The 55,582-nt window shown below is 73.6% G+C and carries 58 protein-coding genes (2 of these 58 running past the window's edge); 36 read left to right on the top strand and 22 right to left on the bottom strand.

All coding sequences use genetic code 11. The features are described from left to right. Positions 1-48: the beginning of a hypothetical protein gene (locus ACFPL3_RS19835; protein WP_343945379.1), read on the bottom strand. Its footprint begins 417 nt before the window's first position; the window shows 48 of its 465 coding nt (coding positions 1-48); its start codon is at positions 46-48; its stop codon lies off the left edge, out of view. 26 nt (positions 49-74) lie between these two features. Between ACFPL3_RS19835 and ACFPL3_RS19830 the strand changes: the two genes are divergently transcribed. The 3 genes from ACFPL3_RS19830 (at position 75) to ACFPL3_RS19820 (ending at position 3,147) form a co-directional block, all read left to right on the top strand. After that, positions 75-1,151 carry an ABC transporter substrate-binding protein gene (locus tag ACFPL3_RS19830; RefSeq protein WP_343945380.1) on the top strand — a complete coding sequence of 359 codons (1,077 nt, stop codon included), beginning with the start codon at positions 75-77 and terminating at the stop codon, positions 1,149-1,151. 144 nt (positions 1,152-1,295) lie between these two features. Continuing rightward, a complete protein-coding gene (locus ACFPL3_RS19825) occupies positions 1,296-2,390 on the top strand; it encodes a cysteine--tRNA ligase (RefSeq protein WP_343945381.1) in 1,095 nt (364 codons plus the stop codon). A 76-nt stretch (positions 2,391-2,466) separates the two neighbouring features. After that, positions 2,467-3,147 carry a GntR family transcriptional regulator gene (locus ACFPL3_RS19820; RefSeq protein ID WP_343945382.1) on the top strand — a complete coding sequence of 227 codons (681 nt, stop codon included), beginning with the start codon at positions 2,467-2,469 and terminating at the stop codon, positions 3,145-3,147. A gap of 4 nt (positions 3,148-3,151) precedes the next feature. On the opposite strand, the gene ACFPL3_RS19815 is transcribed toward ACFPL3_RS19820, so the two are convergent. Beyond that, the gene (locus tag ACFPL3_RS19815) at positions 3,152-4,618 is read right to left on the bottom strand and encodes a glutamine synthetase family protein (protein WP_343945383.1); all 1,467 of its coding nucleotides are present in this window, start codon (positions 4,616-4,618) and stop codon (positions 3,152-3,154) included. Between the two features lies 1 nt (position 4,619). After that, the gene (locus tag ACFPL3_RS19810; RefSeq protein WP_379589490.1) at positions 4,620-5,948 is read right to left on the bottom strand and encodes a Rieske 2Fe-2S domain-containing protein; all 1,329 of its coding nucleotides are present in this window, start codon (positions 5,946-5,948) and stop codon (positions 4,620-4,622) included. 87 nt (positions 5,949-6,035) lie between these two features. Between ACFPL3_RS19810 and ACFPL3_RS19805 the strand changes: the two genes are divergently transcribed. The 3 genes from ACFPL3_RS19805 to ACFPL3_RS19795 are packed head-to-tail and all read left to right on the top strand — an operon-like array spanning position 6,036 to position 9,226. Beyond that, positions 6,036-7,043: an aldo/keto reductase gene (locus ACFPL3_RS19805; RefSeq protein ID WP_343945385.1), complete on the top strand. Its 1,008-nt coding sequence runs from the start codon at positions 6,036-6,038 to the stop codon at positions 7,041-7,043. A gap of 60 nt (positions 7,044-7,103) precedes the next feature. Beyond that, the gene (locus ACFPL3_RS19800) at positions 7,104-8,924 is read left to right on the top strand and encodes a chorismate-binding protein (protein WP_343945386.1); all 1,821 of its coding nucleotides are present in this window, start codon (positions 7,104-7,106) and stop codon (positions 8,922-8,924) included. Beyond that, positions 8,858-9,226 (top strand): hypothetical protein, encoded by a 369-nt coding sequence (locus tag ACFPL3_RS19795; protein WP_343945387.1) that lies wholly within the window; start codon positions 8,858-8,860, stop codon positions 9,224-9,226. Before ACFPL3_RS19800 ends, ACFPL3_RS19795 begins: the two co-directional genes overlap by 67 nt. Before the next feature lie 276 nt (positions 9,227-9,502). On the opposite strand, the gene ACFPL3_RS19790 is transcribed toward ACFPL3_RS19795, so the two are convergent. Next, the gene (locus ACFPL3_RS19790) at positions 9,503-10,033 is read right to left on the bottom strand and encodes a hypothetical protein (RefSeq protein ID WP_343945388.1); all 531 of its coding nucleotides are present in this window, start codon (positions 10,031-10,033) and stop codon (positions 9,503-9,505) included. Between the two features lie 8 nt (positions 10,034-10,041). On the opposite strand from ACFPL3_RS19790, the gene ACFPL3_RS19785 reads away from it, so the two are divergent. Further along, positions 10,042-10,299: a hypothetical protein gene (locus ACFPL3_RS19785; protein ID WP_343945389.1), complete on the top strand. Its 258-nt coding sequence runs from the start codon at positions 10,042-10,044 to the stop codon at positions 10,297-10,299. A gap of 456 nt (positions 10,300-10,755) precedes the next feature. Here ACFPL3_RS19785 and ACFPL3_RS19780 read toward each other — a convergent pair whose 3' ends face one another. After that, positions 10,756-12,183, bottom strand: a complete 1,428-nt coding sequence (locus ACFPL3_RS19780; RefSeq protein ID WP_343945390.1) for an MFS transporter — start codon at positions 12,181-12,183, stop codon at positions 10,756-10,758. Between the two features lie 24 nt (positions 12,184-12,207). Here ACFPL3_RS19780 and ACFPL3_RS19775 point away from each other — a divergent pair, with 24 nt between their 5' ends. Continuing rightward, a complete protein-coding gene (locus ACFPL3_RS19775) occupies positions 12,208-12,660 on the top strand; it encodes a MerR family transcriptional regulator (RefSeq protein ID WP_343945391.1) in 453 nt (150 codons plus the stop codon). Here the strand turns inward: ACFPL3_RS19775 and ACFPL3_RS19770 are convergent. Continuing rightward, positions 12,644-14,098: a S10 family peptidase gene (locus ACFPL3_RS19770; RefSeq protein WP_343945392.1), complete on the bottom strand. Its 1,455-nt coding sequence runs from the start codon at positions 14,096-14,098 to the stop codon at positions 12,644-12,646. The genes ACFPL3_RS19775 and ACFPL3_RS19770 overlap by 17 nt on opposite strands. Positions 14,099-14,252: 154 nt before the next feature. Between ACFPL3_RS19770 and ACFPL3_RS19765 the strand changes: the two genes are divergently transcribed. Genes ACFPL3_RS19765 through purU form a run of 3 tightly spaced genes read left to right on the top strand, consistent with a single transcriptional unit; the run spans position 14,253 to position 17,373 of the window. Continuing rightward, positions 14,253-15,611, top strand: a complete 1,359-nt coding sequence (locus ACFPL3_RS19765) for an aminomethyl transferase family protein (RefSeq protein WP_343945393.1) — start codon at positions 14,253-14,255, stop codon at positions 15,609-15,611. Further along, the gene (locus ACFPL3_RS19760; RefSeq protein WP_343945394.1) at positions 15,608-16,504 is read left to right on the top strand and encodes a methylenetetrahydrofolate reductase; all 897 of its coding nucleotides are present in this window, start codon (positions 15,608-15,610) and stop codon (positions 16,502-16,504) included. Before ACFPL3_RS19765 ends, ACFPL3_RS19760 begins: the two co-directional genes overlap by 4 nt. Further along, entirely contained in the window at positions 16,501-17,373 is an 873-nt protein-coding gene (gene purU, locus ACFPL3_RS19755; protein ID WP_343945395.1) for a formyltetrahydrofolate deformylase, read from the top strand. Before ACFPL3_RS19760 ends, purU begins: the two co-directional genes overlap by 4 nt. 7 nt (positions 17,374-17,380) lie before the next feature. Here the strand turns inward: purU and ACFPL3_RS19750 are convergent, their stop codons facing one another. Then, complete coding sequence (locus ACFPL3_RS19750) at positions 17,381-18,268, bottom strand: alpha/beta fold hydrolase (protein ID WP_343945396.1); 888 nt, start codon at positions 18,266-18,268, stop codon at positions 17,381-17,383. A gap of 96 nt (positions 18,269-18,364) precedes the next feature. On the opposite strand from ACFPL3_RS19750, the gene ACFPL3_RS19745 reads away from it, so the two are divergent. After that, complete coding sequence (locus ACFPL3_RS19745) at positions 18,365-18,886, top strand: CGNR zinc finger domain-containing protein (RefSeq protein ID WP_343945397.1); 522 nt, start codon at positions 18,365-18,367, stop codon at positions 18,884-18,886. Here ACFPL3_RS19745 and ACFPL3_RS19740 read toward each other — a convergent pair. Genes ACFPL3_RS19740 through ACFPL3_RS19725 form a run of 4 tightly spaced genes read right to left on the bottom strand, consistent with a single transcriptional unit; the run spans position 18,883 to position 22,495 of the window. After that, entirely contained in the window at positions 18,883-19,554 is a 672-nt protein-coding gene (locus ACFPL3_RS19740) for a response regulator transcription factor (RefSeq protein WP_343945398.1), read from the bottom strand. The genes ACFPL3_RS19745 and ACFPL3_RS19740 overlap by 4 nt on opposite strands. A gap of 11 nt (positions 19,555-19,565) precedes the next feature. Then, a complete protein-coding gene (locus ACFPL3_RS19735; RefSeq protein ID WP_379589485.1) occupies positions 19,566-20,036 on the bottom strand; it encodes a MaoC family dehydratase in 471 nt (156 codons plus the stop codon). Continuing rightward, the gene (locus ACFPL3_RS19730; protein ID WP_343945400.1) at positions 20,029-20,931 is read right to left on the bottom strand and encodes an SDR family NAD(P)-dependent oxidoreductase; all 903 of its coding nucleotides are present in this window, start codon (positions 20,929-20,931) and stop codon (positions 20,029-20,031) included. Before ACFPL3_RS19730 ends, ACFPL3_RS19735 begins: the two co-directional genes overlap by 8 nt. Before the next feature lie 16 nt (positions 20,932-20,947). Beyond that, complete coding sequence (locus tag ACFPL3_RS19725; RefSeq protein ID WP_343945401.1) at positions 20,948-22,495, bottom strand: sensor histidine kinase; 1,548 nt, start codon at positions 22,493-22,495, stop codon at positions 20,948-20,950. Positions 22,496-22,727: 232 nt separating this feature from the next. Between ACFPL3_RS19725 and ACFPL3_RS19720 the strand changes: the two genes are divergently transcribed. The 10 genes from ACFPL3_RS19720 (at position 22,728) to fahA (ending at position 32,672) form a co-directional block, all read left to right on the top strand. Beyond that, complete coding sequence (locus tag ACFPL3_RS19720; RefSeq protein WP_343945402.1) at positions 22,728-23,606, top strand: amidohydrolase family protein; 879 nt, start codon at positions 22,728-22,730, stop codon at positions 23,604-23,606. Between the two features lie 4 nt (positions 23,607-23,610). Then, positions 23,611-25,221, top strand: coding sequence for an AMP-binding protein (locus ACFPL3_RS19715; protein WP_343945403.1), 1,611 nt, complete (start codon positions 23,611-23,613; stop codon positions 25,219-25,221). A 94-nt stretch (positions 25,222-25,315) separates the two neighbouring features. Continuing rightward, on the top strand, positions 25,316-25,750 hold the full coding sequence (locus ACFPL3_RS19710; RefSeq protein ID WP_379589483.1) for an Lsr2 dimerization domain-containing protein: 435 nt from the start codon (positions 25,316-25,318) through the stop codon (positions 25,748-25,750). 227 nt (positions 25,751-25,977) lie between these two features. Next, complete coding sequence (locus tag ACFPL3_RS19705) at positions 25,978-26,235, top strand: WhiB family transcriptional regulator (RefSeq protein WP_343945405.1); 258 nt, start codon at positions 25,978-25,980, stop codon at positions 26,233-26,235. Positions 26,236-26,312: 77 nt separating this feature from the next. Then, the gene (locus tag ACFPL3_RS19700) at positions 26,313-27,182 is read left to right on the top strand and encodes a sugar phosphate isomerase/epimerase family protein (protein ID WP_343945406.1); all 870 of its coding nucleotides are present in this window, start codon (positions 26,313-26,315) and stop codon (positions 27,180-27,182) included. A 23-nt stretch (positions 27,183-27,205) separates the two neighbouring features. Beyond that, positions 27,206-27,733, top strand: a complete 528-nt coding sequence (locus ACFPL3_RS19695) for a MarR family winged helix-turn-helix transcriptional regulator (RefSeq protein WP_343945407.1) — start codon at positions 27,206-27,208, stop codon at positions 27,731-27,733. Between the two features lie 79 nt (positions 27,734-27,812). Beyond that, the gene (locus ACFPL3_RS19690) at positions 27,813-28,772 is read left to right on the top strand and encodes an MBL fold metallo-hydrolase (RefSeq protein ID WP_343945408.1); all 960 of its coding nucleotides are present in this window, start codon (positions 27,813-27,815) and stop codon (positions 28,770-28,772) included. Further along, on the top strand, positions 28,769-30,415 hold the full coding sequence (locus ACFPL3_RS19685; protein ID WP_343945409.1) for an FAD-dependent monooxygenase: 1,647 nt from the start codon (positions 28,769-28,771) through the stop codon (positions 30,413-30,415). The genes ACFPL3_RS19690 and ACFPL3_RS19685 overlap by 4 nt, the downstream gene beginning before the upstream one ends. Further along, complete coding sequence (locus ACFPL3_RS19680) at positions 30,325-31,521, top strand: homogentisate 1,2-dioxygenase (protein WP_343945410.1); 1,197 nt, start codon at positions 30,325-30,327, stop codon at positions 31,519-31,521. Before ACFPL3_RS19685 ends, ACFPL3_RS19680 begins: the two co-directional genes overlap by 91 nt. After that, the gene (gene fahA / locus ACFPL3_RS19675) at positions 31,494-32,672 is read left to right on the top strand and encodes a fumarylacetoacetase (protein WP_343945437.1); all 1,179 of its coding nucleotides are present in this window, start codon (positions 31,494-31,496) and stop codon (positions 32,670-32,672) included. The genes ACFPL3_RS19680 and fahA overlap by 28 nt, the downstream gene beginning before the upstream one ends. Positions 32,673-32,767: 95 nt before the next feature. Here the strand turns inward: fahA and ACFPL3_RS19670 are convergent, their stop codons facing one another. From ACFPL3_RS19670 to ACFPL3_RS19660, 3 genes are all read right to left on the bottom strand, one after another. Continuing rightward, a complete protein-coding gene (locus ACFPL3_RS19670; RefSeq protein ID WP_343945411.1) occupies positions 32,768-32,959 on the bottom strand; it encodes a hypothetical protein in 192 nt (63 codons plus the stop codon). 82 nt (positions 32,960-33,041) lie between these two features. Beyond that, positions 33,042-34,070, bottom strand: a complete 1,029-nt coding sequence (locus ACFPL3_RS19665; RefSeq protein ID WP_343945412.1) for an alpha/beta fold hydrolase — start codon at positions 34,068-34,070, stop codon at positions 33,042-33,044. Between the two features lie 89 nt (positions 34,071-34,159). Continuing rightward, positions 34,160-34,915 carry an SDR family NAD(P)-dependent oxidoreductase gene (locus tag ACFPL3_RS19660; RefSeq protein ID WP_343945413.1) on the bottom strand — a complete coding sequence of 252 codons (756 nt, stop codon included), beginning with the start codon at positions 34,913-34,915 and terminating at the stop codon, positions 34,160-34,162. Positions 34,916-34,958: 43 nt separating this feature from the next. Between ACFPL3_RS19660 and ACFPL3_RS19655 the strand changes: the two genes are divergently transcribed. The 4 genes from ACFPL3_RS19655 to ACFPL3_RS19640 all read left to right on the top strand — a co-directional run bounded on the left by ACFPL3_RS19655 (position 34,959) and on the right by ACFPL3_RS19640 (position 39,014). Continuing rightward, positions 34,959-36,167, top strand: a complete 1,209-nt coding sequence (locus tag ACFPL3_RS19655; RefSeq protein WP_343945414.1) for an MFS transporter — start codon at positions 34,959-34,961, stop codon at positions 36,165-36,167. 195 nt (positions 36,168-36,362) lie between these two features. Beyond that, entirely contained in the window at positions 36,363-36,938 is a 576-nt protein-coding gene (locus ACFPL3_RS19650) for an OsmC family protein (RefSeq protein WP_343945415.1), read from the top strand. Positions 36,939-36,945: 7 nt separating this feature from the next. Next, entirely contained in the window at positions 36,946-38,160 is a 1,215-nt protein-coding gene (locus tag ACFPL3_RS19645) for an NAD(P)-binding domain-containing protein (RefSeq protein WP_343945416.1), read from the top strand. 32 nt (positions 38,161-38,192) lie between these two features. Further along, positions 38,193-39,014 (top strand): GNAT family N-acetyltransferase, encoded by an 822-nt coding sequence (locus tag ACFPL3_RS19640; RefSeq protein WP_343945417.1) that lies wholly within the window; start codon positions 38,193-38,195, stop codon positions 39,012-39,014. 1 nt (position 39,015) lies between these two features. Here the strand turns inward: ACFPL3_RS19640 and ACFPL3_RS19635 are convergent, their stop codons facing one another. From ACFPL3_RS19635 to ACFPL3_RS19625, 3 genes are read right to left on the bottom strand one after another with little or no spacing between them, the layout of a single operon-like run. Further along, on the bottom strand, positions 39,016-40,185 hold the full coding sequence (locus ACFPL3_RS19635; protein ID WP_343945418.1) for an MFS transporter: 1,170 nt from the start codon (positions 40,183-40,185) through the stop codon (positions 39,016-39,018). Between the two features lie 55 nt (positions 40,186-40,240). Continuing rightward, positions 40,241-41,617 carry an NtaA/DmoA family FMN-dependent monooxygenase gene (locus ACFPL3_RS19630; protein WP_343945419.1) on the bottom strand — a complete coding sequence of 459 codons (1,377 nt, stop codon included), beginning with the start codon at positions 41,615-41,617 and terminating at the stop codon, positions 40,241-40,243. A gap of 1 nt (position 41,618) precedes the next feature. Then, positions 41,619-42,824: an LLM class flavin-dependent oxidoreductase gene (locus ACFPL3_RS19625; RefSeq protein ID WP_343945420.1), complete on the bottom strand. Its 1,206-nt coding sequence runs from the start codon at positions 42,822-42,824 to the stop codon at positions 41,619-41,621. Positions 42,825-43,174: 350 nt separating this feature from the next. Between ACFPL3_RS19625 and ACFPL3_RS19620 the strand changes: the two genes are divergently transcribed. From ACFPL3_RS19620 to ACFPL3_RS19590, 7 genes are all read left to right on the top strand, one after another. After that, positions 43,175-43,960, top strand: coding sequence for an ABC transporter ATP-binding protein (locus ACFPL3_RS19620; RefSeq protein ID WP_343945421.1), 786 nt, complete (start codon positions 43,175-43,177; stop codon positions 43,958-43,960). Positions 43,961-43,989: 29 nt separating this feature from the next. Next, entirely contained in the window at positions 43,990-45,006 is a 1,017-nt protein-coding gene (locus ACFPL3_RS19615) for an aliphatic sulfonate ABC transporter substrate-binding protein (RefSeq protein ID WP_343945422.1), read from the top strand. After that, complete coding sequence (locus ACFPL3_RS19610; protein ID WP_343945423.1) at positions 45,003-45,818, top strand: ABC transporter permease; 816 nt, start codon at positions 45,003-45,005, stop codon at positions 45,816-45,818. The genes ACFPL3_RS19615 and ACFPL3_RS19610 overlap by 4 nt, the downstream gene beginning before the upstream one ends. 172 nt (positions 45,819-45,990) lie before the next feature. Then, complete coding sequence (locus ACFPL3_RS19605; protein ID WP_343945424.1) at positions 45,991-46,476, top strand: GNAT family N-acetyltransferase; 486 nt, start codon at positions 45,991-45,993, stop codon at positions 46,474-46,476. Beyond that, entirely contained in the window at positions 46,473-47,405 is a 933-nt protein-coding gene (locus tag ACFPL3_RS19600) for an amino acid ABC transporter permease (RefSeq protein ID WP_343945425.1), read from the top strand. The genes ACFPL3_RS19605 and ACFPL3_RS19600 overlap by 4 nt, the downstream gene beginning before the upstream one ends. Beyond that, positions 47,402-48,169, top strand: coding sequence for an amino acid ABC transporter ATP-binding protein (locus tag ACFPL3_RS19595; protein WP_343945426.1), 768 nt, complete (start codon positions 47,402-47,404; stop codon positions 48,167-48,169). The genes ACFPL3_RS19600 and ACFPL3_RS19595 overlap by 4 nt, the downstream gene beginning before the upstream one ends. Before the next feature lie 32 nt (positions 48,170-48,201). Beyond that, complete coding sequence (locus ACFPL3_RS19590) at positions 48,202-49,170, top strand: ABC transporter substrate-binding protein (protein ID WP_343945427.1); 969 nt, start codon at positions 48,202-48,204, stop codon at positions 49,168-49,170. 15 nt (positions 49,171-49,185) lie between these two features. On the opposite strand, the gene ACFPL3_RS19585 is transcribed toward ACFPL3_RS19590, so the two are convergent. Further along, positions 49,186-49,794, bottom strand: a complete 609-nt coding sequence (locus ACFPL3_RS19585; RefSeq protein WP_343945428.1) for a DsbA family protein — start codon at positions 49,792-49,794, stop codon at positions 49,186-49,188. Between the two features lie 117 nt (positions 49,795-49,911). Between ACFPL3_RS19585 and ACFPL3_RS19580 the strand changes: the two genes are divergently transcribed. After that, positions 49,912-50,625: a FadR/GntR family transcriptional regulator gene (locus ACFPL3_RS19580; protein ID WP_343945429.1), complete on the top strand. Its 714-nt coding sequence runs from the start codon at positions 49,912-49,914 to the stop codon at positions 50,623-50,625. Between the two features lie 8 nt (positions 50,626-50,633). On the opposite strand, the gene ACFPL3_RS19575 is transcribed toward ACFPL3_RS19580, so the two are convergent. Further along, entirely contained in the window at positions 50,634-51,974 is a 1,341-nt protein-coding gene (locus ACFPL3_RS19575; RefSeq protein ID WP_379589474.1) for a M20/M25/M40 family metallo-hydrolase, read from the bottom strand. A gap of 106 nt (positions 51,975-52,080) precedes the next feature. On the opposite strand from ACFPL3_RS19575, the gene ACFPL3_RS19570 reads away from it, so the two are divergent. Beyond that, positions 52,081-52,773, top strand: a complete 693-nt coding sequence (locus tag ACFPL3_RS19570) for a GNAT family N-acetyltransferase (protein ID WP_343945438.1) — start codon at positions 52,081-52,083, stop codon at positions 52,771-52,773. Between the two features lie 280 nt (positions 52,774-53,053). Here the strand turns inward: ACFPL3_RS19570 and ACFPL3_RS19565 are convergent, their stop codons facing one another. Together ACFPL3_RS19565 and ACFPL3_RS19560 are read right to left on the bottom strand one after the other, a co-directional pair. Then, a complete protein-coding gene (locus ACFPL3_RS19565; RefSeq protein WP_343945431.1) occupies positions 53,054-53,719 on the bottom strand; it encodes a 3-oxoacid CoA-transferase subunit B in 666 nt (221 codons plus the stop codon). Further along, positions 53,716-54,384, bottom strand: coding sequence for a CoA transferase subunit A (locus tag ACFPL3_RS19560; RefSeq protein ID WP_343945432.1), 669 nt, complete (start codon positions 54,382-54,384; stop codon positions 53,716-53,718). The genes ACFPL3_RS19565 and ACFPL3_RS19560 overlap by 4 nt, the downstream gene beginning before the upstream one ends. Positions 54,385-54,467: 83 nt before the next feature. Between ACFPL3_RS19560 and ACFPL3_RS19555 the strand changes: the two genes are divergently transcribed. Next, positions 54,468-55,343, top strand: coding sequence for a LysR substrate-binding domain-containing protein (locus ACFPL3_RS19555; RefSeq protein WP_343945433.1), 876 nt, complete (start codon positions 54,468-54,470; stop codon positions 55,341-55,343). Here the strand turns inward: ACFPL3_RS19555 and ACFPL3_RS19550 are convergent. After that, a protein-coding gene (locus tag ACFPL3_RS19550) for an NAD(P)-dependent oxidoreductase (protein ID WP_343945434.1) crosses the window boundary here: on the bottom strand, positions 55,330-55,582 show its final stretch. Its footprint extends 656 nt past the window's final position; 253 of the gene's 909 nt are visible here — the last part of the coding sequence; its start codon lies off the right edge, out of view — the gene reads right to left on this strand; its stop codon occupies positions 55,330-55,332. The genes ACFPL3_RS19555 and ACFPL3_RS19550 overlap by 14 nt on opposite strands.

Below are 55,582 nucleotides of genomic sequence, written 5' to 3'. Positions count from 1 at the left end.
CACGGCCAGCAGCAGCGTGATGCGCAGCCACATCGGCAAGTCGGCCACCCCCCGGTTCGACGTCCGACCGGCCCATGGTGGCCGAGCCGTGGCGCACGCCGCATCCGCAGGTCTACGGGGAACCCGAGCGGGCCACCGGGCGACCTGTGGTGGCAGGCGCCGCGGACCCGCGGCGGCCGACCCGCGCCCCGGAGGAACCCGTGCTGCCACCCCTCACCCGCCGGTCCCTGCTCGCCGCGGCGGCCACGTGCCTGCTCGCGGGGTGCGCGAGCGGCTCCCGGGACGCCGCGCCGGGCGAACGGCTGGTCACCCTCGACGGCGCCGCGGCCGCGCTGGCGCTGATGACGGGCCTGCCCCAGGTGGGCACGGCCTCGTTCCTGTCGGCGGACCCCCTGCTGCAGGCGATCGGCGAACTGCAGGCCGAGCCGGTGGTCGACGTCTCCGGGGCGGGTGGGGCGATCGACGTCGAACGGCTCGCCACGCTGCGGCCGGGCGTGGTGGTCGGCTACCGCTTCCCCGGCGCGGAACCCGTGCCCGACGGGCTCGCGACCGTGCACGCCGTGGAGCGCACGGGCGATCTCGACGCCGACTGCCGGGCGCTGGCCGCGGGAATGGGCGTCGGTGTGGCCGTGGACGAGCTGCTCGCCGACGTGCACCGCCGCACCGGGGAACTCGCCGCCCGGCTGCGCGAGGTCCGCGTGCCGACCGTGTCGGTGCTCTCCCCCGGCCTCGACGGGCAGTCGCTCTACGTGCTCGGGACGCAGACCCCGGCCGGTGCCGTGGTGGAGGCGCTCGGGCTGGCGCGGCCCGCAGCGCAGCGTGGTGTCGCCGAACCGTTCGTGGCGGTGTCGACGGAACGCCTCACCGAGCACGACGCCGATCTCGTGCTGCTGCTCACCGGTCCCACCGCCGACCCGGCCTTCCTCCGCTCGGAACCGCTCTGGGAGCGGCTGGGCGCCGTGCGCGCCGGCCGCGTGGTCGAGGTCGACGTGATGCGGTGGGCGATGATGTCGTGCGCGCTGGGCAGCCTGTGGGTGCTCGACGACCTCGCCGCCACCCTCGTCGACGGGGCCGGTCCCGTCATCGGGGCGGCGTCCCCGACCGGGCTCGAGCGCCTGCGCGGCTACCGGGCGCGCTACGCGCGGGCATAAAGGGCACGGCGCCATTCGAGCGCACCACCCCTCCGTGCATCAACGGCATTGCCGCCGGCGTGCCACCATGGGCCGATGGCCGGGCCCGCCGTTCACCCAGCTCACGATGCTCGCGCGTCCCGAGAACGCACCCGGGCGCCCGAGGTGCTGACGCTCGCCGGGGCGCCCCTCCCGCTCACCGTCCCCGCCCGCATCTACGTCTGCGGCATCACGCCCTACGACGTCACGCACCTCGGGCACGCGTCGACGTTCGTGTGGGCCGACGTCATCGCGCGGGTCATCCGCATGACGGGCGTGGACACCGTGCTCACGCGCAACACCACCGACGTCGACGACGTCCTCACCCACGCCGCCGCCGAGCGGGGCCGCTCCTACGAGGAGTTCGGCCTCGTCCAGGAGCACTGGTTCGACCAGGACATGGCGGCCCTGCACGTCCGCCCGCCCACCCACGCCCCGCGGGCCCGCCACCACGTCGCGCACGTCGTCCGGCTGGCGGCGGCGCTGCTGGCCGCGGGCGCGGCGTACGAGCGCGACGGGCACGTGTACTTCCGCGGCGCGCACGTGCCGGGCACGGCCGGGCTCACCGCGCAGGAGGCGCGGCCGCTCGCTGCGGAGTACGGCGACCGCCCGGACGACCCGCTGCGCGACGATCCGTTCGACGTGCCGGTCTGGAAGCCCTCCGGCCTCGGCGACCCGGCGTGGCCGAGCCCGTGGGGGGCGGGCCGCCCGGGATGGCACGCCGAGTGCGCGGCCATGGCGCTCGCCACCCTCGGCGGCGCGGTGGACGTGCTCACCGGGGGCGCCGACCTCGCCTTCCCGCACCACGCCTACCAGGTGGCCATGGTGCAGGCCGCCGTCGGCGTCGCGCCGTTCGCCCGGCGGCAGGCGCGCGTGGGCACCGTCCACCTCGGCGGGGCGAAGATGGCCAAGTCCACGGGCAACCTCGTGCTGGTGGGCGACCTGCTGCGCGAGGCGCCCGGCTCGGCCGTGCGACTGATGCAGCTGAACCGGCCGTGGAACCGGCCGTGGGAGTACCGGCCCGGCGAGCTCGACGACGCGGCCCGGCTGCTGGAGCGGCTCTACGGCGCCGCGGGCACCCCGGGTGGCACGGACGCGCAGGTGGCGGCCGTGCGGGCGGCACTGCTCGCCGACCTGGACGTCCCCACCGCCGTCCGCATCGCGCTCGACGCCGGCGGCGACGCCGCCCGCCTGCTCCTGCGCACGCTGGCGCTCCAGTAGCGCGTCCGCGTCTTACGATGGGATCCCAACACCGGCGATGTGTATCCTCGCGGTGCCCGCGGGAAGGGGCCGTGCCGTGACGTCCGACGCCGAGAAGCCGCACCGCGAGCAGAGCGCGCTCGTCGACCACACCGCCGCCGCGATCCGCGAGCGGATCATGTCGGGCGAGATCCCGATCGGCGCCCAGCTGCGCCAGGCCGAGCTGGCCGCCGCGCTCGGCGTGAGCCGCACCCCGATCCGCGAGGCGCTGCGCCAGCTGCAGTCCGGGGGGCTGATCGAGGTGCTGCCGCGGCGCGGCGCGGTGGTGCGGGTGCCCGCGCCGTGGGAGGTGCGGGAGGCCTACGAGGTGCGCGCCGAGCTGGAGGGCCTCGCCTGCGCGCGGGCGGCGGGCGAGATCTCCTCCGACCAGCTCGACGAGCTGCGCCGCACCGTCGACGCGCTGCGCGAGAACCCGCCGCCCGCCGCGGCCGACGACCGGTTCCACTCCCTCATCCACGAGGTCGCGGGCAACGAGCGGCTCGCGCGCACCATCCGCGACATCAACAACGCGTTCCCCCGCAACGTCGCGGCGCTGGTGCTGGAGGACAACCCACGGCTGCGCGCCAACAACATCGCCCAGCACGAGCGCATCGCCGAGGCGCTCGCCGCCGACGACGCCGAGCTCGCCCGCCGCGAGATGCGCGAGCACGTGATCGCCGCGGGTGAAGCACTCGCCCGCTGGTACGAGCGCAGGTCGGCCACGGTGTTCCGCGGCTGACGGATCACATCAGACCGAAGTACTCCCGCTGTTCCCAGTCGGAGACGTGGGCGAGGTAGCGCTCGAATTCAGCCCGCTTGATCGTGGTGAACCAGGAGACGACCTCGCTCCCCCAGGCATGCTCGAAGACCGGGTCGGCGGCGAGGGCGTCCAGGGCCGCGCCGAGCGAGCGGGGCAGCGCGCGCACCGCGGCGGAGTACGGCGCGTCGAGCGGCTCACCGGGGTCGGCGGCGTCCGCGAGGCCGGCCCGCCCGGCCACCACCTGCGCGGCGATGTAGAGGTACGGGTTGGCGGCGGGCTCGCCCGCCCGGTTCTCCAGCCGCGCTCCCGCGCCGTCCTGGGCGGGGCAGACGCGGATCATGGCGCCCCGGTTGTCCACGCCCCACCCCACCCGGTCGGGGGCGAGGGAGTGGGGCAGGTACCGCTTGTAGCCGTTCACGGTCGGGGTGGAGAACACCGCACCCGCGGCGGCGTGCGCGAGGAGACCGCCGAGCCAGTGCCGCCCGGTCGGGGACAGCACCTCGCCGGGCGCCGCCGGGTCGAGCACGGCGCGGCCGGTGGCGTCGCGCAACGACTGGTGCAGGTGCCAGCCGGTGCTCGCCGACGTGCTGCCCGCGGGGCGGCACATGAACGTGGCCTGCAATCCGGCGCGCCGGCACAGCTGCCGGATCGCGGCCCGGGTGAGCACGACGTCGTCGGCGGCCTGCCCGGCGTCGCGCGCGGCGAGGGTGATCTCGAACTGGCTGGGCCCGAACTCCAGCTCGAGGGAGCGCACCGGCAGGTCGAGGTCGGTGAGCCCGCGGTGCAACGTGCGGACGAGCTCGTCGTGGCGGTCGAGCCCCTCCTCGTGCAGGAGCTGCCCGCCGTCGCTGAGCGCGGCGGGGCCGCCGTCGGGGCCGGGTCCGCCGAAGACGTGGAACTCCAGCTCCACGCCGACGGTCAGCTCGAAGCCGCGGTCCGCGAGCCTGCCCAGCTCGGCCCGCAACAGGCTGCGGGTGCAGAACGGCACCGGCCGCCCGTCCGGGAAGTACACGTCGCAGAGCAGCCAGCCGGTGTCGCGCGACCACGGGAGCACCCGGAACGTCGTCGGGTCCGCCACCAGCACCGCGTTGCCGATGCCGGCGAACCCGTCGACCCCGAGGCCGGGGTCGGCGGTGAAGACGGGCGCGACCGTGCGGCCCGAGGTGTCCTTGAGCAGCAGCGACGACGGCACGGTGATGCCCGATGCCAGCGCGCCGGGCAGGGCCTCGCGGGTGACCGTCTTGCCGTGCACCACCCCGTGCTGGTCGGCGAACCCGACGCGCACCCGCTCGATGCCCAGCTCGTCCACCACCCGGCGCAGCTGCGCCGCCGCGGCGTGCTCGGCGTCGCCCCACAGCCCGTGGCGGGCCACGAAACCCGCCCGGTCGGCAGCGAGCATCGGGCGCACAGCGCTCCCGCCGCCCGCCTCGGACACCGGCCGCTCGTCCACGCTACGCACCAGCCACCCGTCCCACCGGCCGGGCCCAGGGGGAGCGCATCCGGCGCTCCCGTTCCCGGTCCCGCCACACATCCTCCCAGGTCTCGGCGGGCGCGATGGTGTCGACGGCGACCGGGCCGGTGAGTGTCCGCGCCGCGGCTGCGTCGACCGGGCGGGCAGGTGTGGGCCGTCCGGCCGCGAAGGCGTCGATCCCGCGCAGGAGCTGCCTCCGGTACGCGGTGATCGCGCGGTCGGAGACACCGAGCCGCTCCACCGTGCGGTCCTGGATCGGCCCCATGCTCTCCACGGCCCACTGGTCGTGGACGTTGATGTCCAGCCCCATGCCGGTGTAGGTCAGGTCGCGCTGCTCGGCCGGGTCGAAGCCCCAGTTGTTCGTGCGGTTGCGCAGCGGCCGGTAGTCGGGCAGCGAGACCTCGGACAGTCGCTGGGCGAGCAGCGTGTCCTTGTCGGTCTCGGCGGCGAAGTCGTAGAAGATCATGTACCAGTAGTGGTGCTCGTCGTCGATCGGCACGTGCCACTGGCAGAAGACGCGGTCGTTGCCGAACGGCACGACGAACGCGTTGGGGAACACCAGGTTCGTCACCCGGACGTGCTTGAGCCGGTCGGTGAGCTGCCGGACCGCGTAGACGCGCAGGCCGTGCTCGGCCTCCTCCACCTCGATGTCCGGCCGGTAGTTCTCGGCCACCAGCTCCGAGAGCTTCTTGTCGGTGCCCTCGACGACCTCGCTGAACTGCTGCCCGTACACCTCGCGCGGGTCCTCACCGACGAACCGGTGCAGGAACGAGACGTGGCTCGGGTCGATCCCGCCCTCGACGCCCTGCAACCAGTTGCACTCCCACAGGCCCTTGAACGCGAACGTGTACGCCTCGGGCGCGGTGAAGCAGTCGTAGGCGGGGAACGGCGGCGGGTCGCCCTCGCCGAGGTAGGCGAACACGATCCCGTTGCGCTCCTCGCAGGGGTAGCTCGGGATCCGCACCCGCGACGCGAACGTGGAGTGCTCGGGCTCAGCGGGCTGCTCCAGGCAGCGGCCGTCCGGCCCGTAGAGCCAGCCGTGGTAGAGGCAACGCAGGCCACCGTCCTCGAGGCGGCCGTAGGACAGGTCGACGCCGCGGTGGGCGCAGAACCGCCCGACCAGACCCCAGCCGCCGTCGCGCCGGAACAGCACGAGGTCCTCGCCGAGCAGCCGCACCGCCTTCACGGGCCGGTCGGCAGGCATCTCGGACACGAGCGCCGCGGGTTGCCAGTAGGCGCGCATCAGGCGGCCCAGCGGCGTGCCCGGCCCGCAGCGCGTGACGCGTTCGTTGTCCTCCTGCTTGAGCATGGCCGACCTCATGCATCCTAGAGCGGGGAAAGTGGATCCAGAATAGAGCTGCACGGGTCCCACACACCAGGGTGCAGACTGATCGACATGCCCTACACCGCCGCCGAGACGCGCTACGACGCCGACATCTACCGGCGCGCCGGCCGCTCCGGCCTCGTCCTGCCCCGGATCTCGCTGGGCCTCTGGCACAACTTCGGCGAGGACAAGCCCCGCGAGGTGCAGAAGGCGATCGTCTTCCGGGCGTTCGACCGCGGCGTCACCCACTTCGACCTCGCCAACAACTACGGGCCGCCCTACGGCGCCGCCGAGCGCACGTTCGGCGAGATCCTGCGCCACGACCTGGCCCGCTACCGCGACGAGCTGATCATCTCCACGAAGGCCGGCTACGACATGTGGCCCGGCCCGTACGGCGACGGCGGGTCGCGCAAGTACCTCACCGCGAGCCTCGACCAGTCGCTGCGCCGGATGGGCCTGGACTACGTCGACGTCTTCTACAGCCACCGGCGCGACCCGGACACCCCGCTCGAGGAGACGATGGGCGCGCTGGCCTCCGCGGTGCGGGCAGGCAAGGCCCTCTACGCCGGCATCTCCTCCTACTCACCGCAGGACACCGCGCGGGCCGCCGCGATCCTGCGCGACCTCGGCACGCCCCTCGTGCTGCACCAGCCCCGGTACTCGATGCTCGACCGCCGGATCGAGCAGGGCGAGCCCTCCCTGCTGGACGTCCTGGGCGCGGAGGGGATCGGCGCGGTCGTCTTCTCCCCGCTCGAGCAGGGCCTGCTCACCGACCGCTACCTCGACGGGATCCCCGCCGACTCCCGAGCGGCGGGCGGGCGCTTCCTCACGACGTCGGCGATCACGCCGGAGCGGTTGGGCGTGGTGCGCCGCCTCGCCCCGATCGCCGCCGCCCGCGGCCAGGGCATCGCCCAGCTCGCCCTGGCCTGGGTGCTGCGCCATGACGCCGTCACCTCGGCGATCGTCGGGGCGTCGAGCGTCGCCCAGCTCGACACCGACCTCGACACCCTGGAGAACCCCGACCTCTCCCCCGCCGAACTGGACGCCGTCGAGAAGGCGCTGGCCGGGCACGACGAATAGCGCGGGCCGGATGCGCGATCCGCCGATCCCGTACCCACCGCAGCAGGGCAGGATCGGCGGATGCACGCGCGCTTCGACGACCTCGTGGCGGGCACGGCGATCCGCTTCCCCAGCGCCGAGCACGTCCTCGTGGCGTGGGAGCCGGGCGAGGTGGCGGGCGTCCTCGACGAGGTCGAGCGGCGCACCGCCGCGGGGATGTGGGCGTTCGGCTTCGTGGCCTACGAGGCCGGGCCCGCGCTCGACCCCGCCCTCACCGCACACGACCCCGTCGACGGGTTGCCGCTGGCCTGGTTCGGGCTCGCCGGGCCGCCGGAGGACGCCGAGCCGCTGCGGCCGGGTGCCGGCGGGTGGGCACCGGGCACGTGGAGCCCGGCGTGGGACGAGCAGCGCCACCGCACCGCTGTGGAGCACGTGCGGGTGCGCATCGCCGAGGGTGAGACCTACCAGTGCAACCTGACCACGAACCTCACGCGCCCGGCTGGGGGCGACCCGGAGGCGCTCTACCGCGACCTCGCACTCGCCCAGCGCGGCGCCCACAACGCCCACCTCGACACGGGCCGGTTCGTCGTCGCCAGCGCCAGCCCCGAGCTGTTCTTCGAGCTGTCGGGCGACCGGATCCGCATGCGCCCGATGAAGGGCACCGCCGCCCGCGGCCGCACCGTCGCCGAGGACGAACGGATCGTCGGGCGGCTGCGGGCCAGCGCGAAGGAGCGGGCCGAGAACATCATGATCGTCGATCTCGTCCGCAACGACCTCGCCCGCGTCGCCGCCGCGGGCGGCGTCACGGTGCCGCGCCTGCTTCACGCCGAGCGGTTCGAGACGATCCACCAGCTGACCTCGGACGTCACGGCTCGGCTGCGCCCGGGCGTCGGGCTGACCGACGTCTTCCGCGCGCTCTTCCCGTGTGGCTCGGTCACCGGCGCCCCGAAGCCCCGCACCACGGAACTCATCCGCGAGGTCGAGGACGGGCCGCGCGGCGTGTACTGCGGCGCGATCGGCCTCGTCGCGCCACCGGGAGCGCCGGTGCGGGCCCGCTTCTCCGTCGCGATCCGCACGGTGCTCGTCGACCGCGAACGGGGCAGCGCGACCTACGGCGCGGGCGGCGGCATCACCTGGAGCTCTCGGCCCGGCGCCGAGTACGCCGAGCTGCTCGCGAAGGCCCGGGTGCTCGACACCCGGCCCCGGGAGTTCCACCTCCTGGAGACCATGCGCCTCGAGGCTGGCGTCGTCCGCTCGCTCGACGCCCACCTCGCCCGCGTCGCCACCTCCGCGGACTTCTTCGGGTTCCGCTACGACGACGCCGCGGTCCGCGGCGCGCTCCACGCCCGGCTCGCCGGGGCCGGCGACGCGCGCGTACGGCTGCGCTGCCACCGCGACGGCACCGCCGCCGTCGACGTCGAGGAGCTCCCCGCCCCGCCGGACGGGCCGGTCCGCCTGGCGATCGACCCCGAGCCGATCGACTCCACCGCGTGCTGGCCGCAGCACAAGACCAGCCTGCGCGAGCCGTACTCCGCCCGGCTCGCCCGGCACCCAGAGGCCGACGACGTGCTGCTGGTGAACGAGCGCGGCCACGTCACCGAGTCGTGCACGGCGAACCTCGCCGTCCTGCTGGACGGGCGCTGGTGGACGGCCCCGGTGGACAGCGGCTGCCTGCCCGGGGTGGAACGCGCCCGGCTCCTGGCCGACGGGGTGCTGCACGAGCGCGTCCTGCGCCCGGCCGACCTGCACACCGCCGACGACCTCGCACTCGTCAACTCGCTGCGCGGCAGCCGACCGGCGGTGCTCCTTACTTCGACATCTCGTAGAATGTCGAGATGGTCCGGTTCACCGCCGCTGTCGGCATCGTCCTCATCGTCCTCGGCGTCGGCGCCTACGCCCTGAGCGGCGCCGCGAGCGTCACGGCGCTCATCCCCGCGTTCGTCGGGCTCCCGATGCTCGGCTGCGCCGCCCTCGCCCGCTCGGCCGCGGGACGCAAGCCCGGCCTCCTCGTCGCGCTCGGCATCGCGGTGCTCGGCGCCCTCGGGTCGGCGATGAACGTCCTGAAGATCGGCGACGCGATCGCGGGCACGGCGGAGCGGCCCGCGGCCGTGTGGGTCAGCACGGTGATGTTCGTGCTGCTGGTCGGCTACGTCGTGGTAGCCGGGCGGGATCAGCTCAAGTCACGGTCGACGTCGGCGGGGTGAAGCCTCGCTCGCACCGAGCCGCACGCCGGCGCTGCCGGGACAGCCGCTGAGTGCTGTTCGGATCGGTCGTGGGCGGTAGATCGGGCTGAGCAGCACGTCCCTGCGGGCGCGAAGGCAGTGCAGTGCTGGTCAGGCCGACAGCGGGGTTACAGCTCGTCACGTCCGGGAAGCCGCCTCCAGGTGCGCCAGTATCCCCACGAGCATGGCCAAACTCGGCCACGATCGCCCGCTCGCGCGGTGCATTGCCACCCCGCCGATCCGTCACGATCTTGCTGATCACCACGCGAGATGAGCCCGGCTGAGCGCGAAGGCGCGCCTCGGGCGCGCGTGCAGCTGGAGCAGGTGCTGCCCGAAACCCGGCAACTGTGGGAACGGGGCCGGCTCGACGAACGTCGCGTCACCGCGATCTGCGACACCACCCACTACCTGGACGCCGACACCGCGCGGGCCGTGCAGCAGCGGGTCCTCGATCGCGCGCCGGAGCAGACCCTCGGCCGGCTCAAGGCCGCCCTGCGCCGGGCCGTGATCGCCGCCGACCCCGAAGGCGCCGCCCGCCGCCCCCGCGAGCGGCGGGTGTCGATCAGCGAGGAACCCGACGGCATGGCCTCGCTGTGGGCACTCATGACCGCCCCCGACACCCAAGCCAGCTACCAGTGGCTCACCCGCCTGGCCTTGGGCTGCGGCAAAGACGACCCCCGCGGCATGGACGCCCGCCGCGCCGACACCGCCGCCGCCCTGCTCTCCGGCCGGCTCACCAACGCCGCCCCCGAGGTCGACGCCACCGCCCGACCGGACCAGAACGCCCACACAGGGCCGTGCGCGCCCTCCCCGACGGCCGCATCCAATGGATCACCCCCACCGGCCACCGCTACCACAGCCACCCCCACGACCACCGACCCGACACCAGCGACGAACTGCCACCCAACCCGGCCGCCACCCCGAAAGGGCTCCCCAAAGACCTCGCCGCACACCTCGAACGCCTCCACCGCGCCCGCGCCGCCACCGCCCGCTGGAACAACGGCCCCATCCCCAGCGACGACACCGACGACGCGGAAGACCGCCCACCCTTCTGATCGGTCAGATTTCCGGGCCACGGCTGCCGCGTCCGCCCCTCACACACCGACAGAGGTGCCCACACATCAACTGCAACCGGTGTGCCGGCACCACCACCGATGTGCGACCAGAAGAAGCGGCACAGCCCCGGCGGCCGCACACCACCCGTGGTGTCACACACCGACTGCAACCGGTGTGCCGGCAGCACGGCCGGTGTGCGAGCAGGCGCTACGCACCCGGCGACGGCCCCACTCCTCGCGCGCAGGCAAACCCTGATCAGCGAACCGATCCTCCCGGTGTTCGCTCGCGTACCCGTGGCGACGGCCGCCCGCGAACCCGCCGACCGGCGGACCACCGACGACCGCGCCGGCCTGGTCGGCTACCGCAGCTCGGCCTGGACCCGGTGCAAGGACTTCCGCGTCGTGATGGAGGTCAGGTGGCGTCCACCACGTCACCAACCTCCGTGGGTGGGACAGCTAGTCGAACAACGCAGCCGCCCGCCGGGCGCCGGCGAGCGCACGCGGGCCGGTGCTGACCACCGCCAGGACCACGATCGCGACGCCGAGCGCCAGCAGCAGCCACCCGACGCCGGTCACCGCGCCGGCGCCGCCGGCCGCGCTCGACCCCATGATCGTGCCTGCGACGGCGACGCCGAGGGTCGTGCCCATCTGCCGGCCGACGGACGTCGTCGCCGCGGCCACCCCGGCCATGGAGCGGGGCATCCCGGACACCGCGGTGTTCGTGATCGGCGGGTTGACGGCGGCCAGGAAGAGGCCGACCAGCAGGTAGCTCGCGACCACGCCGGGCAGCGGGGTGGCCGGACCGATCCACGCCGAGGCCGCACCGCCGAGCGCGAGTGCGCACCCGGCGACGAGCAGCGGTAGCCGCGGACCACGCGACCCGACCAGCCACCCGGTGGCCGGGGAGACAGCGATGAGCACCAGCCCCACCGGGAGCAGGGTCAAGCCGGCGGCGAACGCGGACAAGCCACGGACGTCCTGCAGGTACTGCGGGGTCACGAACAGGAACGCGCCGAAGCCGCACAGCGCGAGGAGCGCCATCAGGATGGCTGCGCTGAACGGTGCGCTGCGGAACAGGCGCAGGTCCAGCAGCGGGTCGGGGCGGCGCGGTTCGTAGGCCAGGATGCCGAGCCCCGCGAGCACCGCGACGGCGAACACCCCCAGCACGAGCGGCGACGTCCACCCCAGGGCGTGGGACTCGATGATCGCGTAGACGACGCCGGCGAGCGCAACGACCACGAGGAGCTGCCCGACCGGGTCGAACCGGCGCGCGCGGGGTGCTCGTGACTCGGGGACGAGCAGCTGCGTGCACACGATCGCGGCGGCCACGATCGGAACGTTGATCCAGAAGACGGAGCGCCAGCCGAGGCCGTCGACCAGCGCGCCGCCGAGGATCGGACCCAGAGCCAGCGCGAGGCCCGACATCGAACCGAACACACCGATCGCCCGCGCCCGCTCCGCCGGGTCGGTGAAGGTCGTGGCGACGATCGCCATCGCCACCGGGTTGAGCATCGTGGCGCCGACGGCCTGCAGCACCCGTGCCGCGATCAGCCATCCGGTGCTGGGTGCCAGCCCGCACAGGAGTGAGCCGAGCCCGAAGACGACGAGGCCGACCTGGAAGATCCGCTTGCGGCCGAACCGGTCGGCGGTGGACGCGGCCGGCAGCAGGAACGCGGCCAACACCAGGGTGTAGGCGTCGACGGTCCACTGCAGACCGGACACCGATGCGTTCAGGTCCTGGCGGATCGCGGGCAGTGCGGTGTTGACGATGGAGATGTCCATCACCACCACGACGATGCTGGCGCAACAGATCGCCAGTACCAGGAGCTTGCGGCGGCGGTCGATCTCGCCTGCCACGGCTGCGCGCGACGTCGGAGGGTGCACGTCTGCGACGCTAGGATTTAGAGCGTGCTCGAAGTCAAGGAACCGATCCCGGAGTCGGGTGTCACCATCGCCGAGGCGGCGCGCCGTACCGGGGTCAGCGCGCACACGCTGCGCTACTACGAGCGAGCCGGCCTGGTGGTCACCGACGTCGGCCGCACCGAGAGCGGGCGGCGGCGCTACCGCAAACTGGACCTGGACTGGATCAGGGTCTGCACGCGGTTGCGCGCCACGGGCATGCCGATCCGCAGCATCCGCCGCTACGCCGAGCTGGTCTCGGCCGGGCGCGGCAACGAGCCGCAGCGGCTCGACCTGCTGGAGTCTCACCGGGCCGAGGTGCTCGCGCGGATCGCCGAGCTGCAGGAGAACCTCGAGCTCATCGACCACAAGATCGACGTGTACCGGGGCCGCATGACCGCGGGGGACGCCGACCGCCTCTGGGCGCCCGCCGTCCGAGGCGGGATCACGCCGCCGCGGTGACGAACGCCGCCAGGTCGGCCGACTGCTGCAGCCGGCTCGGCTCGTGCACGTACATCATGTGCCCGGCCTCGTAGTAGCGGACCTCGATCCGGTCGCGCAGCTCGTCGGGGATGGGGAGTGTGGCCAGCACCTGCTCGGCCGCGAAGTACGGGGTGGCGCCGTCGTGGTAGCCGCAGGCGACGTGCACGCGCAGGTGCGGGTTGGTGCGCATCGCCGCCGACAGCTTCCCGACCACCGAGACCGCCCGGCCCTCGAACTCCTTGTACGACCACGGCTGCACGCGGCCGGTGAGGATCTCGTAGGGCAGGTCGTTCGCGTACCCGAGCGTGGTGCGGACGTGGGAGTTGATCGCGGCCGTGTACGGGCCGGTGATCGCCGCGATCGACGGGTCGTGGCCCGGCACCTCACCGCCGTCGTCGGCCTCCCAGCCGGTGAACCGGCCGTCGATGCGCCCGACCGTTCGTCCCGAGTCGCGCAGCAGCTCCCGGAAGAAGCGCAGGTGCTCGACCCGCAGCCGCACCCGCCGGACGTAGGCCTCGTCCAGGCCGGTCAGGTCGGCGAGCCGGGCGGCGACGCGGTCGAGGTCGGCGGCGGGCAGCCGGTTGCCCCGCGCCAGCGCCCACGGGTAGTCGCCCGCGGCGAAGTCCTCGGCGTCGGCGAGCACGTCGGCGAGCGCCCGGTCCCCGTGCAGGCCGTGATGGTGGGCGATCGCGGCGTACGTCGGCAGGAACAGCGGGTAGGGCCGGTCGTTGCCCTCCGTGAACCGGATGGTGCCCATGTCGAGGACGCTCGAGATCAGCATGAGGCCGTTCACGTGCATGCCGTAGCGGTCCTGCAGGTGCTCGGCGAGCGCCGCGGCGCGCAGGGTGCCGTACGACTCCCCCGCGAGGAACTTCGGCGACAACCACCGCTCATTGCGCGTGATCCACAACCGGATCACCTCGCCGATCGTCTCGACGTCGCCGGTGTAGCCGTGGAAGTCGGCGGGCTTCCCGCCCTCGACCGCGCGGGAGTAGCCGGTGGAGACCGGGTCGACGAACACGAGGTCGGAGTGGCGCAGCAGCGATTCCTCGTTGTCGGTGAGGCCCCACGGCGGCGGCGTGAGCGCCCCCGCGTCCCCCATCACCACGCGGCGCGGCCCGAACAGCCCCAGGTGCAGCCACACGCTGGACGAACCGGGCCCGCCGTTGAACGCGATCGTGACGGGCCGGGTGCCGGGCTCGGCACCGTCGAGGGTGTAGGCGACGAGGAAGACCTCGGCGTGCGGCTCGTGGCCGTCGAACGTGCCGTCGGTGTGCTTCTCCTTGCGCACGACGATCCGGCCGGCCGTCGCGGTGTACGCGAGCTCGCCGTCAGGCGTGCGCAGCGTGTGGGAGGTGGTGACGAGGTCGTCGGTCGGCGGCTCGGGCTTCTCGTCCCGGAGATCGTCTTCGGCCACGTGCCGACAGTAAGCGATACGGTCGAGCTCCCGGCTCGCCGTCCTCCCACCCCGGACATCGTCATCTGTCCTGGTCGCCCCCCGACGGACCGCCACGTCGATGCCGTCATCCGCGCGATGGTGGCTGGTCGGGCGCTTTCCTACCGTCGACGTCGTGCCCCCCGAGACCCTCGCCGCCGCGATCGCCCGCGCCGGTGACCCGGTCGCCCTCCTGCGCAACGCGGCGACACCGCCGCACACGTTCCCGATCGCGCCGGAGTTCACGAACTGGCGTTCCGAGCAGCGGGCCTGGGCCACCACGTGCGCGCTGCTGGACCAGTCGCACCACATGACAGACCTGTTCGTCGAGGGGCCGGACGCACAGCGGCTGCTGCGCGACCTGGCCGTGAACACGTTCGCGAACTTCGGGGTGAACCGGGCCAAGCAGTACGTGGCCGTGGGCCCCGACGGGTCCCTCATCGGCGACGCGATCCTGTTCCACCTCGAGGGGGAGCTCTACGACCTGGTCGGGCACCCCATGGTGATCGACTGGGTGCAGTTCCACCTGGAGACCGGGAACTACGCCGCCACCGCCGAGCGCGACGACAACTCCGCGGTGCGATCCGGTCCGCCGCGGTTCTACCGCTACGAGCTGCAGGGCCCGACGGCCGCGGCCGTGATCGAGCAGGCCACCTGCGCCCCGCTTCCCGAGACGAAGTTCTTCCACATGGCCGAGTTCTCGATCGCGGGACGGCGCGTGCGCGGCCTGCGCCACGGCATGGCGGGCCAGCCGGGCTTCGAGCTGTTCGGCCCGTGGGCCGACGGCGACGCGGTGCTCGCGGCCCTGCTCGACGCGGGGCGCGACCACGGGCTCGTCCGGGCGGGGGCGAAGGCGTACTCGACGGCCAACCTGGAGTCCGGCTGGGTGCCCGCGCCGCTGCCCGCGATCTTCGGCGACGACCCGGTGCTGCGGGCCTACCGCGAATGGCTGCCCGCCACGGCGGTCGGGTCGCTCGGCGGCAGCGTCGACTCGGCCGAGATCACCGACTACTACCTCACGCCCTTCGACATCGGCTACGGGCGCACGGTCCGGTTCGACCACGAGTTCGTCGGCCGGGCGGCGCTCGAGCGGATGGCCGACGCGCCGCCGCAGCGGAAGGTCACGCTCGTCTGGAACGCCGAGGACGTCGCGGCGGCGATCGGGTCGCTGTTCGCGCCGGGACCGGGCGCGAAGCACCTCGAGCTGCCCAAGGCCCGCTACGCCCTGCACCAGCAGGACAAGGTGCTGGCAGGCGGCGCGCAGGTGGGGGTCTCGCTCGACTGCGGCTACATCGCCAACGAGCGCGCGATGGTCTCGCTCGCCACGGTCGACGTCGCCCACAGCGCGCCCGGCACCGAGGTCACCGTGCTGTGGGGCGAGGAGCCGAACTCGGCGAAGCCGCAGGTCGAGGAGCACCGGCTCCGGCAGATCCGGGCCACCGTCGCCCCAGTCCCGTACGTGCAGTTCGCCCGCGACGAGTACCGGGGGAAATGATGTCCACAGAAACGAACGAGCCCGTCACCCACTCCACGGAGCCGGTCCTCCTCTCGAAGCGGGAGGCACTGGCCCGGGCACTGCGCAACGCCAGCTACGAGATCCTGCCGTTCAAGAAGACGGAGGCGGCGGTCCTGGAGCACGTCCCGCAGGACGTCGCCCTGACCGTCACCACGACCGAGGCGAAGGGCCTCGGCCCCACCGTCGACCTGGCCGTGCGCCTGTCGCGCCACGGCTACACCGCCGCGCCGCACCTGGCGGCCCGGCTGGTGCGCGACGACGCGCACCTCGCCGACCTCGTCGCGCAGGTGCGCGAGGCGGGGATCCGCAGCGTCTTCGTGATCGGCGGCGACGCCGGGGAGCCCGCGGGTCCCTTCCCGGACGCGCTGAGCCTGCTGCGGCGCCTCGACGAGATCGGGCACCCGTTCGAGACGGTCGGGGTGGGCGGCTACCCGGAGGGCCACGGCCACATCAGCGACGAGCTGATCGAGAAGGCCCTCGTGCAGAAGGCGCCGCACGCCACGCAGGTGATCACGCAGCTGTGCTTCGACGCCGACACCACGGTGCGCTGGGCGCGCGGGATCGCGGCCCGCGGGGTCGCCCTGCCGGTGCGCGTGGGCATCCCCGGCGCCGTGAGCCGCCAGAAGCTCGTGCGGATCACGGCCGGGATCGGCCTGGGCCAGTCGGCGCGGTTCCTCAAGAAGCAGCAGAACATGTTCTGGCGGTTCTTCCTGCCGGGCGGCTACAGCCCCAACAAGCTCATCCGCAGGTTGACCCCCAGTTTCGCGGATCCGCAGAGCAATCTGGCAGGCTTCCACGTCTTCACCTTCAACGAGCTGGAGAAGACGCAGACATGGCGCAAGGAGTGGCTCGCCCGGCTGGAGGAGGCGTGACCCCGGACCGGCCCGGCCAGCACTGCGTGCTGACCCTGTCGTGCCCCGACACGCTCGGCATCGTGCACGCGGTCTCCGGCTTCCTCGTGGAGCACGGGTGCACGATCCGCGAGAGCCAGCAGTTCGAGGACCCCGACAGCGGCAGCTTCTTCATGCGGGTGCAGTTCGCCCGCGCCGACGGCGGTGAGCTCGACGCCGCGGCGCTGCGCGAGGCGTTCACCGAGGTGTCGGCCCGGTTCGGGATGACCTGGCGCCTCGTGGACGCCTCGGAGCGCCAGCGGGTGCTCATCATGGTCAGCAAGTTCGCGCACTGCCTGAACGACCTGCTGTTCCGCACCTCGGTGGGCGAGCTGAACCTCGACGTCGTGGCCGTGGTGTCCAACCACCCCGATCTGCGCAGGCTCGCCGACAACTACGACGTGCCGTTCCGCCACATCCCGGTGACCCCGGAGACCAAGCCGGAGGCCGAGGCCGCTCTGCTCGACCTCGTGCGCACCGAGCGGATCGACCTGGTCGTACTGGCCCGCTACATGCAGATCCTCTCCGACGACACCTGCAAGCAGCTCGAGGGCCGCGCGATCAACATCCACCACTCGATGCTGCCGAGCTTCAAGGGCGCCCGCCCCTACCACCAGGCCCACGCCCGTGGCGTCAAGGTCATCGGCGCCACCGCCCACTACGTCACCGCCGACCTCGACGAGGGCCCGATCATCGAGCAGGAGCTCATGCGGGTGGACCACACGATGAGCGCCGAGGAGTTCGCCGCGCACGGCCGCGAGGTCGAGTGCCGCGCGCTCGCGCGCGCGGTCCGGTGGCACACCGAGAACCGCGTCGCGCTGAACGGCACGAGGACGGTCGTCCTGCACTGAGCCCCCGTCAGGCCGCCGCGTCCACCGGGCCCACGGCGCGAGCCAGGAATCCTCGGATGCGGTCGACGGCCGTGTCGAGCGCGCTCTCGAGCAGGAAGTGCCCGGCGCCGTCCACGAGGTGGATCTCGGCGTCGGGCAGGTCGCGGGCGAACGCCCGGGCCCCGTCCGGGCCGAAGATCTCGTCGCCGCTGCCCCAGATCGCCAGCAGCGGCACCCGGCTCGCCCGGAAGTACTCGTGCACCCGCGGGTACAGCGGCGGGTTGGTGGCGTAGTCGCGGAACAGCGCGAGCTGGATCTCCGGGTTGCCGGGCCGGCTCACCTCGGCGTGGTCCTGGGTCCACGTGTCGGGGTCGACGACGTCCGGGTCCGCCACGCCGTGCAGGTACTGCCAGCGGATGGCGTCGAGCCCGACGGCGGCACGCACCGGGCCCTCGGTCTCGGGGCGGGGGTCGCGGGCGTAGTCCCACAGCGGCGCCCAGAACGAGTCGACGAACCCGTCCTCGTAGGCGTTGCCGTTCTGGCTGATGATCGCCTGCACGGCCGCGGGCCTGCGCAGCGCGAGCCGCCAGCCGATGGGCGCGCCGTAGTCCTGCACGTACACGGAGAAGCGCTCGACGCCGAGCTCGTCGAGCAGCGCCTCGGTGACGTCGGCCAGCGCGTCGAAGGTGTAGGTGAACTCGGTGACCGGCGGGGTGGCCGAGCGGCCGAACCCGATGTGGTCCGGGGCGATCACGTGGTAGCGGTCGGCGAGCGCCGGGATGAGGTTCCGGAACATCCGCGAACTGGTCGGGAAGCCGTGCAGCAGCAGCACGACCGGCGCTCCGGCCGGGCCCGCCTCCCGGTAGAAGACCTGCTGCCCGCGGACCGTGACCGTGCGGTGGTGGACGTCGACCATTTCTAACCCCTTATCGCTCGTTTACAGGTTGACAGCTTCCATGACACACGCGCCCTCCTAACTTGTCAACCGCAGAAAGAGGGTTAGAGTGGTGGTATGCCCACGGTCACGGCGGAGGAGGACGAGGACCTCCTGCTCGGCCTGCTCAACAGCACACCCGTGGCCGACGGCCGTCAGCTCGACCTGCTGAGCGACGACCGGGAGGCGCGCGACTGGGCGCGCCGCCACGGCGGCTCCGGCACCCCGGCGGAGATCGAACACCTGCGGCAGGCCCGTGACCGGCTGCAGGAGGTGGTCCGCGGCAGCACGGATCCGGCCGCGCTCGCACCGCTCCTCGCCGCCGTGCGGCTGCGCCCCGAGCCGACGTCGCACGGGGTGCGCTGGCACCTCGACGTCCCCGACCACCGCCGCCTCGGCGACCGCGCGCTGCTCGCGTGGGGCCGGGTGCAGGAGCGGCTGCCCGGCCGGCTGCGCCCCTGCGCCAACGACGAGTGCCGCCTGTTCCTGCTCGACCGCAGCCGGCCGGGCACGGCGCGGTGGTGCTCGATGAAGTCCTGCGGCAACCGCCTCAAGGCCCGCAGGCACTACCAGCGCGCCCGCGGGGAGCAGCAGGACTAGCTGGGCTCCACCAGCCCCTCCCGCACGGCCACGAGCGCGGCCTGGGTGCGGGAGCTCAGGTTCAGCTTCCCGAGCACGTTGCTGACGTGCGTGCGCGCCGTGCGCTCGCTGATCACCAGCTCGGCCGCGATCTCCTTGTTGGACAGGCCCGCGGCCACGAGGACGAGGATCTCGCGCTCCCGCGCGGTGAGCGCGCCGAGCCCGATGCGGGGGCCGCGGATCTCCTGGGTGAGCCGCCGGGCCACCGCGGCGTCGAGGAACACCTCACCGCGCGCCGCCGCGTAGAGCGCGGCCGCGACCTCGGCCGCCCCGGCGTCCTTGAGCAGGTACCCGGCGGCGCCCTGCTGCAGGGCGGCGTGCACGCGCTCGGTCTCGCCGAAGCTCGTGAGGATCACGACCCGCACCGCGGGGAACCGGCGCGCGATCTCCCCGGTGGCGGCGACCCCGTCCATGCGGGGCATCTGCAGGTCCATGAGCACGACGTCGGGCAGCGCGCCGGCGGCGTGCAGGCGCTCGAGCACGTCGAGGGCGTCGCGGCCGTCGGCGGCCTCCCCCGCCACCTCGACGTCGTCGAGCACGTCGAGGTAGGAGACGACGCCCCGGCGCACCACCGAGTGGTCGTCCACGACGAGCACCCGCAAGGCGTTCCCCACGTGTTCGGCCGCCATCGCAGGGACGCTCAGACCAGGTGCCGCACGAGGATCGTGGCGACGCAGGCGGGCTTGGCCGCGCCGTCCACCGTGATCGTCATCCTGATCGCGAGCTGCACGCCGCCCGGCACGTCGGTGACGGCGTCGAGCACCGCCGAGGCGCGGACCTTGCTCCCCACCGGCACCGGCGACGGGAAGCGCACCTTCTCGCAGCCGTAGTTGACCACCATGCCGAACCCGGTGAACTCGACGATCTCGGGGAGCAGGCGCGGGATCAACGACAGCGTGAGGTACCCGTGCGCGATGGTGCCGCCGAACGGGCCGTCCTTCGCGCGCACGGGGTCGACGTGGATCCACTGGTGGTCCCCGGTGGCCTCGGCGAACCGGTCCACCGCCTGCTGGGTGACCTCGTACAGCTCGCTGCGCCCCAGCTCCTCGCCGATCGGCAGCGCCCGGACCCCGTCGATCCCCTCGACCACGACCGCGGCCACCTCACTCACCTCCCCGCTCGATCGGAGCCGGCACGTAGTCCTGGAGCTCGCCCTTCAGCTCCCCGGCGAACAGGTCGCGCACCGCCTCGGGCGTCCAGCCGCCCGACCGCTGCTGCACCGACACCTGCTCGGGGTGGGTCCACAGCCCGATGCGGTCGCCGCCCACCGCGATGGCCTGGCCGGTGACGTCCGCCGACTCCGCCGAGGCCAGGTACACCACCAGCGGGGCGACGTCGTCGGGGGTGCCCAGGCCCTGGCTGCGGAAGCGCTCCGGCACGGGCTCGCCGCGGTCGACCTTCTCCACGAGCTCCCCGAGTCCGGGGATGGTGGCCACCATGCGGGTGAGCGCGGTCGGGACGATCGCGTTCACGGTGACGCCGATCTTCGCGTGCTCCACCGCCCAGGTGCGCATCATCGCGACGATCGCGCCCTTCGACGCGGAGTACGCGGTCTGCCCGAAGCTCGCCCGCTGCCCCGCCGGGGACCCGACGAGGATGAGGCGCCCGCCCTCCCCCTGCGCCCGGAAGCGCGCCGCGGCGGCCCGCCCGCACGTGAAGGTGCCGCGCAGGTGGCTGGTGACCACGAGGTCGAAGTCCTCGTCGGTGGTGTTGCGCAGGGTCTTGTCGCGCAGCGCACCCGCGTTCGTGATCATCACGTCGAGGCGGCCGAACTCGTCGACGGCCCGGGCCACGAGCGCGTCGGCGATCTCGGAGCCACCCACGGCGCCGATCTCGGCCACGGCACGACCACCCGCGTCCGTGATCGAGCGCACCGTCTCCTCGGCCACGTCCGCGTCCAGGTCGTTCACCACCACCGACGCGCCGGCGGCGGCGAGCGCCCTGGCGTAGGCGCGACCGAGGCCGCGCCCGGCCCCGGTGACCACGGCAACCCTGCCGTCGAGCATGGACTTCCTCCTCTTGTCACACCCGCTCGTGCGGGACGGAGACGGGCAGCGGGATGACCGCCCGCACCGAGGTACCTGCGCCCGATCGGGGCCGGACGCGCAGCGTGCCGCCCCACCGCTCCGCGCGTTCGCGCATGCTGGTGAGCCCGTAGCGCCCGGACCGGTCCGGCTCGGCCGCCCGGGCCGCGCGCACGCCCCGCCCGTCGTCGGCGACGGTCACGGTGAGCACGTGGTCGCGCACGCCGACGCGGACGGTGACGGTGGCGGCCTCGGCGTGCTTGACGACGTTGTGGATGGCCTCGGCGACGATGCGGTAGGCGTCCTCGGCGATCTCGGAGCCCACCGCGGCGAGGCCGTCGCCGACGAGCAGGTCGAACCGCAGGCCGGTGCGGTTGCCGGTGCTCTCCACCAGCGCCCGGATCGCCTCCTCCAGGCCGAGCTGCGCCGACGTCGCGGGCCGCAGTTCGTGCACCATCGCCCGCAGGTCGGTGAGCACCGCCTTCGACAGGTCCTCGATCTCGCCCGCGATCCGCTGCACGCTGGCCTCGGGGACCGGGCCACCGCGCCCGCCCAGCACACCGAGCGACTTCGCCTGCATCCCCACCGAGAACACCTGCTGCACGATCGAGTCGTGCAGGTCGCGGGCGAGGCGCTGGCGTTCCTCGCGGCGGGCGAGCGCGCGTTCCTGCTGCAGCAGCGCGGCGTAGTCCACGGCCACGGCCGCCTGCTCGGCCATGGCCGACAGGAACTCCACCGTGGCCCGCCCGACCGACTGCCCCGGCGCGAAGAACGCGTTCATCACGCCCTCGGTGCGGCCGCGGACCGTGAGCGGCACGCTCGCGAACGAGTCCCACGCCAGCTCGGCGAGGTAGGTGTGCAGCGGCTCCCACGCCGGGTCGTCCTTGATCGTCTGCCAGCGGTTGGGCACCACCACGGGCTCGCGCCGGTCGAGCGCGTCCAGCATGCGCAGCGCCGCACCGCCCGCACGGCAGCGCATGAGCCGGTCGAAGAAGTCCGGCCACCGCCGGAAGCCGGCGGAGCCCATGATCTGCAGCGTCCGCCCGGCCCCGTCGAACGTGATGATCTGCACGGCCGCGAGCGCGTCGGCCTGCACGACCTCGCTGGCCAGCGCGTCGAGCATCGCCGTGACGGACCGGGCCGACGTGAGCGTGGCCGACGCCCGCGCGATCGCGGCCACCCGCCGCTGCCGGTGCCGCTCGGCGGTGACGTCGCGGAACGCCACGACGGTGGCGCGCTCCGGTCCGGGCAGCCGGCGCGTCCGGTAGGCGAAGTCCCGCCGCTCGCCCGGAGCGGGGGGCCACACCACCACCCGTTCGCCGCACTCGTCGCCCGGGTCGAACGGCGCGGGCACGCCGACGAGGTCGTCCTCACTGCGCCCGCACAGCGCCACCGCGGCCGCGTTCAGCTGCAGGAACCGCCCGTCGGCGTCCACGATCGCGAGGCCGTCGGGGGCGTGCTCGGCCAGCTGCGACCACGACACGGGGGGTGTGGTGGGCGTGCCCGCGGGCAGCGCGACGGCTGTTCCCGAACCTCGACCGGGCATCCGACCTCCTCCCGGCCTTTCCGGTACCCGGCCGCCAGCATGCCCACGCCGCAGGCGCGCCGTCACCCCGCGGCGGCCCACCGGCGACGATCCACGTCATGTGTCTCGGGTGCCGTCGGTCGCCGGACCAAGTGCGATCGGTCATTGCGCTCTGTGCGAGGAAGCCGCGACCGTGAGTGGATACGAGTGCCCGAACACCCGTACCCACTCACGACCGTTCCGGGGAGCGCGCATGGACACCAGCCGGTTGACCGCGATCGACGTGCACGTGCACGTCCTGGCATCGGTCGCCGAGACGGAGCGCTCGGGGGGCGAGGCCGCCTCCCTCGCGGGAACGTTCGGCAAGATCCCCGAGCTCACCGTGCCGGAGCTCGCCGCGTACTACCGGGAACGGTCGATGGGGGCCGTGGTGTTCACCGTCGACTCGCTGACCCGCACCGGGCGCGAGTCGCGCGTGTCGAACGAGGAGATCGCCGAGCAGGCCGCCGAGTACCCCGACACGCTGATCCCCTTCGCGAGCGTCGATCCCGGGCGCGGGGCCGCGGGCGTGCGGATCGCCCGGCGGCTGATCGAGGAGCACGGCGTCAAGGGCTTCAAGTTCCACCCGAGCACCCAGGAGTTCTTCCCGAACGACCGGGCCGCGTACCCGCTGTACGAGGTGATCGCCGAGGCCGGGCTGCCCGCCCTGTTCCACAGCGGCCAGACCGGGGTCGGCTCCGGGCAGCGCGGCGGGGGCGGCATCCGGCTCAAGTACTCCAACCCGATCCACCTCGACGACGTCGCCGTCGACTTCCCCGACATGCCGATCGTGATCGCCCACCCGTCGGTGCCGTGGCAGGACGAGGCGCTCGCGGTGGCGGGCCACAAGCCGCAGGTCTACATCGACATGTCCGGGTGGTCGCCCAAGTACTTCCCGCCGCAGCTGGTGCAGCACGCGAACTCGCTGCTGAAGAAGAAGGTGCTGTTCGGCTCGGACTTCCCGGCGATCACCCCGGACCGGTGGCTCACCGACTTCGCGAAACTCGACCTCAAGGACGAGGTCCGCCCGCTCATCCTGAAGGAGAACGCGATCCGCCTGCTCGGCCTCGCCGACGGTACCGAGCAGGGCTGAGCCGGTGGACGCCTCGTTCGGCACGGTGTGGGAGGCGGTGGCGCGCCGGCTCCCGGACGAGGTCGCGATCTCCGAGCCCGGGCGCGACTTCATTTACGCCGAGTTCGACGACCGCTCCGCCCGCCTCGCCGCCGCGCTGGAGGCCGCCGGCGTCGGGCCGGGCGACACGGTGGCGTGCTACCTGCACAACGGCGCCGCCTACCTGGAGACGGTCTTCGCAGCCTTCAAGATCGGGGCGATCCCGGTCAACGCGAACTACCGCTACACGGGCCACGAGCTCACCGAGCTGCTCACCGACGCCGACGCCGCGGCCCTCGTCCACAGCGGGGCGCTCGCCGCGAACGTCACGCACGCCGCCGAGCACGTCCGCACCCTTCGCCTGCTGGTGCGCGTCGGGCCCGGGGACGGCGGCCCGGACGCGCCCGAGCTGGAGGAGCTGCTCGCCCGCACTCCCCCGCGGCCGAACACCCCGCGCCCCGGCTCGGACCGGCTGTTCATGTACACCGGCGGCACCACCGGCAAGCCGAAGGGCGTGGTCTGGCGCCAGGCCGACCTGCTGCACAGCATCGCGGTGGCGGTCTTCGGGCCGCTCGGGCGCACCACGCTCCCGGCCACCCTCGACGAGGCGGTGGCGATCGCGGTCGACGCCCGCACGCAGGGCACCGCGCCGACGATGATGCCGGTCGTGCCGCTCATGCACGGCACGGGCATGTTCAACACGATGGGCGCGCTGCTCGTGGGCGGCCGGGCGGTCACCGCGCGGCCGGGCCGGCTCGACCCGCGCCACGTGTGGGAGACGGTGGCGGCCCAGCGGGTCAGCACGATCATCGTGGCGGGCAACGCCGTCGCCCAGCCGCTGGTCGACGAGCTGCGCGCCGCCGAGGAGGCCGGGCGCCCGCACGACCTGTCGTCGCTGCGCGGCGTGCTCAGCTCCGGCACGGTGTTCGGCGACCGGCTCAAGCAGGCCCTGCACGAGCGGGCCCGGGTGACGATCATCGACGCCATCGCCTCGAGCGAGGGCGGCCCGTTCGCGTTCGCGCACACGCGCTCGGTGGACGACCTCCCCTCGCGGTTCTTCCCGGTGCCCGCCACGGCGGTCATCGGCCCCGGTGACCGAGTGGTCGAGCGCGGCAGCGGCGAGGTCGGCCTGCTCGCCTACCGCGGCCCGATGCCCCTGGGCTACTACAAGGACGACGCGAAGACCGCCGCGACGTTCCGCACGATCGACGGCGTCCGCTGGTCCATCCCCGGCGACCACGCCGCCATCGACCCCGACGGCGCGATCCGCTTCCTCGGACGCAGCTCGGGCGTCATCAACACCGGCGGCGAGAAGGTGCACCCGCAGGAGGTCGAGGACGTCCTGCTCGGCCACCCCGACGTCACCGACTGCGCGGTGGTCGGGGTGCCGGACCCCACCTGGGGCGAAACCGTGGCGGCGGTGGTCGCGACGCCCGGGGCGCCCGCCGAGCGTGACCTGCAGGACTGGGTGCGCCGCACCCTCGCCGGGTACAAGGTGCCCCGCCGCATCGTGCTGGTGTCCCAGCTGCCGCGCACCCCCACCGGCAAGCTGGAGCTGGCGCGGGCGCGGGCGCTCGTCGAGGGCGCCGCCACCTAGATCCCCACCCACCCGAGCGCGTGTGGCGGCGTGTCGTAATGTCAGATGGGGTCTGCCACTACGGGGGATGGGAACGTTCTTGGCGCGGCACGTCATGACTCGGCTCGTTGACGACATCGACGGCTCGGACGCGGTGAAGACCCTGTCCTTCGCGTTGGACGGCCACAGCTACGAGATCGACCTCTCCGAGCGCCACCTCGACGCGTTCCGTGAGGCCGTCGCCCCGTTCGTCACGGCGGCACGTGTCGTCGACGGCGACCGTGCGACCGCCCTCCCGGCCGCTCCTGCGGCCCCGGTCCGGGCGCAGGCCACGCCGCGTCCCGCGCGCGCTGTGACCCCGGAGCCGACTCCCGAGCCGGCGCCCCCGGCCGTCGTCACGCGGGACGTGATCCCGCAGGAGCCGGCCCCGGCGCGGTCGGCGGCCCTCGACGTGGCGCCGTTCCGCGCACCGACCGGCGGGGAGGCGGCCCGGCCGGCGCGCAAGGCGCCCGCACCGCTCGTGGCGGACCCCTTCAACCCGCGGCCCTGACGCCCGCCCCCGCCCGGGGCGAACAACCGTCCGAGCGCGAATAACCGTCCGGTCACGGGGGAACACCTCCCCTCGGTCGCGCGTTGTGGCTGCTGGTCTTGCCGCGCGGCCGACATGAGCCCGCGGTGGACCCACGGAATGCTCGTGCCGCCGCCGGGCGGCGCGCCCACCCCTGCGCGCGGGGCTCACCCGCGCGCGGCCACACCACGGATGGAGGCGGCACCCCCATGCCCTACTTCGACGACTGGCGGCTGCGCGCCGCCTGCCGGGACGAGGACCCGGAGCTGTTCTTCCCGCTCTCCGATGTCGGGCCGGGTGCCCGCCAGGTGGAGCGGGCGAAGGCCGTCTGCGCCCGCTGCCCGGTGCGCGCCGAGTGCCTCGACTACGCGCTGGACAACGGCCTCGACCACGGGGTCTTCGGCGGCACCACCGAGAGCGAGCGCCGGGCGCTGCGCCGGGCCCGCACCGGCGGCCGGGCCGCGTAACGGCCGTTTGTCTTGACATACGGACGTACACGGAACTAGCGTCCCGGGCCAGGCGGCCGACCCACGGGAGCACAGCGATGAAGCTCGCCCTCGACCCGCAGATGTTCTACGCCACGCACTCGGTGCTGGAGCTGCCCGACGTCGTGGCCCGCATGGGCTACGACCACATGGAGCTCTCGCCGAAGGCCGACTTCATGCCGTTCTTCGGCCACCCCCGCGTCGACGACGCCGGCGTCGCGAAGCTGCGCAGGCGCGCGGCCGACGCGGGGGTGAGCATCGCCTCCGTGCTGCCGGTCCTGCGCTGGTCCGGCCCCGGCGAGGACGAGCGGCAGGCCGCCGTACGGGCCTGGCGGCGGGCCATCCAGATCACGGTCGACCTCGGCGTGGACACCATGAACTCCGAGTTCAACGGCCGCCCGGAGGCTGCGGAGCACGCGGAGAGCCAGTTCCTGCGCTCGATGGACGAGCTGATCCCGGTCTTCGAGCGCGAGGGCGTCCGGCTCGCGCTCGAACCGCACCCGGACGACTTCGTCGAGGACGGCCACGCCGCGGTGCAGCTCGTGCGCGGGCTCAACCGCGACTGGATCTCGTTCCTCTACTGCACCCCGCACACGTTCCACCAGGGCGACGACGCAACCGGCATCATCACGGCCGCCGCGGAGAAGCTCACCCACGTGCACCTGGCCGACACGCTCGACCACACCGCGTCGAGCGGGCTGCGCTACATCGTCAACCCGCCCGGCTCCCCCGCACGCGTGCACCAGCACGCGGAGATCGGCCGCGGCGAGGTCGACTTCGACGAGGTCTTCGCCGCGCTCGCCGCGATCGGGTTCGACGGCATCGTCACGTCCTGCGTCTTCGGGTGGGAGGAGCAGGCCGCCGAGATCAGCGTGCGCCAGCGCGAGAAGGCCACCGCCCTGATCGAGAAGCACTTCGGCACCCGCTGAGGGCGGCCGCCTACCATCGATCGGTGGGCCAGCACCCTGACGCGTTCCTGTCCTTCGCCGACGTCGCCCCCGACCGCGCCGCGGAGCGGCTGCCGGGCATGGACCGCGACGCCATGGCGATGGTGCTGCTGCTCTACCGGGTCACGAGCACGGTCGTGTACGACCTGGAGTCCACCGTGCACCGGCCGGCCGGCTGGAGCTGGTCGGCGTTCCGGCTGCTGTTCACGCTGTGGATCAGCGGCCCGCAGGAGGCGAGCCGCGCGGCCGAGCTCGCGGGGATGAGCCGCGCCGCGGTGTCGAGCCTGTCCCGCACGCTCACGGCCGCCGGCCTGCTCGAGCGCATCCCCGGCGAGCGCGACCGCCGCGGCGTGGTGCTCTCGCTCAGCGAGGAGGGCACGCGCCGGCTCGAGTCCGCGCTGCGGGTCCACAACCAGCGCGAGGCCGAGTGGGCCGCGCTCCTCACTCCCGAGGAGCTGGACGTGTTCCACACGGTGCTGTCGAAGCTCGCCGAGGCCGCTCGCACCCAGGACTGGGTCAGCCACCGCTTCTGATCCCCGTCTGGCGTTCATGGCCCCGAAGGCCTACGCTCCTCCGGTAGTTAAACCTTTTATTTGCCGAGAGGACGACACCGTGACCAAGCCGTTCGCCTCCTCAGCAGACACCGCCGCCAAGGAGCAGACCCTCGAGGTGCTCGCCGACGGCGTGTACGCCCTCACCGCCGAGGGCGACCCCAACATCGGGGCGATCGAGGGCGAGGACTTCCTCGTCTGCTTCGAGGCCCTCGCCACTCCCGTGGCCGCGCGCAAGTGGCTCGCGCGGTTGCGCGAGCACACCGACAAGCCCGTGCGCTACCTCGTGCTCTCGCACTACCACGCCGTGCGCGTGCTCGGCGCGTCCGCGTTCGACGCCGAGGTCGTGGTGGCCCACGAGATCACCCGCGCGCTCGTGGCCGAACGGGGCAAGGAGGACTGGGAGAGCGAGTTCGCCCGCATGCCCCGCCTCGCCGAGGGCGCCGACTCGGTGCCCGGGCTCACCTGGCCCACACTCACCTTCTCCGACCGGCTCACGATCGACCTCGGCGGCGACCGCGGCGACCTCGTGCTGCAGTACCACGGCCGCGGCCACACCGAGGGCGACATCACCGCGTGGCTGCCCCGCCAGAAGATCCTCTTCGCGGGCGACCTCGTGGAGGCCCAGGCCGCGCTCTACACCGGCGACGCGTTCCACCGCGACTGGGCGGGCGCCACCCTCGACCGCGTCAAGGCGCTCGGCGCCGAGCAGCTCGTGGGCGGGCGCGGCGCGGTGAGCCGCGGCCGGGCCGAGGTCGACGCCGCCGTCGAGCAGACGCGCGGCTTCCTGCAGGTGATGATCCGCGAGGTCAGCGCCGTCCACCGGCGCGGCGGCACCTTGAAGGAAGCCTTCGAGGCCACCCACGCCGCGCTCGTCGACGACTACGGCCACTGGCCGATCTTCGAACACTGCCTGCCCTTCGACGTCTCGCGGCTGTGGGACGAGCTGTCCGGTGTCGAGCGCCCGATCATCTGGACCGCGGAACGCGACCAGGAGGTCTGGGCCCAGCTCCAGTCGTGAACCCGGTTCTCGTCCTCGGCGCCGGGCCGGTGGGCCAGACCACCGCCCTGCTGCTGACCCGCTGGGGAGTGCCCACGGTCGTGCTGGACCGCCGCCCCGCACGCGACGCCGTGGGGTCGAAGGCGATCTGCCAGCAGCGCGACGTCCTCGACGTCTGGGAGGCGGTCGGCGCCGGGCGCCGGATCGCCGACGAGGGCGTCACCTGGACCACCGCGCGCACCTTCCACCGCGACGCGGAGCTGTTCAGCTACACGCTCGCCGACCCCGGCCGCCCGGCGTTCCCGCCGTTCGTGAACATCTCCCAGAGCCGCACGGAGCAGATCCTCGACGAGCGCATCGCGGCCGAGCCGCTGGTCGACCTGCGGTGGGGGCACGACGTCACGGGCGTCGAGCAGGACGACGCGGGTGTCGCCGTGCGCTGCGCCGACGGCACCCTGCTGCGCGGCTCGCACCTCGTGGTGTGCGCGGGGTCGCGGTGCGACGAGCTGCGCAGGATGCTCGGGGTGGAGTTCGGGGGCCACTCCTTCGACGACCGGTTCCTGATCTGCGACATCCGCACCGACCTGCCCGGGTGGGCCACCGAGCGGCGGTTCTACTTCGACCCCGTCTGGAACCCGGGCCGGCAGGTGCTCATCCACCCCTGCCCCGACTCGACCTTCCGCATCGACTGGCAGGTGCCCGCTGGGTACGACCTCGACGCCGAAGCCGCGTCCGGCGCGCTGGACGCCCGCATCCGGGCGATCATCGGCGACCGGGACTACGAGATCGTGTGGAAGTCGGTCTACCGCTTCCACACCCGGCTGGTCGACCGGATGCGCTGCGGGCGCATCCTCATCGCGGGCGACGCCGCGCACCTGGTCTCGCCGTTCGGGGCGCGCGGGCTCAACTCGGGTGTGGCCGACGCGGAGAACGCCGCCTGGAAGATCGCGTACGTCCGGAACGGGTGGGCGCCCGACACCCTGCTGGACACCTACCACGACGAGCGCCACGCCGCGGCGCTGGAGAACGTCGCCGTCACCACGGCGACCATGGACTTCCTGGTGCCGCAGGACGAGCAGGCCGCCGTGTACCGCCGCGACGTCCTGTCCCGCGCCGCCACCGATCCCGCCGCCCGCGCCCTCGTCGACTCCGGGCGCCTGTCCGAGCCGTTCTGGTACGTCGACTCGCCGCTCACCACCCCGAACCCCACGCGGCCGTTCGCCGGCCGTCCCGCCCGGGGGGCCGTGCCGCCTGCCGGCCCGGGCGTGCTCGTCCCCGACGCACCGATCGCCGGCGGCACCCGCTTCCGGGAGATCGCCCGGGACGGGTTCCTGCTGCTCACCGGCTCCCGCGCCGACGCCGAAGCGGCGCGAGAGGCGGCGGCCACCGCGCCCGGCCCGGTACGGGTCGAGGACCTCGACGAGACCGGCCTCACGGGTGTGCTCGGTGCCCGCCCGGACGAGGTCTGGATCATCCGCCCGGACGCCCACGTCGCGGCCGTCCTCGCCACCCCCACGCACCACGAGATCTGCGCGGCACTGGCCCGCGCCACCCGCTCGGGAGGAGCACCACCATGGCCTACTACCGGCGAGTCGGGGACGTCCCGCACAAGCGCCACACCCAGCACCGCACCCCCGACGGGGGCCTCTACTCCGAGGAGCTGATGGGCGAGGAGGGCTTCTCGTCCGACTCCTCGCTGCTCTACCACCAGGAGGTGCCGTCGGCGATCGTCGACGCCTCGCCGTGGGAGCTGCCCGACCAGTCGCTCACCGAGAACCGCCCGCTGCTGCCGCGCCACCTGAAGCTGCACGAGCTCACCGGCGAGGACTGGAAGGCCGCCGACGCCGTCACCGGGCGGCGGCTGGTGCTGGGCAACGCCGACGTGCGGATCTCCTACGTCGCCGCGGGCCAGCCCTCTCCCCTGTACCGCAACGCGCTGGGCGACGAGTGCGTGTACGTGGAGTCCGGCGGGGCGACCGTCGAGACGGTGTTCGGCGTGCTCTCCGCGCGGCAGGGCGACTACGTGCTGCTGCCCCGTTCCACGACCCACCGCTGGATCCCCACCGGCTCCGAGCCGCTGCGGCTCTACGCGATCGAGGCCAACTCGCACATCGCGCCGCCCAAGCGCTACCTGTCCCGCTACGGGCAGCTGCTGGAGCACTCGCCGTACTGCGAGCGCGACCTGCACGGGCCGGGCGGTCCGTTCCTCGTGGAGGGCACCGACGTCGAGGTGCTGGTCAAGCACCGCGGCTCCCGGGGCGTCACGGGCACGCGGTACGTCTACCCGACCCACCCCTTCGACGTGGTGGGCTGGGACGGCTGCCTGTACCCGTACACGTTCAACGTGGAGGACTTCGAGCCGATCACCGGGCGGGTGCACCAGCCACCGCCCGTGCACCAGGTGTTCGAGGGGAACAACTTCGTGATCTGCAACTTCGTGCCGCGCAAGGTGGACTACCACCCGCTCGCGGTGCCGGTGCCCTACTACCACTCCAACGTCGATTCCGACGAGGTCATGTTCTACTGCGGCGGCGACTACGAGGCCCGCAAGGGCTCGGGCATCGGGCAGGGCTCGATCAGCCTGCACCCGGGCGGGCACAGCCACGGGCCGCAGCCGGGCGCGGTGGAGCGGGCGCTGGGTGCGGAGTTCTTCGACGAGCTGGCGGTCATGGTCGACACGTTCAAGCCCCTCGAGCTGGGCGAGGGCGGCCTCGCCGCGGAGGACCCCGCCTACGCGTGGAGCTGGTCGGGGCGGGGGCCGGGCCGGTGACCGGGTTCGGGCTGGACAACCTGCCCTACGGCGTGTTCTCCCCCGCGGGCGGCGCCCCGCGGGTGGGGGTGCGCCTGGGCGACGAGGTCGTGGACCTGGCCGCGCTGCTCGACGACGAGGTGTTCGCCGCTGCATCGCTCAACGCGTTCATGGCGCAGGGCCGCGAGCGCTGGACGCGGGTGCGGGAGCGGATCACGGACCTCCTCGCGGACGGCGCGCCGGAGGGCACCGCGCACCCGCTCGGCGAGGTGCGCCTGCACCTGCCGTTCGAGGTGGCCGACTACGTGGACTTCTACGCCTCGGAGCACCACGCGTCGAACCTGGGGCGCCTGTTCCGCCCGGACGCCGAGCCGCTGATGCCCAACTGGAAGCACCTGCCGGTCGGCTACCACGGCCGCGCCGGCACGGTGGTGGTCTCCGGCACGGACGTCGTGCGGCCCTGCGGTCAGCGCAAGGCCCCCGACGAGGCCGCGCCGACGTACGGGCCGAGCAGGCGGCTGGACATCGAGGCCGAACTCGGATTCGTCGTGGGCACCGGGTCGCAGCTCGGCGGCCGCATCGGGGTGGACGAGTTCGCCGACCACGTCTTCGGGGCCGTGCTGGTGAACGACTGGTCCGCCCGCGACATCCAGGCGTGGGAGTACGTGCCGCTGGGCCCGCACCTGGGCAAGAGCTTCGCCACGTCGATCTCCCCGTGGGTGGTGCCGCTCGCCGCGCTGGAGGCCGCGCGGGTGCCGCTGCCCGGCCAGGACCCCGAGCCGCTGCCCTACCTGCGCGGGGCCCAGGACTGGGGGCTCGACGTCGAGCTCGTCGTCGAGTGGAACGGCGAAGAGGTCTCCCGCCCGCCCTACCGGGACATGTACTGGTCCCCGGCGCAGATGCTCGCCCACATGACCGTGAACGGCGCCTCGGCGCGCACCGGTGACCTGTTCGCCTCCGGCACGATCTCCGGCACCGACCGCCGCCGGCAGGGCGGGGCCTTCATCGAGCTGACGTGGGGCGGGCGCGAGCCGCTCACCGTGAAGGGCGAGCAGCGCACGTTCCTCGAGGACGGCGACGAGGTCACGATCACCGCCACGGGCCCCGGCCCGGGCGGTGGCCGGATCGGGTTCGGCGAGGTGACGGGCACGATCCGCCCGGCGACCCCCTGAGCCCCGACGTACGAGCGGCACCCTCGTCCGATAGAGCGGTACGGGGGGTCCGTTCGTACAGCGGTCAGGCGCAGAGGCGGGCATCCAGTCGATCGTCACCGGGAACAGGCACCCCGCGCGGTGATGAGCGCGTCGGCGACGCCGGGGCGCTCGAGCAGGTCGAGGACAAGGGTGGGCTCCCGCCGCAGAGCCGCCACCTGGTCGGCCCGCCCGCCGGTCAGAACCAGCAGGTCCTGATCGGTCAGGTGCTCGGCATAGCGGCTGCCGACAGACTCTCGCCCGTCCATACATCCACTTTTCGCGGGAAACCGGCGACTTCACAGTGGCTCGACTTCACAGTGGCTCGACTCCACAGTGGATCGCGCCCGTTCACCGGGACAGGAGCTCGCCCACCGCCTCGTCGATGAACGCGATGTCGACCGGGTTCGCCCCACCGCCCGCGAAGTGCCCCCACACGCCGGGGATCACCCGCAGCTCCGCGTTCTTCATGTGCGAGACCGCCCACCGCTCGTCCTCTGGCGGGAAGTAGAGGTCCTTCTCGGCGGGCATGACGATCGCCCGTGCCCGGACCGACGCCAGCGCCTCCTCCGTGGACGAGAACCCGGGGGTGGCTCCCACGTCGCCGGTCCACCAGGTGTCGAGCATCGTGAGCAGGTTGTTCGGGTCCCGGTCGTCGAGGAAGAAGCCCTCCCAGAACCCGACCGCGAAGTCCTCGAGGGAGGTGTGGCCGAGCTCGCGCCACACCTCGTTCCAGTAGAACGCCTGGGAGAAACCCCAGCCCGCGTAGATCCGCGCGAACGCGCGCAGGCCGCGCACCGGGAGGGCGTCGGGCTCGTACCACCCCTCGGCGAAGGCGGCGTCGGCGCGCAGGGCGTAGCGCAGCGAGTCGAGGAACACCTGGTTGTGCGGGGCGGTGCGGGGGGACCCGCAGAACGGCAGGATCCGCTCCACCATCTCCGGGTGGCTCACCGCCCACTGGTAGGTCTGCCCCGCACCCATGGACCAGCCGAGCACGAGCGCGATCTTCTCGATCCCGAAGACCTCGGTGACGAGCCGGTACTGCGACTCGACGTTGTCGCGCACCGCGATCGCCGGGAACCGCGCCCGGTCCCACGGCGGCGGCGTGTTCGACGGCGACGACGACAGGCCGTTGCCCAGCATGTTCGGGACGATGATGAACCAGCGGTCCGGGTTCAGCGCCTTGTCGGGCCCGATGAGCCACTCGTTGTCCCAGTGCCGGCCCGAGTACCAGGTCGGGTAGACGATCGCGTTGTCCTTCGCCGCGTTCAGCGTGCCGTAGGTCTGGTAGGCGATCCTGGCGGGCCGCAGGGTGGCGCCGCAGGCGAGCGTGAAGTCCGGGATCTCGTGGACGTCGTAGGGCGCGTCGCGTCCGGTCATGGCGAACCTCCTCGGTGAGGGCGTCCCCACCGTGCTCCCGGCGCCGCGCCCCGCACAAGGGCGAGTGCCCCGGTGCGGGAACCCGCTGCTCAGTAGTGGATCACGCCGCGCGCCCCGCCGCCCACGGCGACGGCGTCGCCGGTGATCGCCACGCTGCGGGGGGAGGCGAGGAACGCCACCACGTCGGCTACCTCGGCCGCGGTGACCATGCGCCCGATGCTGGTGCCCGCGGCGAACCGGGCGGCGGCCTCCTCCGTGATGACGCGCTCGGTGCGCGTGGGCCCCGGGTGCACCACCGTGACGTTGACGCCGGAGGGGCCGAGCTCGTCGGCGAGGTTCTTGGTCATCGCGGCCACCGCGACGTTGCGCACGGAGCCCACCAGCGACCCGCTGCTGCGCGCGTTGAGCCCGCTGACGTTGACGATGCGGCCCCAGCCCTGCGCCACCATGTGCGGTGCCACCGCGCGGGCGCAGCGCAGGTAGCCGAGCACCTTCGTCTCGACCTCGTCGCGCAGCGCGTCGTCGGTGAGCTCCGGCAGCGGGGGCACGGCGCCGCCCGCGGGTCGCGCGGCGGCGTTCACGAGGACGTCCACGCCGCCGAAGGCCTGGACGACCGCCGCGACAGCCCCGCGCACGGCGTCGTCGTCGCGGGTGTCGGCCGGCCGGGCGAGCACCCGGGTGCCGTGCCTGCCGATGTGGGCGGCGGCGTGGTCGAGCGCGTCGGGGTCGCGGGCGAGCAGCGCGACGTCGGCGCCCTCCGCGGCGAGCCGGTCGGCGACCGCGAGCCCGATCCCCCGGCTGCCGCCGGTGACGATCGCCCGCTTCCCGTTCAGTTCGAGATCCACTCGCTCACGCTACGTCGGGGCACCTGCTGCGAGGATGTCGGACGTGGCACAACCGACGACCCGGACCGGTCGGACCGCGAGCGGGTCGCTCCTGCTCGCCCTCGCCGTGGTCGTCGTGGCGTGCAACCTCCGCCCGGCGATCACGAGCGTCGGGCCGGTGCTGGACCAGACGCGGACCGCGTACGCGGCATCGGCCGGATGGGTCGGGCTGCTCACCACCGTGCCGGTGCTCTGCCTCGCCGCGGCGGGTGCCCTCGCGCCCCGCCTGGCGCGTCGCGTCGGGCTGCGCGGGGCGATCGCGGTCGCGCTCGTTGCCGTGACGGCCGGGCTGGTGGTGCGGGTGCTCGGCGGCCCGGCCCTGATGATCGCCGCCACCGTGATCGCGACGAGCGGGGTCGCGATCGCGGGGGTGCTCGTCCCGGTGGTGGTGCGGGCCGGCTTCCCCGCCCGGATCGGCCTCGTCACCGGCCTCTACACGGCAGCGCTGCAGGCCGGGGCCACGCTCGGATTCGCCCTCACCCCGCTGCTGGCCACCGGCCTCGGTGGCTGGCGCCCGGCCCTCGCGAGCTGGGCGACGCTCGGCGCCCTCGCACTCGCCGGCTGGGCCGCGTGGGGCCGCCCCGCGGCGGCGTCGGCACGAGCGGCCGTGCCGGGGAGCGCCGAGCCGGAGAGCAGGCCCTCCCTGCTCCGGTCGCCGCTCGCGTGGACCGTCACCGCGTTCTTCGGGCTGCAGGCCTTCGTGGCGTTCGCCGTGATGAACTGGCTCCCGCTCGCCCTCATGGACCGCGGGGTCGAGCGCACCGAGGCCGGGCTCCTGCTCGGGATCCTCTCGATCGTCGCCCTGCCGGTCAGCCTGCTCGTGCCCCCGCTGGCGGGCCGGGCGCGCGGGCAGGGCGGGTGGATCCTCGCGCTGAGCGCGTGCGGGGCCGCGGGGCTGCTCGGGTTCCTGCTGGTGCCCACCACGGGGCCGTGGCAGGCGCTGCCCTGGGTGCTGCTGCTCGGGCTCGGGATGAGCGTGTTCTCCCTCGCCCTCACCGTGATCGCGCTGCGGGCGCCGTCGGCCGCGCGCACCGCCGACCTCTCCGGGATGGCGCAGGGCATCGGCTACGTGATCGCGGGCACCGGCCCGTTCGTCGTCGGCCTGCTGCACGAGAGCACCGGCGGCTGGACGGCGCCGTTCGCCGTGCTGCTCGCGGTGGTGGTGGCCCAGGCCGTCACCGGGGCGCTCGCCGGCCGGCCACGCACCCTCTGACGTACTGGTCTTCGCCGCCGCGGTCTGGTACGAAATGCCCATGGTCGACGGCTCCCTCCTCGTGCGCCGTCGGCACGTGGACCACTGCCTGGTCTGCACCAGCGCGTGTCGCCTCCCGCGCTGACTTCTCCCTTTCCCGCAAGTCCCCCGCGTGCGCACCACTGGGTCGCGTACGCGCTCGAACCGGAGGAACGCATGACCACGACCGGTGCCCCCGTCGACAACGGTGTGAACGTCGAAGCCCTGCTCGGGGTGCGCAACGCGCTGCCCGACACCCCGGAGATCGCCGAGTTCCAATGGCGCACCACGGTCTCCTGGGTCAACGGCACCCACAGCCGCTCCACGGTGGAGACCTTCCACGGGTTCAGCGACGAGCAGCGCCACAAGACCGTCTTCACCTACGACGCCGACCACCCGCTCGCGTTCGCGGCCGAGGACAACGGCGCCACCCCGGTCGAGTACGTGCTGGTGGCGCTGGGCAGCTGCCTCACCGCGGGCATCGCCTCCGTGGCCCAGCAGCGGCAGATCCAGCTGCGGTCGGTGAACGCCACCATCGAGGCCGACATGGACGTGCACGGGATCCTCGGCGCCGACCCGGAGGTCCGCAACGGCTTCGGCGGGGTGAAGGTGCACTACGACATCGACGCCGACGCCTCCGCCGACGACATCAAGGCGCTCGTGGCGCAGTCGCAGAAGCGCTCCGCGGTCTACGACATCCTCACCAACCCCACGAACGTCACCGTGTCCGTGTCGGACTCGACGGCGGGCTGATCCGCGGATGCAGAGGACGACCACGGTCGTCGTCGGGGCGGGCCACAGCGGCCTGGCCATGAGCCGCCGCCTCACCGAGCGGGCGATCGACCACGTCGTGCTCGAGCGCGGTGAGGTGGCGCACTCGTGGCGCACCCAGCGTTGGGACTCGCTGCGGCTGCTCACCCCGAACTGGATGACCCGCCTGCCCGGGTACGGCTACCGCGGCGACGACCCCGACGGCTACCTCGCCGGGCCCGAGGTCGTGGACCTCATCGCGACCTATGCGAAAGAGGTGGCCGCACCGGTCCGCACAGGCACCACGGTCACGGCGGTGCGCCCGGACCCCGACGGCGGGTTCACGGTCGACACCGACCAGGGGCCGTGGCAGGCGCGCACCGTGGTGCTGGCCTCCGGTGCCCTCACCGCCGCGTCCGTGCCCGCGGTGGCGGACGGGATGCCGGAGGGGATCACCCAGGTCGCGCTGGACGCCTACCGCAACCCCGACCAGCTGCCCGAGGGCGGCGTGCTCGTGGTCGGCGCGGCGGCCAGCGGGATCCAGATCGCCGACGAGGTGCACCGGTCCGGCCGGCCGGTCACCCTGTCGGTCGGTGAGCACGTGCGGGCGCCGCGCACCTACCGCGGCCGCGACATCCTCGCCTGGATGGACGATACCGGCCTCCTCGACGAGCGCTACGACGAGCAACCGGACCTGCTGCGCGCCCGTACTCTCCCGTCGATGCAGCTCGTCGGGTCGCCGGAGCGGGCCACCCTCGACCTCAACGCCCTCACCGAACGGGGAGTGCGGCTCGTGGGCAGGCTGGCCGGGGTCCGGGACGGCGTGGCGCAGTTCTCCGGGTCCCTGCCGAACGTGTGTGCGCTGGCGGACCTGAAGCTCGGCCGATTGCTGGACGGCATCGACAGCTGGGCGGGCGGCGAGGGCGAGCGGTTCGCGCCCACCCGCGTGCCCGACCCGCCGCCGCTCACCCTCGACCTGGGCCGCGGTGAGATCCGCTCCGTCGTCTGGGCCACCGGGTTGCGGCCCGAGCTGTCCTGGCTCGACGTCCCGGTCCTCGACCGCAAGGGCCGGGTGCGCCACGACGGCGGCGTCACCCCGTGGCCGGGTCTGTACGTGCTGGGCTGGCCGTTCCTGCGGCGCCGCAAGTCGACGTTCATCGACGGGGCGGGCGCCGACGCCCGGGACCTCGCCGACCACCTGGTGGGGCACCTGGCCGGCGCGTAGCGCCGGGGGCGTCGGCGTCGAGTGCTTCTCGCATGAGCGCATCGATCCTCCCGCCCGAGGACCAGCACCTGACCACCGGCTGGGAGCCCGACGTGCCGGCCGAGGACACCCTGGTCCGGCAGGCCGTGCTCGTGCACGCGTCCTGGTCGACCACCGTCGCGACGGCCGCGGGCCGGCCCGCCCGCAGCGGACCGCGGTGGGCCGCCGGCTGGATCGGCGACCGCGGGGCGCTGACCAACCCGGTCCTGCTCCTGCAGCCGCTGACCGCACCCGACGAGGTGCTGGCCGAGGTCGGCACCCTGTTCCCGCCGCACGTGCCCTACCTGCTGGTGAGCGCGTGGCCCACCCCGGACCTGCGCCCGTTCGGGCTCGGCCTGGTCGGGCACCCGCCGCTGATGGCGCGGTTCCCCGCGCGCGGGCCGGCCGCACCGACACCGCCGGGTGTCGAGGTGCGCGAGGTGCACGACGCCGGCGAGCTCGCGGTGGCCGAGCGGGTGCTCGTCGAGGGCTACCCGCTGCCCGGCCTCGATCCGTTGACGCCCGGCGACCTGCTCCACCCGTCCCTCCTGCAGCCCGCCACCCGCGTGTGGCTCGCCCGGGTGGACGGCGAGCCCGCCGCGGTGGCGGCGGCGCACCAGCACGCCGGCGTGACGATCGTCGAGTACGTCGCCACCCTGCCCGTGGCACGCGGGCGCGGCGCTGGGGCCGCCGTGGCCTCGGCGGCCACGCTCGCCGACCCGGCGGTGCCCGCCGTGCTCATCGCGAGCGACGACGGCCGGCCCGTCTACGAGCGGCTGGGGTACGTCGCGATCGAGCGGTGGACGGTCTGGCTGCGGCCGGAGCAGCAGGGCTGAGCTACGACGCGCGTGCGGGCCGCAGGGCGAGCAGGCCGGCGGCGCCCAGGAGCCCGCAGGCGGCCGAGATCGCCATCACCGGGGTGTAGCTCCCGGCGGCGGTGCGCACCCACGCCGCGGCGAGCGGCGCGAGCGCCTTCGTCACGGTGAGGACCGCGGCCATGAGCCCCGCGAGGGTGGCGAAGCCGGCCACGCCGTACCGGTCCGCGAGCAGCGCGGGGCGGGCGATGGTGCTGACACCGAAACCGAGCCCGACCACCAGCACGCACGCGATCGCCGCCCCCAGCCCGTGCCCGACCACCGGCAGGAGCGCCAGCCCGGCCGCCTGGAGCACGAACACGACGGCCACCACGGCGATGCCGTACCGGCGGGCGGCCACCGCCGTCACGACCCGCCCGGTGACCGACATGACGCCGAGCAGGCCCGCCACGTTCGCGGCGACGGTCGGGGCGTGCCCGAGCTCGCGCAGGTACGCGACCAGGTGCACGCCGATCACGAAGATGCCGATCCCCTGCGCGACGAAGATCGCGTTGAGCAGCCAGTACCCCGGGTCGCGCACGGCGCTCGCGGTGTTCTGCCGGGCCTCGCGGCGCTGCGGTACGAGATCGCGGGGCCTGCGGACCAGCAGGTGCAGCGGGACGGTGAGCCCGCCGTAGACCACCGCGAGCACGACGAGCGCCTGCCGCCAGCCGTAGGCCTCCACGAGCACGGCCGTGAGCGGCATGAAGATCGTCGAGGCGAAGCCGCCGACGATCGTGATCGCCAGCATCGCCGTGCCGCGCCGGGCGTCGTGGAACCAGGTGACCACCACGGCGAACGCCGCCTCGTACAGCACGCCCGCCGACGCGACGCCGAGCCCGAACGACACCGCGTACAGCGCGGCCACGCTGGTGACCTGCGACCATCCGAACAGCATCAGCGTGGCGAGCACGGAGCAGCCGACCATGAGCGCGCGCCCGCCCCACCGGTCGAGCCAGCGCCCGGCGGGCACCGCGGCGACCGCGGCTGCCAGCAGCGACACGGTCTGGGCGCCGGTCACGACCGTGCGGTCGGCGCCCAGCGACTCCTGCATCGGCACCAGCAGCACCGCGAACGCGTACGTCAGCACCCCGTAGCCGGCCGTCGCGGTGACCGCGAGTGCGGCGACCATCCACCATCGGTAGGGCCGCATGCCGATCACCGTACGGGCCGGGCGGGGCGCGGGCGTCACGGTTTCCGGCCGCCTCCTATACCGCCTCCGCCGCGCGCCCGGAGTGGCGAGGCAACGGCGGCAGGCCCAGGTTGTCGCGCAGGGTGGCGCCCGCCGGGTCCGGGTAGTCGGCGCGCAACGAGCCGCGCTCCTGCAGCAGCGGCACGACCTCGTCCACGAACTCGTCGAGCCCCCACGGCACGAGGTGCGAGCCGATGATCAGCCCGTCCGACCCGTCGTTCTGCACGAAGTCATCGATCTGCTGCGCCACCTGCGCGGGCGTGCCGACGAACGGGCCCCGCTCGAACTGGTCGATCACGAGCTCGCGCAGGCTGAGCTTCTTCGCCTCGGCGATCTCGCGCCAGCGCGCCACCGTCTCGAAGCGGTCCTGGTGGACGAAGGCGCGGCCCTGGATGATCGGCGGCGCTTCCGGGTCCGGGTCGACGTCGGGCAGCGGGCCGTCGGGGTCGTAGCCGGACAGGTCGCGGTTCCAGACCTGCTCGAGGAGGATCTGCGCGGTCTGGCCGGTGATCTGCTCGCGCCGCAGCACCTCGTAGCGCTCCCGCGCCTCGGCCTCGGTGTCGCCGAGCACGAAGCTCGCCGACGGGAGGATTTTCAGGTCCTCGGGATTGCGCCCGAAGCGCGCCGCCCGCGCCTTCACGTCGCGGTAGAACTCCGCGGCCTCCGGGAGCTTCCCGTACGGGGAGAAGATCGCGTCCGAGTGGCGGGCCGCGAAGTCGCGCCCCTGCGGGGAGACACCCGCCTGCAGGATCACCGGGCGGCCCTGCGGGCTGCGGGGCACGGTGAACCGGCCGTGGACGTCGAACTGCGTGCCGCTGATCGCGAAGGCGCCCGCGTCGGGGCGCCCGAGGAACCGGCCGCTCCCGGGGTCGGCCACCAGGTCCTCGTCGTCCCACGAGTCCCACAGCGTGCGCAGCGCCTCGATCATCTCGGCGGCGCGCTCGTAGCGCTGGGAGCGGTCGAGGAACCCGCCGCGGCGGAAGTTCTGCCCCGTGAACGCGTCGAACGAGGTGACGACGTTCCAGGCCGTGCGCCCGCCCGAGAGGTGGTCGAGAGTGGCGAACTGCCGGGCCAGCTCGTAGGGCTCGTTGAACGTCGCGTTGATCGTACCGGCCAGGCCGAGGTGCGTGGTGACGGCCGCGAGCGACGCGAGCACCGGCAGCGTGTCCGGCCGGCCGATGATGTCCTGGTCGAACACCTTCCCCGCCCGCTCGCGCAGGGCGAGACCCTCCGCGAGGAAGAAGAAGTCGAACTTGCCGCGCTCGGCCGTGCGGGCGGTGTGCTCGAACGTGGAGAAGTCGATCTGGCTCCCCGCGTCGGGGTGCCACCAGGCGGTGTGGTGGTTCACGCCGCCCAGGTAGGCGCCGAGGATGATCTGCTTGCGGGCGCTCATGTCAGCGGACCTCCGCGTAGCGGTTGGGGACGGTGGTCGGCAGGCCCAGCAGCCCGCGCAGGGAGGAGTCCTCCGGGTACGCGGCGCGGTGCAGCCCGCGCCGTTGCAGCTCGGGCACGAGGTCGGTGACGATCCGGTCGAGGTCGTCGGGCAGCGCGGCGGGCCGCAGCCGCACCCCGCGGTAACCGAGCGCGTGCCACGAGGCGATGAGGTCGGCGAGCTCGGCGGCCGACCCGCCGAACACCGTGGTGTCGGACGTGTACGGCTCGCCCGCCACGTCGTCGAGGCGGCGCAACCGGTCCGCGCCGCTCTCCCCCGGCCCGTCCAGCGCCACGACGACGTCGCCGTAGACGTGCAGCGGCTCTTCCGTGCGGTCCACGGCGGCCACGGCCGCAGCCACGTCGCCGAGCACCGCCTCGGCGCCCCGGGCCGGGGTCGGCGTGACGAACACGAGGTCGGCGGAGCGGGCCGCCAGCTCGTAGGGCACGCGGCGGTGCGCGAGCACGGCCACCACCGGCTGGCCCTGCGGCGGGCGGGGCGTGATGGAGGGCCCGCGCACGGAGAAGAACCGGCCCTCGAAGTCGATGCGGTGCACCTTCGACCGGTCGATGAACCGGCGGGTGGCCACGTCGCGGATCTCGGCGTCGTCCTCCCACGAGTCCCAGAGCCTGCGCACGACCTCCACCACGTCGGCCGCCTCGTCGAACAGGTCGGCCAGCTCGGCGGGCAGCTCATCCGTGCCGAGCCGGGCGGCGTCCCACCCGGGGACCGAGCGCCGGCCGAAGTGCGCCGCCTCGGCCGGCTGCGCCGACACCCGCACCTGCCAGCCGGCCCGCCCGCGCGAGTTGTGGTCGAGGGTGGCGAGGGCCTTCGAGACGTGGAACGGCTCCGTGTGGGTGGTCGTCACCGTGGGCACGAGCCCGATCCGGCTGGTCAGCGGCGCCAGGAACGACGCCACCAGCAGCGCGTCGAGCCGGCCGCGCACCTGGTCCACCCGCTCGTCGGGCACCCCGCGCGTGCCGGTCTGGAGGGCGAGCGTGTCGTCGATCGTCACGAGGTCGAGCAGGCCGCGCTCCGCGGTGCGCACCAGGTCGGTCCAGTACCGCGGGGAGAACAGCTCGCGCGGGCGCGCCGCGGGCTCCCGCCACGCGGCCGGGTGCCACCCGGCGCCGTCGAGCGCGACCGCGAGATGAATGTGTTCGGGCATATCCGCCTCCCGGGATGGGATCGGGCCGGAAAATGTCTGGTCAATTCCGACGGCACGAACGACACCGTGCGCTGCGCACTCGCATCAGATCGAGAAAACGGCGCGCCACCAACGGCGTTCCCACCATGGGAACGACGCTAAGGGCGGCCGGGCGGGGCGACAAGAGCGCATGATCCGCGTCACCGGAGTTGCTCCGAGGGGTGTGCGCCGCATAGCGTGCCGCCGTGGCGCACACGGACCGCGGAACGGGCGAGGCCCTCGCCGCGCGGCTGTGGCTCGACCTCGGATACGGGGTGAGCGCCGCCTGTCGCGGGTAACGGCCCAGTCCCTCCCCCGACAAGGAACTCCTCGTGCAGACCACCACCCGGGTGGCCGCCGCCCCCGTCGCGCTCCGCGGCGTCGGCCGGGCCTTCGGCGACCACCCCGTCCTCGACGGCATCGACCTCGACGTCGCCGCCGGTGAGGTCGTCGCGCTGCTCGGGGCGTCCGGCTGCGGGAAGTCCACACTGCTGCGGCTCGTCGCCGGCCTCGACCGCCCGACCTCGGGCGAGGTGCTGATCGACGGTGCGCGGGTCGACGGGATCGACCCGCGCGCGGCCGTCGTCTTCCAGGAGCCGCGCCTGCTGCCGTGGCGCACGCTCGCCGAGAACGTGGCGTTCGGCCTCCCGGACGGCGGCTCGCGCGGTGAGCGCCGCGCCGAGGTCGAGAGCGCGCTCGAGCTCGTCGGGCTCGCCGCCTTCACCGGGTACCGGCCGCGCGCGGTCAGCGGCGGGATGGCCCAGCGCACCGCACTCGCGCGGGCGCTCGTGCGCAGGCCCGGCGTGCTGCTGCTCGACGAGCCGTTCGCCGCGCTGGACGCGCTCACCCGCCTGCGCATGCAGGACCTCGTCGACGACCTGCAGCGCGCCGCGGGCGCCACCGTCCTGCTGGTCACCCACGACGTCGACGAGGCGCTGCAGCTCGCCGACCGCGTGGTCGTGCTCGCGCCGCCGCACCCGGGAGCGGCCGCCGGGACCGCCTACGCGCTCGACGTGCCCGGCGACCGCCCCCGCGACCGGGCCGACCCCGTGCTCGCGGCGCTGCGCGTCGAGCTGCTCGACCGGCTCGGCGTCCCCCGCCACCACCCCCAGTCCTGAACTCGCACCCCTGACCTCCGGAGAACACGATGCGCCGCCCGCTCCTCCTCCTCGCCGCCCTGGGCACGTCACTGGGCCTGCTCACCGCGTGCGTCTCCGGCGAGAGCACCGACGGCTCGGTCGGCGAGCAGCCCGAGACCGGCGTCCAGGTGCGCCTGGACTACGCGTACTACAACCCCGAGAGCCTCGTGATCAAGGAGCAGGGCTGGCTGGAGCAGGAGTTCGGCCCCGGCTCGGTCGAGTGGGTGCTCTCGCAGGGCAGCAACAAGGCCAACGAGAACCTGCGGGCCGACGCGATCGACATCGGCTCCACCGCGGGCACGCCCGCCCTGCTGGCCAGGGCGAACGGCTCTCCGATCCGCTCGATCGACGTCTACAGCCGTCCGGAGTGGTCGGCGATCGTCGTCCCGCGCGACTCCACGATCACCGACCCGAGCGGGCTGCGCGGGCAGAAGATCGCGGCCACCCAGGGCACCGACCCGTACTTCTTCCTCATGCAGACCCTCGCCCAGGCCGGCCTGTCCGCGTCCGACGTGGAGATCGTCAACCTGCAGCACTCCGACGGCAAGCTCGCCCTGGAGCGCGGTGACGTCGCCGCGTGGGCCGGTCTCGACCCGTTCATGGCGCAGACCGAGCTGGAGGCGGGCTCGCGGCTGATCTACCGCAACCTCGACTTCAACTCCTACGGCCTGCTCAACGCGAACGAGGACTTCCTGGAGGAGAAGCCGGAGGTGGCGCAGGCCGTCGTGAACGCATATGAACGCGCCCGCGCCTGGATCCAGGAGAACCCCGACGCCGCGGTGCAGACCCTCGCCACGGCGGCGAGCATCAAGCCCGAGATCGCGCGCCAGCAGCTCCTGACCCGCACCCAGCTCGACATCGACCCGGCGCCCGGCGAGCCGCAGCGCACCGTGCTGGCCCGGCTGCTGCCGCTGCTCGTCTCCGAAGGGCTCGTGCGCTCGGAGCAGGAGGCGCAGACCGCGCTCGACACCCTCTTCGAGCCGAAGTTCGCCGCGGCGGCGACGGGCGGACCGGCCGGGTCGTGACGCTCACCGATCGCCCAGCGGCACCGCCGCGCCAACCGGCGGTCCGCGCGCGCCGGGCCCGCGGTCTCGCGGGCACCGTGCTGCTCGGCCTCGTCGTCCCGGTGCTGTTCCTGCTCGGCTGGCAGCTCCTGGCGACGTCCGGCGAGTTCTCGCCGTCGCAGCTGCCCACCCCCGGCGCCGTGGTCGCCGCGCTCGGGGAACTGATCGGCCGCGGCGAGCTGTGGCTGCACATCGCGATCAGCACCCAGCGCGTGCTGCTCGGCTTCGCGTTCGGGGCCGTCGCCGGGCTCGTGCTCGGCGGCCTGGTCGGCCTCTCCCGGCGCGCGCGCACCCTGCTGGCCCCGTCGATCCAGGCGCTGCGGGCGGTGCCGTCGCTGGCATGGGTGCCGCTGCTGCTGCTCTGGTTGGGGATCGGCGAGACCCCGAAGATCACGCTCGTCGCGATCGGTGCGTTCTTCCCCGTCTACACCACGGTGTCGGCCGCGCTCGCCCACGTCGACCGCCACCTCGTCGAGGTCGGCCACGCCTACGGGCGCACCGGGGTGCGCCTGTTCCTGCAGATCCAGCTGCCCGCGATCGCCCCGGGCGCGCTGGCGGGCCTGCGGCTCGGGCTCGCGCAGGGCTGGCTGTTCCTCGTGGCCGCCGAGCTGATCGCCTCCTCGATCGGGCTCGGCTTCCTGCTGATCGACAGCCAGAACACCGGCCGCACCGACATCCTGCTGCTCGCGATCGTGCTGCTCGCACTGATCGGCAAGGCCACCGACGGCCTCCTCGGGGTGGCCGAACGCCGGCTGCTGCGCCGCTGGACATGATTCCATTTCTTTCCCCGAATTGTTCGGTCATTCGACGCGAGAACCAGCGTACTTGACAAGCGGGATGAGTCTCGACATATCGTTGCGCATGCGCTGTTGTTGATCCTGCGCAATTCCCGTTCACCCTGCCGCGGTCGCGGCCGTTCACCCATGCCTTTTCTCGGAGGATCCGATGAGTGCACCGGCACTCGACGTCCGGCTGGTCGCCTACACCGACCCGCTCGTCCTGCCGCTGCTCGCCGAACTCGACCGCGAGTACTCCACCCGCTACGGCCACACGCTGGGCGACCTGGCGCAGGAGATGCGCCGCGGCGTGCAGGAGTTCGGCCCGCCCGACGGCGGCCTGCTGCTCCTGCTCTCCGACGGGGAGCCGGTGGCGGGCGGCGCCTTCCGCCGCTACGACGCGCGCACGGCCGAGCTGAAGCGGATCTGGACGCACTCGGCGCACCGGCGCCGCGGCCTGGCCCGCCGCGTGCTGGCCGAGCTCGAGCGGGAGATCGCCGAGCGGGGGTACCGGCGGATCTACCTCACCACCGGCCCGCGCCAGCCCGAGGCGAAGGGCCTCTACCTGGCCGCCGGCTACACCCCGCTCTACGACACCGGCCTCCCGCCCGAGCGGATCGGCCCGCACCCGTTCGAGAAGGAGATCGCGCCGTGACGCTCTCGAGGGACGTCGCGCCCGCTCCCGTTGCGGCCGACCCCGGCCACGGCTTCACCGTCGTGCCCGCCCGGCACCCGTGGCGGTGGGTGGCGACGGCGGTGGTGGCGGTGCTGGTCGCGATGGCGATCAACGCGCTGGTGACCAACCCGGCGTGGGACTGGCCCACGGTCGGGCAGTTCCTGTTCGCCCCGTCGATCCTGCGGTCGGTCGCCCTCACGCTGCAGCTCACCGTGCTCGGGATCGTCGTCGGGTTCGCCCTCGGCACCGTGCTCGCGGTGATGCGGATGTCGGCCAACCCGCTGCTGAGGGCGGTGAGCTGGACCTACACCTGGATCTTCCGCTCGGTGCCGCTGATCCTGCAGCTGCTGTTCTGGTACAACCTCGCGCTGCTGTACCGGACGATCGGGTTCGGCATCCCGTTCGGGCCGACGTTCGTCGAGTTCGGCACGATGGACCTGGTCAGCCCCGTCACGGCGGCGGTGCTCGGGCTCGCGCTGCACCAGGCCGCCTACGCCGCGGAGGTGGTGCGCGCCGGCTTCCTCGCGGTGGACCCGGGCCAGCTCGAGGCCGCCGCCGCGCTGGGCATCCCGAGGCTGCGCCAGTTCCTCCGGATCCAGTTGCCGCAGGCCATGCGCACGATCGTGCCGACGGCGGGCAACGAGCTGATCGGCCTGGTCAAGGGCACGTCGGTGGTCTACATCATGGCGCTGTCCGAGCTCTTCTACCAGGTGCAGGTGATCTACACGCGCAACGGGCGCGTGATCCCGCTGCTGCTGGTGGCGGCCATCTGGTACCTCGCGCTCACCACGGTCATGTCGATCGCGCAGTTCTACGTCGAGCGCCACTACGCCCGCGGCACGCAGCGGACGCTGCCGCCCACCCCGCTGCAGCGGCTGCGGGCCGGCCTGCGCAGGGGGGCGGAATGAGCACGCCGATGGTGGAGCTGCGCGGCGTCCACAAGAGCTTCGGGGCCCTGGACGTGCTGCGCGGTGTCGACCTCACCGTGCGGCCCGGCGAGGTCACCGTGCTGCTCGGGCCGTCGGGCTCGGGCAAGTCGACCCTGCTGCGGGCGATCAACCACCTGGAGAAGGTCGACAAGGGCTTCGTGCTCGTCGACGGCGAGCTCATGGGCTACCGCCGCTCCGGCACCCGCCTGCACGAGCTCCCGGAACGCCACGTCCTGCGCCGGCGCACCCACATCGGGTTCGTCTTCCAGAGCTTCAACCTGTTCGGCCACCTCACCGTGCTGGAGAACGTGGTGGAGGCACCGGTGTCGGCGCAGCGCCGCGACCGCGCCGAGGCCACCGCGCACGCGCGCGAGCTCCTCGACCGCGTCGGGCTCTCCGACAAGGCCGACGAGTACCCGCGGCGGCTGTCGGGCGGCCAGCAGCAGCGCGTCGCGATCGCGCGGGCGCTCGCGCTGCGCCCGAAGCTCGTGCTGTTCGACGAGCCGACCTCCGCGCTCGACCCCGAGCTCGTCGGCGAGGTGCTCGACGTGATGCGCGACCTCGCGCGCACCGGCACCACCATGGTCGTCGTCACCCACGAGATCGGCTTCGCCCGGGAGGCCGCCGACACGGTGGTGTTCCTCGACGCGGGCCGCATCGTCGAGCAGGGCCCGCCCGCGCAGGTACTCGACTCCCCCCGCGAGGAGCGCACCCGCGCGTTCCTCGGGGCCGTTCGCCACTGACACCCCGCCCGTCACCGATACCGGAGGAACCCGTGTCGAGGCTTTCAAGATCGATCGTCGCCGCAGCGCTGCTCGCGCTCGCGTCCGTCGCGTGCGCCGGGCCCGACCCCGACCAGACCGGGGCGCCATCGGCCCCCGCGGGCGCCGCCGTGAACACGAGCCCGGAGCAGAACCGCGTGCGCGCCGAGAAGGTGGACGCGATCGCCGCGCTGGTGCCGCAGCCGATCCGGGAGCGCGGAGAGCTGGTCGTCGGAACCACCGGCGCGGGCAACCCGCCGCTGTCGTTCCGCGCCGACGACGACACCACCGTGATCGGCGCCGAGCCGGACATCGCGCAGCTGGTGGCCGACGTCCTCGGCCTCGAACTGCGCCTGGAGCCGACGTCGTGGGAGAACCTGTTCCTCGCGATCGAATCGGGCCAGTACGACGCGGGCTTCTCGAACATCACGGTGACCGAGGAGCGCAAGGACAAGTACGACTTCGCGACCTACCGCGTTGACACCGTGTCGTTCGAGGTGCGCACCGACTCGGGGATCGAGCGGATCGCGGAGCCGAAGGACGTCGCCGGCCTCACGATCTCGGTGAGCTCGGGCACCAACCAGGAGGAGATCCTGCTGCGCTGGGACGAGCAGAACCGCGCCGCCGGGCTCGCGCCCGTGGAGTTCCAGTACTACCAGAACGTGGGCGACTACTACCTGGCGCTCGACTCGGGCCGCATCGACGCCTACTTCGGGCCGAACCCGTCGCTCGCCTACCACGCCGCCGTCAGCGGCACCACCAAGATCGTCGGGTCGGTGTCGGGCGGCGGCGACGTCGAGGCCGACATCGCCGCCATGACCCGCAAGGACAACGGCCTCGTCGCCCCGCTCGAGCAGGCACTCGACACGGTGATCGCGGACGGCCGTTACGCCGAGGTGCTGGAGCGCTGGAAGCTCACGAGCGAGGCCGTGGCCGACTCCGAGGTGAACCCGCCCGGCCTGCCGCGCAAGGCCGCCTCCTGACCCGACAGCCCGGCGTCAGCGGCGCACCACCGTGTGCTTGAACTCGTTGAGCTCGGGCCAGCCGGTGAGCAGGTCGACCACCCGCTCGACGGCCCGGATCGACGGTGCCGGGTCGCTGCCCACCGGCGCGCGGTCCATCAGCCGCACGAACACGGCCTCGTCGCCCGCGATGAAGGTGGGCACGCCCCACACGGTGTGCGAGGCGACGTGGCCCTCGTGCTCGTCGCGCACGGCGGCGAGCGCGGCGCCCGAGTCGACCCGCTCGAACACGGCGGCCGCCGGGGCACCCTGGTCGGTGAGCACCTTCTCGACCACGGCCCGCTCCTCCAGGTGCAGGCCCTCGTCGTGCCGCGCGGCGAACAGGGCGCGGTGGACGCCGGGGAACAGATCGGGGTACTCGTCGCGCACCACGACCCCGACCTGCAGGGCGAGGATCCCGGAGTCCGAACCGGGGTCGTCCCAGACGCTCACCCCGCCCTCCTCGACGTGGGCCTGGCCGAGGGAGAACGGGAGGAAACGCACGTCCCAGTCGGCGCCCGCGGCGAGGCCGGTGAGGAGGTGCTCGTGGGCGTTGCGGGCGAACGGGCAGCGGTAGTCCCAGGTCACGGAGAAGGTGGTCGCCATGAGTGGATCAGCGCCCGTGAGCCCCGCCACTATTCCGCCACGCGATGAGGATCGGTGGCCGAGCCAATCAGACACCTATACTCGCAGGGACCCTGCCCGTGGAAGGTATCGATCCCTGTGCCGAAGACCCGCCGACGCGGCAACGACGCGTTGCGCCCCTTCGTCCGTCCCCGGCTCTACGAACAGCTCGTGGAGCGGCTCCTCGACCACATCCAGGTGGAGGGCCTGCAGGTCGGCGACCGGCTGCCCCCCGAACGCGACCTCGCCGCCCAGCTGGCCGTCAGCCGGGCGTCGGTGAGCCAGGCCCTCGTGGCCCTCGAGGTCCAGGGCGTGATCGACGTCCGCCACGGCGACGGCGCCGTCATCCTCGACATCCCGCCAGAGCGGCAGGTGCTCGCTGCGATCGGCGCACGCCGCAACCGGCTGCGCGAGGTGATCGAGGCGAGGGAGGCCCTCGAGGTCAAGCTCGCGGCGCTCGCCGCCGAGCGGCGCACCGACGCCGACCTCGACGCCATCGACCACTCCCTGGACGCCATGGCCGAGGACGTGGCCGGCGGCGGGCGCGGCGTCGCAGGCGACGAGCTCTTCCACGCCGCCGTCACGGCCGCGGCCCACTCCGGGCTCCTCGGGCGCATGATGGCGGAGATCTCGGAGCTGATCCGGGAGACGCGGATCGAGTCGCTCGCGCAACCGGGCCGGCCGAGCGAGTCGCTCGAGGCCCACCGCAAGGTGGCCGACGCGATCCGCCGGGGCGACGCCGCCGCGGCCGGGGCGGCGATGGCCGCGCACATCGCGGCGGTCTCCGACGTCGGACTGCTCCGCCAGGACTGAACCGGCGGTCACGCCGTCGCGAGGATCCGCGCGGTCACGCGGGCGCCGAACCGCAGCGCCGACAGCGGCACCCGCTCGTCCACCGCGTGGAAGCGGCCGAACACGTCGAAGCCGTCGGGCACACGCAACGGTGTGAAGCCGTACCCGGCGATGCCGAGCCGCGCCAGGTGCTTGTTGTCGGTGGACGCCGGCAGCAGGTAGGGCAGCACGACCCCGGCCGGGTCGTCGGCGGCCACCGCCGCCCGCAGCACGTCCACGAGCGGGCCGTCCACGGGCGCGGCGGTCGGCGGCATCGACTTCCACTCGACCGCCACTCCCTCCCCCGCCAGCCGCACGACCTCGCGTTCGACCTCGTCCTCGCCGCCCGGCAGGATCCGCGCGTCGACCTCGGCCACCGCCTCGCCCGGGATCACGTTCGCCTTCTCCCCCGCCGCGAGGACGGTCGGCGTGACCGTGTGGCGCAGCCCCGCCCCGACGATGTCCCCGACGAACCCGAGCCGGTCCAGCTCGCGCCGCAGGCCGGGACCGTCCCCGCTGAGGTCGCGGCCGGTGAGCTCACCGAACGCGGCGAGGAACGCAGCCGTCGCCTCGGTGCGCCGCACCGGGAACTCGTGGTCGTGCAGGGCCGTCACGGCACGCGCGATCCGCGCCACCGGGTTGTCGCGCGTCGGCCGGGAGGCGTGCCCGGCGGCGCCGCGGGCCCGCAGGATCCCCCACCCGACACCCTTCTCGGCGGTCGCCAGCAGGTACGCCCGGCGCACCCGGCCACCTCCCGGCACGGGCACCGAGAAGCCGCCGACCTCCCCGATCGCCTCCGTGGCACCCGCGAACCAGGCGGCCCGGTTCTCCACCAGCCACTGCGCGCCCCACCGCCCGCCCGCCTCCTCGTCGGCGACGAACGCGAGCACGAGGTCGCGCCGCGGCACCACCCCGGCCCGCCGCAGCGCCCGCACCGCGGCCACCACCGTGCCCGCGAACCCCTTCATGTCCACGGCGCCGCGCCCGTACAGGACCTCACCGTGCTCGGGGTCGTCGCAGACCTCGGCGGCGAACGGCGGCACCGACCAGTCGGGCGCCACCGCAGGCACCACGTCCAGGTGGGCGTGCACCACCAGCGCGCCCGCCGCCGGGTCCCGGCCCGGGAACCGCGCCACCAGGTTGCCGCGCCCCGGCGCCGGCTCGACGTACTCGCCCACGACCCCGACCTCCGCCAGGCGCTCGCCGACCAGCCGCGCGGCCGGCGCCTCACCGCCCCCGACCGTCTCGATCCGGATCAGCTCCCGCACCAGGTCGACGGCCTCCTCCTCGAGGAGGGCGTGGTCGAGCTCGGGGAACGGTTGGACGGACACGACGGCGGCTCCTCGCAGGTGGACGCGCTACGAGCATGTCGCCGACCGTGATCACTGTCACGGCCGGGTCGGCGACGCCGGCGGTAGCGTCGGCGACGTGCCCGCGGTGCCCCACCCGCTCGACAACCCGGCCATGGCCGCCCTGCTCGGCCCGCACGCCCACTTCGCGGAGCGGATCGGCCGGGTGCTGCGCTACCCGCCGGACGTCTCCCCCTTCGCCGCCATGCCCCCCGAGCCCGCACCCGCCGACTGGGTCGCGGCCACCGAACTCGTCGGGCCCGGCGGCTCGGTGACGGTGTCCGGCCCGCGCCGCGAGCCACCACCCGGCTGGGAGGTGCTGTTCGAGGGCGAGGGCGTCCAGCTCGTCGACGACGGCGTCACCCCGGCCCCGGCGCCCGACGCGGTCGTGCTCGGGGCCGCGGACGTCCCCGAGATGCTCGCGCTCGTGGAGCGCACCGACCCCGGCCCCTTCCGGCCCCGCACCGTGGAGCTCGGCACGTACCTCGGGATCCGCCGCGACGGCGAGCTCGTCGCGATGGCGGGCGAGCGGCTCCACCCGCCGGGGTGGACCGAGATCAGCGCCGTCTGCACCGCGCCCGAGCACCGCGGCCACGGCCTCGCCACGACGCTGGTCCGCGCCCTCGTCCACGGGATCCGCGCGCGCGGCGAGACCCCGTTCCTCCACGCCGCCGGCACCAACGTCACCGCCATCCGGCTCTACGAGTCCCTCGGGTTCCGGCTGCGCCGGCGCACCACCTTCGCCGCCTTCCGCGCCCCCGCGCTCGCCGAGGCGAGCTGACGCCGGCCGCACGTGCCGAGACGCACACCAGCGCGGCCACCACCACCCCCACGTACTGCTCACCGCCGAAGATCCGCGTGAGCAGCACCTCAGAGCACAGGCCACGACCACCAGGTCCGACTCGCGTGGGCAGAGCGGTCCCGCGCTGCTCAAGGTCCGGAGCGGCGGTGCCACCTGAGCAGTACGCCAACGCAGTCGCCGCCACCTCCAGGCGCTGCTGATCTCATGTTGATCAGCGCGAGCAGCACACCAGACCCCATGATCGCCGGTCCAGCGCGTTCTACTGCCCCGCCGCCGCCAGCGGTTCTTCGGCCAGCTCCACGCGGAAGGGGGCCGTGGTGTGCGCGCGCACCCACTCCACGGTGGTGCCGGTGGCGAGGTCGACGAGCACGAGGCCGTCCTCGTCGGTGCGGAAGGTCGCCGCCTCGGTGACGACGACGTCGACGGGGCGTTGGGCGGTGAGGGGGAACGTGCACTCCGGCACGATCTTCGGGGAGCCGTCCTTCGCGGTGTGGGTGGTGGCGACGACGACGGTGCGGGCTCCGACGAGGAGGTCCATGGCGCCGCCGACGCCGAGCACGGGCTTGCCGGGGATGGCCCAGTTCGCGATGCGGCCGGCGGCGTCGATCTGGAGGGCGCCGAGCACCGCGACCTCGACGTGGCCGCCGCGGATCATTCCGAACGAGGCCGAGCTGGCGAAGTAGGAGGCGCCGGGCCGGGCGGTGACGGGTTGCTTGCCCGCGTGCACGAGGTCCGGGTCGATCTGGTCGGGCGGTGGGGTGGGGCCGACGCCGAGCAGGCCGTTCTCGGTCTGCAGGTGCGCGACGTGGCCGGGGGGCAGGTGGTCGGCCACGAGCGTGGGGATGCCGATGCCGAGGTTGACCACGGCGCCCTGGCGGATGTGCGGGACCACGCGCGCCGCGATCCGGTGCTGGATCTCGCTCATCGGCTGAGCACCACCGCGTCGACGAACAGGTGGGGGGTCGCGACGGCCTCCGGGTCGAGCGCGCCGACCGGCACCACCTCGTCGACCTCGGCGATCACGAGGTCGGCTGCGGTGGCCATGTCGGGGTTGAAGTTGCGCGCGGTCTTCGAGTACACGAGGTTGCCCAGCTCGTCGGCCGCCCGGGCGCGCACGAGCGCGACGTCGGCGCGCAGGCTCTCCTGGTAGATGTGCGGTTCGCCGCGGATGATCCGCTCGTCGCGGCCCTCGCCGAGCGCGGTGCCCCAGCCGGTGCGGGTGTAGAAGCCGCCGATCCCGGCGCCGCCTGCGCGGATCGCCTCGGAGAGGGTGCCCTGGGGCAGCAGGTCGATCTCCAGCCTGCCCTCCTGGTAGGCCGCGACGACGTCGGGGTTGCTGGTGAAGTAGGACCCGACGGCCTTGCGGACCCGGCCCTCGAGCAGCAGCCGGCCCAGCCCGCGCCCGGGCTCCCCCAGGTTGTTGCTGATGACGGTGAGGTTCCCGGCGGTCGTGTGCGTGAGGAGGCCCTCGATCAGGGTGAGCGGGGCCCCGACCAGGCCGAAGCCGCCGACCATGACGGTGGCGCCGTCCGGGATGCGCGCCACCGCCTCGGCGACGTCGACGGTGACCCGCTCGGCGAGTGTGGACATGTGACGAGCTGACCACGGCGCCGACCCATACGTCCAACATCTGCTTCGTCTGAAACGGAACGATCCGCATATAAGATGTTGTCGTGCGCTACCGGCGGCTCGGGTACTTCGTGGCGGTGGCGGAGGAGCTGAGCTTCACCCGCGCCGCGCAGCGCCTGCACATGGCCCAGCCCCCGCTCAGCCAGCAGATCGCGCTCCTGGAACGGGAGATCGGCACCCCGCTGTTCGACCGCTCCCGCCGCAGCATCCGGCTCACCGCGGCGGGCGCCGCCCTGCTCCCCGAGGCTCGACGCCTGCTCGGCGACCTCGACGAGACCGTGCGGATGGTGCGCGGCATCGGCGAGGGCACGGTCGGCAGGCTGGCCGTCGGGTTCGTCCCCTCGGCGATCAACGGCGTGCTGCCCGACCTGCTGCGCCGCTTCCGCGCCGCGCACCCGGCCGTCGAGCTGGGCCTGCGCGAGATGACGCCCGACGCGCTGCTGCGCGCCGTGCAGGAGCGCCGCCTCGACGTCGGGGTGCTCTACCCGCCGGTCGGCGAGCCCGATCTGGCGCAGCGCCACCTCGCCTCCGAGGAGCTGCTGCTCGCCCTCCCCGAGGGCCATCCGGCGGGCGCGGCCGGTGCGGTGGCGCTCGCCGACGTCGCGGACGAGCCGTTCGTGCTCCCCGCACGGCACGACGTGCCCGGCCTGCACGCCGCGATCACGGCGCTCTTCGCCGAGGCCGGGATCGCGCCACGCGTGGCCCAGCGCGGCGTGTGGCTCGTGCAGACGGTGCTCGGGCTCGTGGCCGCGGGCATCGGGCTGGCGGTGGTGCCGTCGTCGGCGGCGACGCTGCGCCGTCAGGGCGTGGTGCTGCGTTCCCTGGACGAGGGGAACCACCACGTGGAGCTGGCCGTGATCTGGCGACCGGACAGCATCTCGACGCCCCTGGAGGGGCTGCTCGACCTCATGGAGCCGTAGCGCGGCCCGCGGACTCGGCGAGGTCGACGCCCGCCTTCGCGGCGATCCACCGCGCGAGCACGGTGTGGTCGGCCCCCGGCTCCGGGGTGTCGTCCAGGGCCTGCGCCGCCGCGTCTACCACGGCGCGCGCCACCGGGGTGGGCGTGCCCGTGTCCTCGGCGATCTGCAGCGCGGTGCGCAGGTCCTTGACCATCAGCGACAGTGCGAACCCGGAGTCGAAGGTGCCCGACAGCACGTAG

Source organism: Pseudonocardia zijingensis, from assembly GCF_042657305.1.
Taxonomy (GTDB): Bacteria; Actinomycetota; Actinomycetes; order Mycobacteriales; family Pseudonocardiaceae; genus Pseudonocardia; species Pseudonocardia zijingensis.
Note: the sequence above shows the minus strand (reverse complement) of the source record. Positions and strands in the feature narration are given on the sequence as shown.

Bases quoted from the DNA above. Each gene is read 5' to 3' on its own strand.
- ACFPL3_RS19560 (WP_343945432.1), bottom strand. From the start codon at position 54,384: ATGTCCACACTCGCCGAGCGGGTCACCGTCGACGTCGCCGAGGCGGTG.
- ACFPL3_RS19615 (WP_343945422.1), top strand. From the start codon at position 43,990: ATGCGCCGCCCGCTCCTCCTCCTCGCCGCCCTGGGCACGTCACTGGGC.
- ACFPL3_RS19705 (WP_343945405.1), top strand. From the start codon at position 25,978: ATGCCCTACTTCGACGACTGGCGGCTGCGCGCCGCCTGCCGGGACGAG.
- ACFPL3_RS19700 (WP_343945406.1), top strand. From the start codon at position 26,313: ATGAAGCTCGCCCTCGACCCGCAGATGTTCTACGCCACGCACTCGGTG.
- ACFPL3_RS19760 (WP_343945394.1), top strand. From the start codon at position 15,608: ATGATGTCCACAGAAACGAACGAGCCCGTCACCCACTCCACGGAGCCG.
- ACFPL3_RS19805 (WP_343945385.1), top strand. From the start codon at position 6,036: ATGCCCTACACCGCCGCCGAGACGCGCTACGACGCCGACATCTACCGG.
- ACFPL3_RS19710 (WP_379589483.1), top strand. From the start codon at position 25,316: ATGACTCGGCTCGTTGACGACATCGACGGCTCGGACGCGGTGAAGACC.
- ACFPL3_RS19665 (WP_343945412.1), bottom strand. From the start codon at position 34,070: ATGACCGGACGCGACGCGCCCTACGACGTCCACGAGATCCCGGACTTC.
- ACFPL3_RS19730 (WP_343945400.1), bottom strand. From the start codon at position 20,931: ATGCTCGACGGCAGGGTTGCCGTGGTCACCGGGGCCGGGCGCGGCCTC.
- ACFPL3_RS19750 (WP_343945396.1), bottom strand. From the start codon at position 18,268: ATGGTCGACGTCCACCACCGCACGGTCACGGTCCGCGGGCAGCAGGTC.
- ACFPL3_RS19650 (WP_343945415.1), top strand. From the start codon at position 36,363: ATGACCACGACCGGTGCCCCCGTCGACAACGGTGTGAACGTCGAAGCC.
- ACFPL3_RS19585 (WP_343945428.1), bottom strand. From the start codon at position 49,794: ATGGCGACCACCTTCTCCGTGACCTGGGACTACCGCTGCCCGTTCGCC.
- ACFPL3_RS19595 (WP_343945426.1), top strand. From the start codon at position 47,402: ATGAGCACGCCGATGGTGGAGCTGCGCGGCGTCCACAAGAGCTTCGGG.
- ACFPL3_RS19800 (WP_343945386.1), top strand. From the start codon at position 7,104: ATGCACGCGCGCTTCGACGACCTCGTGGCGGGCACGGCGATCCGCTTC.
- ACFPL3_RS19630 (WP_343945419.1), bottom strand. From the start codon at position 41,617: ATGAGCGCCCGCAAGCAGATCATCCTCGGCGCCTACCTGGGCGGCGTG.
- ACFPL3_RS19670 (WP_343945411.1), bottom strand. From the start codon at position 32,959: ATGGACGGGCGAGAGTCTGTCGGCAGCCGCTATGCCGAGCACCTGACC.
- ACFPL3_RS19720 (WP_343945402.1), top strand. From the start codon at position 22,728: ATGGACACCAGCCGGTTGACCGCGATCGACGTGCACGTGCACGTCCTG.
- ACFPL3_RS19640 (WP_343945417.1), top strand. From the start codon at position 38,193: ATGAGCGCATCGATCCTCCCGCCCGAGGACCAGCACCTGACCACCGGC.
- ACFPL3_RS19745 (WP_343945397.1), top strand. From the start codon at position 18,365: ATGCCCACGGTCACGGCGGAGGAGGACGAGGACCTCCTGCTCGGCCTG.
- ACFPL3_RS19740 (WP_343945398.1), bottom strand. From the start codon at position 19,554: ATGGCGGCCGAACACGTGGGGAACGCCTTGCGGGTGCTCGTCGTGGAC.
- ACFPL3_RS19565 (WP_343945431.1), bottom strand. From the start codon at position 53,719: ATGAGCGAGATCCAGCACCGGATCGCGGCGCGCGTGGTCCCGCACATC.
- ACFPL3_RS19605 (WP_343945424.1), top strand. From the start codon at position 45,991: ATGAGTGCACCGGCACTCGACGTCCGGCTGGTCGCCTACACCGACCCG.
- ACFPL3_RS19635 (WP_343945418.1), bottom strand. From the start codon at position 40,185: ATGCGGCCCTACCGATGGTGGATGGTCGCCGCACTCGCGGTCACCGCG.
- ACFPL3_RS19795 (WP_343945387.1), top strand. From the start codon at position 8,858: ATGGTCCGGTTCACCGCCGCTGTCGGCATCGTCCTCATCGTCCTCGGC.
- ACFPL3_RS19680 (WP_343945410.1), top strand. From the start codon at position 30,325: ATGGCCTACTACCGGCGAGTCGGGGACGTCCCGCACAAGCGCCACACC.
- ACFPL3_RS19625 (WP_343945420.1), bottom strand. From the start codon at position 42,824: ATGCCCGAACACATTCATCTCGCGGTCGCGCTCGACGGCGCCGGGTGG.
- ACFPL3_RS19830 (WP_343945380.1), top strand. From the start codon at position 75: ATGGTGGCCGAGCCGTGGCGCACGCCGCATCCGCAGGTCTACGGGGAA.
- ACFPL3_RS19725 (WP_343945401.1), bottom strand. From the start codon at position 22,495: ATGCCCGGTCGAGGTTCGGGAACAGCCGTCGCGCTGCCCGCGGGCACG.
- ACFPL3_RS19645 (WP_343945416.1), top strand. From the start codon at position 36,946: ATGCAGAGGACGACCACGGTCGTCGTCGGGGCGGGCCACAGCGGCCTG.
- ACFPL3_RS19810 (WP_379589490.1), bottom strand. From the start codon at position 5,948: ATGCTCAAGCAGGAGGACAACGAACGCGTCACGCGCTGCGGGCCGGGC.